The organism is Sphingomonas sanguinis NBRC 13937, from assembly GCF_001591005.1.
In the GTDB taxonomy this organism is placed as follows: Bacteria; Pseudomonadota; Alphaproteobacteria; order Sphingomonadales; family Sphingomonadaceae; genus Sphingomonas; species Sphingomonas sanguinis.
On record NZ_BCTY01000020.1, the window covers coordinates 1 to 56,359 of the forward strand.

The 56,359-nt window shown below is 64.2% G+C and carries 56 protein-coding genes and 1 pseudogene (1 of these 57 cut by a window edge); 23 read left to right on the plus strand and 34 right to left on the minus strand.

What is annotated here, in order from left to right:
* Positions 1-257: 257 nt before the first annotated feature.
* From SSA01S_RS09955 to SSA01S_RS10005, 11 genes are all read right to left on the minus strand, one after another.
* Complete coding sequence (locus SSA01S_RS09955; RefSeq protein ID WP_042469218.1) at positions 258-1,025, minus strand: hypothetical protein; 768 nt, start codon at positions 1,023-1,025, stop codon at positions 258-260.
* Between the two features lie 261 nt (positions 1,026-1,286).
* Positions 1,287-1,556, minus strand: a complete 270-nt coding sequence (locus tag SSA01S_RS09960; protein ID WP_042469217.1) for an HU family DNA-binding protein — start codon at positions 1,554-1,556, stop codon at positions 1,287-1,289.
* Positions 1,557-1,763: 207 nt separating this feature from the next.
* Positions 1,764-2,540 (minus strand): arsenical resistance protein ArsH, encoded by a 777-nt coding sequence (gene arsH / locus SSA01S_RS09965; RefSeq protein ID WP_042469215.1) that lies wholly within the window; start codon positions 2,538-2,540, stop codon positions 1,764-1,766.
* Positions 2,540-2,974 carry an arsenic resistance N-acetyltransferase ArsN2 gene (gene arsN2, locus SSA01S_RS09970; protein ID WP_042469214.1) on the minus strand — a complete coding sequence of 145 codons (435 nt, stop codon included), beginning with the start codon at positions 2,972-2,974 and terminating at the stop codon, positions 2,540-2,542. Before arsN2 ends, arsH begins: the two co-directional genes overlap by 1 nt.
* Positions 2,971-4,257: an arsenic transporter gene (locus tag SSA01S_RS09975; protein ID WP_042469213.1), complete on the minus strand. Its 1,287-nt coding sequence runs from the start codon at positions 4,255-4,257 to the stop codon at positions 2,971-2,973. Before SSA01S_RS09975 ends, arsN2 begins: the two co-directional genes overlap by 4 nt.
* Positions 4,257-4,685: an arsenate reductase (glutaredoxin) gene (arsC, locus tag SSA01S_RS09980; protein WP_042469211.1), complete on the minus strand. Its 429-nt coding sequence runs from the start codon at positions 4,683-4,685 to the stop codon at positions 4,257-4,259. The genes SSA01S_RS09975 and arsC overlap by 1 nt, the downstream gene beginning before the upstream one ends.
* Before the next feature lie 11 nt (positions 4,686-4,696).
* Positions 4,697-5,029: an ArsR/SmtB family transcription factor gene (locus SSA01S_RS09985; protein WP_042469209.1), complete on the minus strand. Its 333-nt coding sequence runs from the start codon at positions 5,027-5,029 to the stop codon at positions 4,697-4,699.
* A gap of 187 nt (positions 5,030-5,216) precedes the next feature.
* Positions 5,217-8,186 carry a Tn3 family transposase gene (locus SSA01S_RS09990; protein WP_061780289.1) on the minus strand — a complete coding sequence of 990 codons (2,970 nt, stop codon included), beginning with the start codon at positions 8,184-8,186 and terminating at the stop codon, positions 5,217-5,219.
* A 91-nt stretch (positions 8,187-8,277) separates the two neighbouring features.
* Positions 8,278-9,654 (minus strand): mercury(II) reductase, encoded by a 1,377-nt coding sequence (gene merA / locus SSA01S_RS09995; protein ID WP_021222959.1) that lies wholly within the window; start codon positions 9,652-9,654, stop codon positions 8,278-8,280.
* A 79-nt stretch (positions 9,655-9,733) separates the two neighbouring features.
* Positions 9,734-10,063 carry a heavy-metal-associated domain-containing protein gene (locus tag SSA01S_RS19100; RefSeq protein ID WP_004213249.1) on the minus strand — a complete coding sequence of 110 codons (330 nt, stop codon included), beginning with the start codon at positions 10,061-10,063 and terminating at the stop codon, positions 9,734-9,736.
* A 12-nt stretch (positions 10,064-10,075) separates the two neighbouring features.
* Entirely contained in the window at positions 10,076-10,471 is a 396-nt protein-coding gene (locus SSA01S_RS10005) for a mercuric transporter MerT family protein (protein ID WP_014072602.1), read from the minus strand.
* A gap of 76 nt (positions 10,472-10,547) precedes the next feature.
* Here SSA01S_RS10005 and SSA01S_RS10010 point away from each other — a divergent pair, with 76 nt between their 5' ends.
* Positions 10,548-10,970, plus strand: coding sequence for a MerR family transcriptional regulator (locus SSA01S_RS10010; protein WP_014072603.1), 423 nt, complete (start codon positions 10,548-10,550; stop codon positions 10,968-10,970).
* 170 nt (positions 10,971-11,140) lie between these two features.
* Positions 11,141-11,701 (plus strand): recombinase family protein, encoded by a 561-nt coding sequence (locus tag SSA01S_RS10015; RefSeq protein ID WP_004213255.1) that lies wholly within the window; start codon positions 11,141-11,143, stop codon positions 11,699-11,701.
* A 337-nt stretch (positions 11,702-12,038) separates the two neighbouring features.
* Here the strand turns inward: SSA01S_RS10015 and SSA01S_RS10020 are convergent, their stop codons facing one another.
* Positions 12,039-12,527: a helix-turn-helix domain-containing protein gene (locus tag SSA01S_RS10020; protein ID WP_061780290.1), complete on the minus strand. Its 489-nt coding sequence runs from the start codon at positions 12,525-12,527 to the stop codon at positions 12,039-12,041.
* Between the two features lie 354 nt (positions 12,528-12,881).
* Here SSA01S_RS10020 and SSA01S_RS10025 point away from each other — a divergent pair, with 354 nt between their 5' ends.
* A complete protein-coding gene (locus SSA01S_RS10025) occupies positions 12,882-13,841 on the plus strand; it encodes an Abi family protein (RefSeq protein ID WP_042469203.1) in 960 nt (319 codons plus the stop codon).
* Positions 13,842-13,902: 61 nt separating this feature from the next.
* Here SSA01S_RS10025 and SSA01S_RS10030 read toward each other — a convergent pair whose 3' ends face one another.
* On the minus strand, positions 13,903-14,172 hold the full coding sequence (locus tag SSA01S_RS10030) for a metal-sensing transcriptional repressor (RefSeq protein WP_042469202.1): 270 nt from the start codon (positions 14,170-14,172) through the stop codon (positions 13,903-13,905).
* 87 nt (positions 14,173-14,259) lie between these two features.
* On the opposite strand from SSA01S_RS10030, the gene SSA01S_RS10035 reads away from it, so the two are divergent.
* The 10 genes from SSA01S_RS10035 (at position 14,260) to SSA01S_RS10085 (ending at position 26,429) form a co-directional block, all read left to right on the plus strand.
* Positions 14,260-15,585: an MFS transporter gene (locus tag SSA01S_RS10035; protein WP_061780291.1), complete on the plus strand. Its 1,326-nt coding sequence runs from the start codon at positions 14,260-14,262 to the stop codon at positions 15,583-15,585.
* 41 nt (positions 15,586-15,626) lie between these two features.
* Positions 15,627-16,001 carry a hypothetical protein gene (locus tag SSA01S_RS10040; RefSeq protein ID WP_061780292.1) on the plus strand — a complete coding sequence of 125 codons (375 nt, stop codon included), beginning with the start codon at positions 15,627-15,629 and terminating at the stop codon, positions 15,999-16,001.
* A gap of 53 nt (positions 16,002-16,054) precedes the next feature.
* Positions 16,055-17,314, plus strand: a complete 1,260-nt coding sequence (locus tag SSA01S_RS10045) for a TolC family protein (protein ID WP_042469198.1) — start codon at positions 16,055-16,057, stop codon at positions 17,312-17,314.
* Positions 17,311-18,465 carry an efflux RND transporter periplasmic adaptor subunit gene (locus SSA01S_RS10050; protein WP_042469196.1) on the plus strand — a complete coding sequence of 385 codons (1,155 nt, stop codon included), beginning with the start codon at positions 17,311-17,313 and terminating at the stop codon, positions 18,463-18,465. The genes SSA01S_RS10045 and SSA01S_RS10050 overlap by 4 nt, the downstream gene beginning before the upstream one ends.
* Positions 18,462-21,695, plus strand: a complete 3,234-nt coding sequence (locus tag SSA01S_RS10055; RefSeq protein ID WP_042469194.1) for an efflux RND transporter permease subunit — start codon at positions 18,462-18,464, stop codon at positions 21,693-21,695. The genes SSA01S_RS10050 and SSA01S_RS10055 overlap by 4 nt, the downstream gene beginning before the upstream one ends.
* A 107-nt stretch (positions 21,696-21,802) precedes the next feature.
* On the plus strand, positions 21,803-22,450 hold the full coding sequence (locus tag SSA01S_RS10060; protein ID WP_042469303.1) for a HupE/UreJ family protein: 648 nt from the start codon (positions 21,803-21,805) through the stop codon (positions 22,448-22,450).
* Positions 22,450-23,052, plus strand: coding sequence for a hypothetical protein (locus SSA01S_RS10065; RefSeq protein WP_042469192.1), 603 nt, complete (start codon positions 22,450-22,452; stop codon positions 23,050-23,052). The genes SSA01S_RS10060 and SSA01S_RS10065 overlap by 1 nt, the downstream gene beginning before the upstream one ends.
* Before the next feature lie 44 nt (positions 23,053-23,096).
* Complete coding sequence (locus tag SSA01S_RS10070) at positions 23,097-23,414, plus strand: DUF6488 family protein (RefSeq protein WP_042469191.1); 318 nt, start codon at positions 23,097-23,099, stop codon at positions 23,412-23,414.
* 949 nt (positions 23,415-24,363) lie between these two features.
* Positions 24,364-24,555: a hypothetical protein gene (locus SSA01S_RS10080; protein ID WP_042469189.1), complete on the plus strand. Its 192-nt coding sequence runs from the start codon at positions 24,364-24,366 to the stop codon at positions 24,553-24,555.
* 44 nt (positions 24,556-24,599) lie between these two features.
* Positions 24,600-26,429 (plus strand): ParB/RepB/Spo0J family partition protein, encoded by a 1,830-nt coding sequence (locus tag SSA01S_RS10085; protein WP_042469188.1) that lies wholly within the window; start codon positions 24,600-24,602, stop codon positions 26,427-26,429.
* Between the two features lie 166 nt (positions 26,430-26,595).
* Here the strand turns inward: SSA01S_RS10085 and SSA01S_RS10090 are convergent, their stop codons facing one another.
* Together SSA01S_RS10090 and SSA01S_RS10095 are read right to left on the minus strand one after the other, a co-directional pair.
* Positions 26,596-26,961 (minus strand): hypothetical protein, encoded by a 366-nt coding sequence (locus SSA01S_RS10090; protein ID WP_042469187.1) that lies wholly within the window; start codon positions 26,959-26,961, stop codon positions 26,596-26,598.
* 5 nt (positions 26,962-26,966) lie between these two features.
* Positions 26,967-27,476, minus strand: a complete 510-nt coding sequence (locus SSA01S_RS10095; RefSeq protein ID WP_231738850.1) for a hypothetical protein — start codon at positions 27,474-27,476, stop codon at positions 26,967-26,969.
* Positions 27,477-27,750: 274 nt separating this feature from the next.
* On the opposite strand from SSA01S_RS10095, the gene SSA01S_RS10100 reads away from it, so the two are divergent.
* From SSA01S_RS10100 to fliE, 6 genes are all read left to right on the plus strand, one after another.
* Entirely contained in the window at positions 27,751-28,050 is a 300-nt protein-coding gene (locus tag SSA01S_RS10100) for a hypothetical protein (RefSeq protein WP_042469185.1), read from the plus strand.
* Between the two features lie 305 nt (positions 28,051-28,355).
* Entirely contained in the window at positions 28,356-28,742 is a 387-nt protein-coding gene (locus tag SSA01S_RS10105; RefSeq protein WP_042469183.1) for a DUF3768 domain-containing protein, read from the plus strand.
* Between the two features lie 128 nt (positions 28,743-28,870).
* Entirely contained in the window at positions 28,871-29,128 is a 258-nt protein-coding gene (locus SSA01S_RS10110) for a hypothetical protein (RefSeq protein WP_042469301.1), read from the plus strand.
* 2 nt (positions 29,129-29,130) lie between these two features.
* Positions 29,131-30,420, plus strand: a complete 1,290-nt coding sequence (locus SSA01S_RS10115; protein WP_042469182.1) for a Fic/DOC family protein — start codon at positions 29,131-29,133, stop codon at positions 30,418-30,420.
* A gap of 531 nt (positions 30,421-30,951) precedes the next feature.
* Positions 30,952-31,305, plus strand: coding sequence for an SOS response-associated peptidase family protein (locus tag SSA01S_RS10120; RefSeq protein WP_231738854.1), 354 nt, complete (start codon positions 30,952-30,954; stop codon positions 31,303-31,305).
* 292 nt (positions 31,306-31,597) lie between these two features.
* Positions 31,598-32,050 (plus strand): flagellar hook-basal body complex protein FliE, encoded by a 453-nt coding sequence (gene fliE, locus SSA01S_RS19105; RefSeq protein ID WP_042469180.1) that lies wholly within the window; start codon positions 31,598-31,600, stop codon positions 32,048-32,050.
* A gap of 79 nt (positions 32,051-32,129) precedes the next feature.
* Here fliE and SSA01S_RS10130 read toward each other — a convergent pair whose 3' ends face one another.
* Entirely contained in the window at positions 32,130-32,600 is a 471-nt protein-coding gene (locus SSA01S_RS10130) for a YybH family protein (protein ID WP_053003295.1), read from the minus strand.
* 90 nt (positions 32,601-32,690) lie between these two features.
* Positions 32,691-35,660, minus strand: a complete 2,970-nt coding sequence (locus tag SSA01S_RS10135; RefSeq protein ID WP_042491074.1) for a Tn3 family transposase — start codon at positions 35,658-35,660, stop codon at positions 32,691-32,693.
* 129 nt (positions 35,661-35,789) lie between these two features.
* Here SSA01S_RS10135 and SSA01S_RS10140 point away from each other — a divergent pair, with 129 nt between their 5' ends.
* Positions 35,790-36,416 (plus strand): recombinase family protein, encoded by a 627-nt coding sequence (locus SSA01S_RS10140; RefSeq protein WP_082052512.1) that lies wholly within the window; start codon positions 35,790-35,792, stop codon positions 36,414-36,416.
* A gap of 23 nt (positions 36,417-36,439) precedes the next feature.
* Here SSA01S_RS10140 and SSA01S_RS10145 read toward each other — a convergent pair whose 3' ends face one another.
* The 3 genes from SSA01S_RS10145 to SSA01S_RS10155 are packed head-to-tail and all read right to left on the minus strand — an operon-like array spanning position 36,440 to position 38,067.
* Entirely contained in the window at positions 36,440-37,219 is a 780-nt protein-coding gene (locus SSA01S_RS10145) for a sulfite exporter TauE/SafE family protein (RefSeq protein WP_042469177.1), read from the minus strand.
* Between the two features lie 7 nt (positions 37,220-37,226).
* Positions 37,227-37,745 carry a rhodanese family protein gene (locus tag SSA01S_RS10150; RefSeq protein ID WP_042469176.1) on the minus strand — a complete coding sequence of 173 codons (519 nt, stop codon included), beginning with the start codon at positions 37,743-37,745 and terminating at the stop codon, positions 37,227-37,229.
* 4 nt (positions 37,746-37,749) lie between these two features.
* The gene (locus SSA01S_RS10155) at positions 37,750-38,067 is read right to left on the minus strand and encodes an ArsR/SmtB family transcription factor (RefSeq protein ID WP_042469298.1); all 318 of its coding nucleotides are present in this window, start codon (positions 38,065-38,067) and stop codon (positions 37,750-37,752) included.
* 68 nt (positions 38,068-38,135) lie between these two features.
* On the opposite strand from SSA01S_RS10155, the gene SSA01S_RS10160 reads away from it, so the two are divergent.
* Positions 38,136-39,011, plus strand: a complete 876-nt coding sequence (locus SSA01S_RS10160; RefSeq protein ID WP_061780293.1) for an MBL fold metallo-hydrolase — start codon at positions 38,136-38,138, stop codon at positions 39,009-39,011.
* Positions 39,012-39,065: 54 nt separating this feature from the next.
* Positions 39,066-40,709: pseudogene (locus SSA01S_RS10165) on the plus strand (Tn3 family transposase); the annotation flags it as partial.
* 196 nt (positions 40,710-40,905) lie between these two features.
* Here SSA01S_RS10165 and SSA01S_RS10170 read toward each other — a convergent pair.
* The 13 genes from SSA01S_RS10170 to SSA01S_RS10230 all read right to left on the minus strand — a co-directional run bounded on the left by SSA01S_RS10170 (position 40,906) and on the right by SSA01S_RS10230 (position 55,550).
* Complete coding sequence (locus SSA01S_RS10170) at positions 40,906-41,655, minus strand: HAD-IIB family hydrolase (RefSeq protein ID WP_004212890.1); 750 nt, start codon at positions 41,653-41,655, stop codon at positions 40,906-40,908.
* The gene (locus tag SSA01S_RS10175) at positions 41,652-44,153 is read right to left on the minus strand and encodes a heavy metal translocating P-type ATPase (protein ID WP_004212886.1); all 2,502 of its coding nucleotides are present in this window, start codon (positions 44,151-44,153) and stop codon (positions 41,652-41,654) included. Before SSA01S_RS10175 ends, SSA01S_RS10170 begins: the two co-directional genes overlap by 4 nt.
* Positions 44,150-44,758 (minus strand): cation efflux transmembrane domain-containing protein, encoded by a 609-nt coding sequence (locus SSA01S_RS10180; RefSeq protein WP_004212885.1) that lies wholly within the window; start codon positions 44,756-44,758, stop codon positions 44,150-44,152. The genes SSA01S_RS10175 and SSA01S_RS10180 overlap by 4 nt, the downstream gene beginning before the upstream one ends.
* Entirely contained in the window at positions 44,755-45,441 is a 687-nt protein-coding gene (locus SSA01S_RS10185; protein ID WP_004212882.1) for a ZIP family metal transporter, read from the minus strand. Before SSA01S_RS10185 ends, SSA01S_RS10180 begins: the two co-directional genes overlap by 4 nt.
* A gap of 3 nt (positions 45,442-45,444) precedes the next feature.
* Entirely contained in the window at positions 45,445-45,858 is a 414-nt protein-coding gene (locus SSA01S_RS10190) for a hypothetical protein (RefSeq protein ID WP_004212881.1), read from the minus strand.
* A 47-nt stretch (positions 45,859-45,905) separates the two neighbouring features.
* Positions 45,906-46,283 (minus strand): hypothetical protein, encoded by a 378-nt coding sequence (locus SSA01S_RS10195; protein WP_004212880.1) that lies wholly within the window; start codon positions 46,281-46,283, stop codon positions 45,906-45,908.
* Positions 46,280-46,768: an SRPBCC domain-containing protein gene (locus SSA01S_RS10200; RefSeq protein WP_004212879.1), complete on the minus strand. Its 489-nt coding sequence runs from the start codon at positions 46,766-46,768 to the stop codon at positions 46,280-46,282. Before SSA01S_RS10200 ends, SSA01S_RS10195 begins: the two co-directional genes overlap by 4 nt.
* A gap of 53 nt (positions 46,769-46,821) precedes the next feature.
* On the minus strand, positions 46,822-50,067 hold the full coding sequence (locus SSA01S_RS10205) for an efflux RND transporter permease subunit (RefSeq protein ID WP_061780294.1): 3,246 nt from the start codon (positions 50,065-50,067) through the stop codon (positions 46,822-46,824).
* 3 nt (positions 50,068-50,070) lie between these two features.
* Entirely contained in the window at positions 50,071-51,249 is a 1,179-nt protein-coding gene (locus SSA01S_RS10210) for an efflux RND transporter periplasmic adaptor subunit (protein WP_004212877.1), read from the minus strand.
* Positions 51,249-52,526, minus strand: a complete 1,278-nt coding sequence (locus tag SSA01S_RS10215; protein WP_013039111.1) for a TolC family protein — start codon at positions 52,524-52,526, stop codon at positions 51,249-51,251. Before SSA01S_RS10215 ends, SSA01S_RS10210 begins: the two co-directional genes overlap by 1 nt.
* 60 nt (positions 52,527-52,586) lie before the next feature.
* Positions 52,587-52,883, minus strand: a complete 297-nt coding sequence (locus tag SSA01S_RS10220) for a hypothetical protein (protein ID WP_007406840.1) — start codon at positions 52,881-52,883, stop codon at positions 52,587-52,589.
* A gap of 73 nt (positions 52,884-52,956) precedes the next feature.
* A complete protein-coding gene (locus SSA01S_RS10225; RefSeq protein WP_061780295.1) occupies positions 52,957-54,924 on the minus strand; it encodes an FTR1 family protein in 1,968 nt (655 codons plus the stop codon).
* On the minus strand, positions 54,924-55,550 hold the full coding sequence (locus tag SSA01S_RS10230) for a cation efflux transmembrane domain-containing protein (protein ID WP_004212870.1): 627 nt from the start codon (positions 55,548-55,550) through the stop codon (positions 54,924-54,926). The genes SSA01S_RS10225 and SSA01S_RS10230 overlap by 1 nt, the downstream gene beginning before the upstream one ends.
* Before the next feature lie 78 nt (positions 55,551-55,628).
* On the opposite strand from SSA01S_RS10230, the gene SSA01S_RS10235 reads away from it, so the two are divergent.
* Positions 55,629-56,045 carry a MerR family transcriptional regulator gene (locus SSA01S_RS10235; protein WP_439951142.1) on the plus strand — a complete coding sequence of 139 codons (417 nt, stop codon included), beginning with the start codon at positions 55,629-55,631 and terminating at the stop codon, positions 56,043-56,045.
* On the opposite strand, the gene SSA01S_RS10240 is transcribed toward SSA01S_RS10235, so the two are convergent.
* Positions 56,039-56,359, minus strand: the 3' portion of a protein-coding gene (locus SSA01S_RS10240; protein ID WP_082795033.1) for an aspartyl protease family protein. It continues 882 nt past the right edge of the window; only the last 321 of its 1,203 coding nucleotides appear in the window; its start codon lies off the right edge, out of view — the gene reads right to left on this strand; the stop codon is at positions 56,039-56,041. The genes SSA01S_RS10235 and SSA01S_RS10240 overlap by 7 nt on opposite strands.

Genomic DNA, 56,359 nt, shown 5'->3' on the forward strand with positions numbered 1-56,359 from the left:
TACCGGCTCACCTCGGCAGCACTCATTGTCAGCACCGTCATCGCTTGCACATCCTCGCTGCCGAGGATGGCCATGACACCGGCGACCCGCTGGCACTCGTTGTGCCTTTTCTATCTAGCGGAGGAGTGTCATTTCTACTTAGCACCTACAATTTGCTAGTCCGATAATATTGATTATGTTAAATGCAGAGCTTTTTGGATTTAGACTTTATGGATGGAGACAGGTCTGACGGACGTCTGACGATCTCGAACGCCGCGTTATGAACCCGCGTCTTCAGCCTCGATTGCCGCAACATCCATGTCTGGCGCCCGTACTACCTCAAGCGCGACGTTGGCGATCTCGACCGCGGTGATCTGAAGCTGCGTGATCGGCGTCGACGGCGCGTCCACACGCTCGAGGCCGTTCTCAGATATCTTGACGAGGAATCGGTCGACGTCGTTCAGGACGACGAACCTGATCGATTGTTCCTCGTCCAGCGCGAGCTGCTGGACGGTGCCCTCGTATGCGATCGTGAAGCACTCGTGGCTCGTCTTTGTCAGCACATAGGCGACGACAAACGAGTCTCCCTTCTTGACCGCTTGGACGGCCGGGTTGAGCCAGCCGAACGCGATCGCGTCGGTCTTCCCGCTAACTGCTTCCCGCTGCACCAACCAGTGCGCGATCGAGCCCGTCGCGGCTCCGATGAGGAGCATCGCGAAAAGCCACATTTCCAGCGCGAGGTCGGACGCATCGCGTGCCCCAGCGCCGCCGCGGGCGAGCGCGCGATAGATATTTGGATCGAAGCCGGGGTCGAAACAGACGCTTGTCGCCCGGCACCATGCCGCCTGGGCGGCGAAGAAGCCGGTTCCCAGAAGGTGCCCTGCGATGGTGCCGAACACCACGATGAACAGCGTCACCGTAGAGTTCGGCCGGTCCGGGGTTGGGCTGAGGAAATCGGTGCGCTCGCCGACGCGCCACCCTGCCCAGAAGCAGAGCCCCAGGAAAAGCAGCAGCAGTGCGAGGAACAGCGAGTAGCTGAACGTCACGGCCGTTACGCCGTGGCGGGAACCGCTACATCCTTGCTGTCGCGGTCACCGCCAGCGCTTGGATCGACCACATATACGCCGTTCTCGACGCGCGAGGCCTGACGCACGGCCGCCCACGTGCCGAACCTCCCCTTCACCTGCCGGGCCAGCCGCATAGATTTGGCAGTGTTCACGCGCCTGTCATTCTCCAACGCCTTAGATAGCGAATAATTCGTGAACATCCAACACGTGGCCGGGCGACGCCGGCCGGTGCTGTCGAGCCTACAGTCGGTCCTTAAGCGCCTTGGCCGGCGTGAATGTGATTTTCTTCGACGCCGCGATCGTGATCGCCTCGCCGGTCGACGGATTGCGCCCGGAGCGCTCGGGCGTGTCCTTCACCTTGAATTTGCCGAAGCCGGGAAGCGATATCTCCTCACCCTTGGCGGCCGCCTCCGCGATACCCTCGAGGAGCCCAGCCATGACCTCGAGGGCCTGCTTCTCGGTGACGCCCCGCTTGGCGGCAACGTCCTTGGCCAGATCCTTGGTGTTCATCGTCAAGCACGCTCCCCTTCATCTGTCGCTGTAGCGACCTGAAGCGATAATCGCGTCAGCGCAAGACAGGTAGCGCTCGACGATCCAGCTGACGCCTGGGGAGGCCGGCCACGCAGGTTGAAACCCGTAGGTTTCTCAAAGCGCAGAGCACAAGCCGGATTAGCCGGCGGGACCACATTAGCGTGGCTCGCTTCGGCAAACGTCGCATCAGCCGCCTGCCTTGACGGCGTGCCGGCCACGCGGTTTGGCCGCAATCGCTATGCTCGACAGATCGGTCGCGCGGTCGATTGGCACGCCCGCCGCTTTCCGCTCTGAGTAGCGATCAACAAGCTGAACCGCGTGCGGGCGCAGCAGCACCGTGAACCGCACCAGTTCCTCCATCATATCCACGATCCGGTCATAGTAGCTGGACGCCTTCATGCGCCCCGCGTCATCAAACTCGTTGAACGCCTTGGCAACGCTCGATTGGTTCGGGATCGTGATCATTCGCATCCAGCGACCCAGCACGCGCAGCGTGTTGACGCTGTTGAACGATTGCGATCCGGCCGACACCTGCATGACCGCCAGCGTGCGCCCCTGTGTCGGACGCATCCCGCCCATAGAAAGCGGCAGATGATCGATTTGAAGCTTCATAATGCTCGTGATCTGGCCATGCCGCTCCGGGCTGCACCACACCTGCCCTTCCGACCATAAGGACAGCTCGCGCAGCTCGTGGACGGCCGGATGGTCGTCGCCAGCATGTTGGTCAGGCAGCGGCAGGGTCGATGGATCAAAGATGCGCGTCTCGCAGCCGAAGAACCGGAGCAGGCGTGCCGCTTCCTCAACGCACAGCCGGGAGAAGGACCGTTCGCGCAGCGAACCGTAGAGCAGAAGGATACGCGGCGCGGGATCGAGCGGGCCGAGCCTCACGGCGGGTCGCTGGATGGCATAGGCCGGATCGAGCGCCGGCATGATATTGGGATCGGCGAGCGTGCGGAGCGGCATCAGAGGGCTTTCACGAGGTAGGCGGCCGACGCGGGGCACAGTGCGGTGAATTCGCGCGATGCGGCGATGGCCGAGGGAGCAGCGCCGCGATCGGCATCGGCATAGCCGAGCGCCCGGAAGAATGGTGCGGCCGTGGTCGTCAGGAGGTGCAGGCGCTCCACCCCGAGGTCGTGTGCCTGTCGTTCGAGGGCGGCGACCAACACCCGCCCGAGGCCATGTCGACGTCGATCGGGGACGACGACGATCGAGCGGAGCAAGCGGTCGGACCCTTCTCCCTCGAGCCCACCGAAACCGACGAGGCTATCGGCCTCAATCCGGATGATCAGGCGGCCGGGATCGGCGATATCGGCACTCGGCAGGTCCGCGGCATCGAGCAATTGTGCCAAGCCAGCCAGACCGGCAGGTTCGAGCAACGTGGCGACCGTTCTGGTCATGCGATGCTAATCCTGATTGCAAGCGCCGCGAGCGTGATGAGCAGCACCGGTACGGTGAGCGTGACGCCGACACGGAAGTAATAGCCCCATCCGATCCGCACGCCCTTTTGCCCGAGGACATGGAGCCAGAGCAGCGTCGCGAGTGAGCCGATCGGCGTCAGCTTGGGGCCGAGATCGCAGCCGATCACATTGGCGTAGATCATCGCTTCCTTGATCGCGCCGCTCGCGTGCGTGGCGTCGATCGAGAGCGCGCCCACCAGCACCGTCGGCATATTGTTCATAACCGACGACAGGACCGCTGCGATGACGCCCGTTCCTAGCGCCGCGCCCCACACGCCGCCTTGCGCGGTGCGATCCAGCAGTGCTGCCAGATGGTCGGTCAGGCCGGCGTTTCGCAGGCCATAGACGACCAGGTACATGCCGAGCGAGAAGATCACGACCTGCCAGGGTGCGCCGCGCAGCACCTTGGCCGTTGGGATCACATGGCCTCGCCCCGCGATCACCAGCAGCAGGATCGCGCCGGCAGCGGCGACGGCGCTGACAGGGACGCCGAGCGGTTCGAGCAGGAAGAAGCCGGCGAGCAGCAGTGCAAGAACGATCCAGCCCGCGCGGAATGTCGCGGCATCGCGGATCGCGTCACGCGGCGCGCGCAGCGCGCCTACGTCATAATCCGCCGGTATGTCGCGCCGGAAGAACAGCAGCAGCGCGCCAAGCGTCGCTGCGATCGACACCAGGTCGACCGGCACCATCACGGACGCATAGTCGCCGAACCCGATCCGGAAGAAGTCGGCCGACACGATGTTGACGAGGTTCGACACGACCAGCGGTAGGCTGGCGGTGTCGGCGATGAACCCCGCCGCCATGACGAACGCCAGCGTCGCCTTGTCGTTGAAGCCCAGCGCCCGCAGCATGGCGATGACGATCGGCGTCAGGATCAGCGCCGCGCCGTCGTTGGCGAACAGCGCGGACACCGCCGCACCGAGCAGCACGATCAGAACGAACAGCCGGCGACCATGCCCCCTCCCCCAGCGCGCGACATGGAGCGCCGCCCATTCGAAGAATCCGGTTTCATCGAGGAGTAGGCTGATAACGATGATCGCGACGAACGCGGCTGTTGCGTTCCAGACGATGCCCCACACCACCGGCACGTCGGACAGCGTGACGACGCCTGCAAGCAGCGCCACGACGGCCCCGCCCATCGCGCTCCACCCGATCCCGAGGCCTTTGGGTTGCCAGATGACGAGCGCGATCGTCGCAACGAAGATCAGGACAGCAAGGAGCATCAGGCGACGCGCTGGCCCGATGCGTCCACCACTTGCTCGCCGTCTTCCTTTGCGAACGCTCCGAGCTGATTGGTCGGCAGCAGGTCGAGCACGGCTTCGGAGGGCCGGCAGAGCTTCACGCCGAGCGGCGATACGACCAGCGGCCGGTTGATGAGGATCGGATGCGCCATCATCGCGTCCACCAGCGCGTCGTCGGATAGCGACGTGTCGCCCAAGCCCAACTCCGCATAGGGCGTCCCCTTCTCGCGCAGCAGTTCGCGGGGTGTCATGCAGGCGCGATCGATCAGCTCGACCAGCAACGCGCGGGCTGGAGGGGTTTTCAGATACTCGACCACGTGCGGCTCGATGCCGGCGTTGCGAATAAGGCCGAGCGTGTTGCGCGACGTGCCGCACTCGGGGTTGTGATAGACGACGACATCGACGGCCACAGGGCGTCCTTTCAGCAGCAGGGGGTGAGTTCGGCGACGAGCGGCGCGCACAGCTCCGCATTGCCGGCGCAGCAGTCCTTGACGAGGAACAGCGTCAGCGCGCGCAGGCCGTCCAGATCGACACGGTAGATGATCGAGCGGCTATGCCGTGCGGAGCGGACCAGGCCAGCGCGGGCGAGGATGCCGAGGTGCGCCGACAGGGTGTTCTGCGGCACGTCGAGCTGACGCGCGATATCGCCGGCAGCCAAACCATCCGGTTCGTGCCGTACCAAGAGGCGGAACGTGTCAAGGCGCGTTCCTTGTGCAAGAGCACCCAGCGCCGAGATGGCATCCTCGTTTTCCATATATCCAGCATAATGGATATGCTTGGTGTGTCCAGCCCCGTATACCCTGCCTTACCGGTCGTTGGCCGGGATGGTTGGGGCCAGGGCTTGGTTGATGCGACAAGCAGCGACCCTGTTGCGGCTACCAGGCGTCACCTCAAGGTTTGTTCGCCAGACAACGATTTCTCGGACATAAGCGGAACATGGGCTACGCTACACGCTTCAACCGCGCCATTGGCTCGTTGAGTGGGTGGAATTCACCTGCTGGAAGTCGCCTGGCCTGCTCCCAGAGGTAATCGCCGGTCAGACTGATGTGCGCCCAGCCCATCGGAGAAAGGTGCGCAAGCAGTGCCGCATCGAACGTCGTGCCGACAGCGTTGAGGTGCTGGGCGGCCCGGTCGAGATAGACCGTGTTCCAGTAGGAAATCGCCGCAATCAGCAGGTTCAGCCCAGATGCGCGAAATTCCTGATTTTCCAGCGAGCGATCGGTGAACCGACCCTGCCGGTTGGTATAGATGGCGGCGGCAAGCGTGTGCCTCGCCTCGCCTTTGTTGAGACCGGCCTGACAGGCACGTCGCAGTTCCGGTTGTTCAAGCCAATCGAGCGTGAACAAAGTGCGCTCGATACGGCCCAGTTCAGCCAATGCAAAATCCAGCCTGTTCTGGCGTTTGTAGGCGGCAAGTTTTCGCAAGATTACTGACGGCGCCACCGTGCCATCCTTGATTGAGGCGACAATCCTGACGATGTCATCCCAATCGGCCTCGATCGCTGCCGTTTTGATGGTGCGGCCCATCAGATTTTTGATGCCCTTGTATGTCGATGGCGCAGCGATCGAACCCAGCTTGCGGTCGCCAATATCGCGCAGCCGGGGCGCGAAGCGGAACCCGAGTAGGTGGCAGAGTGCGAAAACATGATCGGTGGCGCCGCCGGTATCGGTATAGTGCTCATGCAACGGAAGGTTGCCGGCGCCCAGGACAAGCCCGTCGAGCACGTAAGGCGCTTCACCTGCCGTCGCGGACATGATCCGTGATCCGAATGATGCGAAGTGATCGGAAAGGTGAGAATAGATTTTCACGCCAGGTTCGGCGCCATATTTGGCATTGACGTCCGCCGCCCCTGAACGGCTCCGCCCCGACCGGAAGAACTGGCCATCGGACGACGAACTGGTGCCAGCGCCCCAATGCCGCGCGAAGGGTAATTCGTGATGGGCTGAGATGATCATGGCCAGCGCGGCCTGATAGTTCTCGGGTGAAAGATACCAGTTGTGGGTCCATGCGAGTTGGGCATAGCTGACGCCTTCGCTGGCATTGGCCATCCGCTCCAGCCCGAGGTTGGTGCCATCAGCCAGAATTGCGGCGAGTACCGTGCTGGGGTTGTCGTGCTCCTTGCCTGAGCGCAGGTCACGGAATGCGTTCAAAAAACCAGTGCGTTCGGCGACTTCAAGCAGCAGCTCGGTGATGCGCACGCGGGGAAGCAGGGTATCGAGCTTGCGATCGAGGGCTTCAGCTTCCGGTGGGGTGACAGGCGGCATTTGCTGAAGCTTGAGCCGGTCTCGTTCGAGCGACACTCCCTCAAGCTTGTTTGTTTTCAACTGCTTGGCAAATCGGCGCAGCCGCCAGTCAAGATTTCGTGCCCGGTCAGCGAGGTAGGATGCAGCATTTGAATCGAACGGAAGCACATCCGCCACTTTGGCGGCGTCGCGCCGACCCAGCAAATAGGCATCGAAGCGCTGATAGTTGCGGGTTCCCTCGATCCATACATCACCGGCGCGCAAACGATCACGCAAGGTTGCCATGATCGCAATTTCATAACGTCGGCGGTCGATACGGCCGCTTTCGGTGATGAGACGCTTCCACTGCCGATTGGGGAATGGCAGTGGAACGCCATCGGGAAGGTCGCGCGACTTTCGTGTGTTCGCATCGCGAATGACATCGATGGCTTTGATCAGTGCCGTCCCTGTTCCAGACGCCTTGAAGGTGAAGGTGTCCAGAAATGCCGGGCTGAGACGCCGTAGCGTGGCGTAACGCTCGGTTGCCGTTACCAGTGCGTCCTCGCCGGCAAGATCAGCAAGGGCATCTACTTGGGCCTTTGCCGCAACAAGCCGGTGCCAGCCCACCGCTTCGTCAATCAATTCGAGCGGATCGCCGCCATTCTGGACAGCCTCATCAAGTGCTGTAATCGTGGCGCCAAACAGCCGCATGAGTTGCCCCACCGACTGAATACTATCTTGGTAGCGACGCTCGCGCCCACGCCGCGCGCGCGTGAACATGCCGCCGATAAGTCGGTCAAACATTTGGATCGCGGCATCGGCAAGTCTGGCCTCAAGGTCGATCACTGCGGCCGTCAACGTCGCCCGCCTGCGATTGACGCTGTAATCCGAAAGCAGGAATGCCGGTGCCACGCCGCCCTCGCGGACAAATTGGGCAAAGCGGAATTCCGGAATGGCGCCCCCAACTACCGGGTGGATACCTATGCCGCGAACATAGCGCAGGCGCTCAAGCAAGCCATTGATATTGGCCGCAGTCGGGGCTTCTTCGAAATTACGCAACCACGCCAGCGGTGTCATGCCGAAATCCGGGTTGTTGATTACGAGTTCGTCTAGCCGTGTCAGTTCAGCAGAGCTGAGGCCTTCGACGATTGCGGCTGCGGCAGCTTTGCGTGCGCGTGCCCGGCCAGCAAGACCGGCGCGTTCCAGTGTGTCGCCCGACGGAAGAATGAACCGCTCACCCTTCAGGCCAACCATGAGGGCGCGAACAATCGGTTCACCTCTGTCTGTATACTCGGCGGCTTGCGCGGCAAGATTCAGGGCAAGTGCCAGGTCGCCGCGTCGAAACGGGCGTATGCCAAGATAACGCGCCACGAGATCGGCATGATCGGTACGGGTTTGCGCGCGCTGACCATATGCAGAGAAGGAGGAAGGATCGACGAATAACTGTGCCGCGAGGTACTGAAGAATGACGTCGGGAAGCCCGATCTCGGGTTGCAGACCAAAGCCGGGATGTCGCATCAAAGCGATTTGTGCAGCCAGACCGAGGCGATTTGCTGGACCATAGCGGCGCCCAACCAATTCAACATCTTCCGCAGAAAGGGTATAATGCCCAATGATCGCGGTTTCTTGGACAGGAGGATCGAACAGGCGCCGGCGCTCGTCTCCGGTCAGAAGTCGGCGTCGTGCCATTTTGCTCTCCCGCTGAGGCGAATAACAAAATTGACACCAAAGCGGCTTGCACTGGAGGGAGGCCATTCGTTGCCGGTTGATCCCCGAACAATCACCCGGCGCAGCAAGACAGTTTGGCGACATCCTTATCAAACGTTTGGGCCGCCAGTTTGAGGCCTTCCACAGTGGTCAGGTAAGGAAATATCGTTGCACCCAATTCCAGGGTGGTCATGCCGTGTTTGATCGCCAGCACCAGTGTCTGGATCGAATCCGCGCCTTCGGGTGCCATGATCTGGCCGCCCAGCAAACGGTCGTTCGCCTTGTCGGCAATCAGTTTGATGAGACCCCGCGTATCGCGTGCTGCCAGTGCCCTTGGCACAGCATCGAGCGGGAGCAGCGAAACCTTGATGTCCAGGCCTTGCGCCCGTGCTGTCGTTTCAGTGAGGCCGGCGCTGGCGACTTGCGGGTCGGTGAAGACGACGGATGGCATGGAGGAATTGTCGTAGCGGTATTGGTTGCCCGTCACCGCGTTGCGCGCGGCCAGTTTTGCGCCATAGGCGGCCATGTAGACGAACTGGTCCCGTCCCGTTACATCGCCCGCCGCGTAAATGCCTGGAACCGACGTTTCGAGGTGGTCATCGACGACGATTCCACCATTACGGGCAAGCACTATGCCGCGCTCCTCCAGCCCAAGCCCGTCGCTATTGGGTCGGCGTCCGGTGGCGATGAGCACCTGTTCCGCCGCGACGGTGTCACAATGCCCCTCGCAGGTCAATTCGACCCCGCTCTGTGTTTGGGCGATACGCTGATAGCCGACACCTGCGCAAACCCGCACGCCCTCGGCTTCCAAATAGTTTTTCAGCGCGGCACTCACTTCCGGGTCCATTTCGGGGAGCAGGCGGCTTCGGCAGCAGATGGTGACATCAACGCCCAGACGCGAAAACATCTGTCCCAGTTCTACCCCGATCACCCCGCCACCGATCACCAGCAGCGATTTGGGCAAGCGATCCAGCGCCAGCGCCGATGTGCTGGTTAGGTAGGGCACGCTGTCCATCCCCGGAATCGGCGGCACGGCGGCGTGCGCACCCATCGCCAATATGACCTTGCCGACCTTCATGGGCGCATCGCCGACAATCAGCGCACCATCGGCAAAGCGTGCCTTGCCCTCGATATAGCTCACACCGTCATAGGCGGGCAGCAGATCGACATATTTTTTTTGGCGCAGCGTCGTGACAAGATCGTCCTTCGACGCCGCCAATACGGACCAGTCATCCATCTGGACAGCGCCCCCAAGGCCGGGAAAGCGCGCGGCGGCAAGCCCACCATGCACCGCTTCGGCGGCGCGGATCAGCGTCTTGGAAGGAACGCAGCCAACATTGACACAGGTGCCGCCAATCGTGCCGTGACCGACGAGCGCCACTTTCGCGCCCAGATCGGCAGCGGCGATCGCGGCGGAGAACCCGGCAGAACCCGCGCCGATGACGGCCACGTCAAATCCTTCCTGCCCGGGGCGGTTGCAACAGTCGTTCATTGCTTATCGCTTTCTTGAGGCGCTGGCGGCGCCCCGCTCAGTTTTGAATAGCGCGCGCCGGATAACCCGCGTTGGTTGATGCAGCGGCAATCGCAGCAGCATTGGTGCGGCGCGGGTTATAGGTTGCGCGCGCGGTCTTGGCTGCGAAATCGACCGTGACCGCCGTTACCCCGGCGACGCCTTCCATCGCCTTCTTCACGGTGATCGGGCAGGTGGCGCAGGTCATGTTCTCTATGGCAAAGGTGGTTTGCTTCTGAGCGGTTGCGGTAGCCGCGGGGCGATCTTGCGCCGTGCCACTAACTGCATAGGCGACCCCGCCGCCAGCCATAGCCAGCACGGCCATAGCGATACATACTGTCTTTTTCATGGGTATTTCCTTTCAATAGAACCAGGGTGCCCACCAGTCGATGGTGAGCGCCAGGATGGCGACGGCAAGGCCCAGCCACAGCACCGCCTTGGTGGTCCAAGCCGATTGTGGACGAGCGCAGTAGGAACCGTCTTCACAGGGCGGTTTCGGCTTGAAATAGACATGCCAGAAGCCGTAGCCGAGCAGCGCGAGCGTTACGCCTGCGACATAGGGCTTGTAAGGTTCGAGCGCCGTCAGGTTGGCGATCCACGCGCCGGAAATTCCGAGCATAACCAACAGTAGCGGGACGACGCAGCAAGCCGAGGCGAGCCCCGCGCCGATCAATGCGCCCGCCGCAACCCAGTTTGCCTGCTTCGGCTCGTGGTTTTCGGTGAGGGCTGGCTGTCCCGCTTCCGGCGTTGAGACCATGGCTTGAATCCCTTGTTCCAACTGAGTGATTCGCAGTGTAGGCTCTGTAGCCACTACAGACTCAAGAGGTATTTTCATGGAGCAACAGGTCGGCATCTTGCGTGCCCAGCTTGCCCGGAAAACAGGCTGCAATCTCGAAACCATCCGCTATTACGAGAAGGTGGGATTGCTGCCGGGGCCGCCTCGCAGTTCCAACGGCTACCGCGTCTATTCGCCGGAACTGGTGCAAAGGTTGCAGTTCATCCTGCGCGCGCGCGACCTTGGCTATGCAATGGATGAGATACGGTCATTGTTGTCGCTCACCGATACCGGTGCACAAACCTGCGCGGAGGTTATGGCGAGAACCGAACTCCACCTTGAAGATGTCCGCCGCCGCATTGCAGATTTGCAGAAGATAGAGGTGACGCTGGCGACCACGTTAGCCAGATGCACTGGAGATGACGTTGCCGAATGTCCCATCCTGGAAGCACTCCAGTTTTTACCCCATCAAGGCAATTGACGCCATCTTTGAGGGATTTGATTTCGTGATGTCAGCTTGGAGTATAGCCTAACCGGACGTCAGGGCGCTACCGCGGTTTCTGTCAGATTAGGGTACTAAACGGAATTTGTTGACGAATGTCGTTGCGTATCATAGATTTCAACCTGACATTTTGATGGAGAGAGTGCGCAGTGAAGGGGCAACGGATCGGCTATGTCCGGGTCAGCACGTTCGATCAGAATGTGGATCGCCAATTGGAAGGTCAGTCGCTCGATCGGACCTTCACCGACAAGGCATCGGGCAAGGACGTCAACCGCCCCCAGCTTGAGGCTCTGCTCACTTTCGCCCGCGAAGGCGATACCGTCGTCGTCCACAGCATGGATCGGTTGGCCCGCAATCTGGATGACCTGCGCAAGCTGGTCCAGGGCCTCACCAAGCGAGGTATCCGGATCGAGTTTGAGAAGGAAAGCCTGTCCTTCTCGGGGGAGGACTCCCCGATGGCCAATCTGATGCTCTCGGTCATGGGTGCGTTTGCTGAGTTCGAGCGCGCCCTGATCCGCGAACGGCAACGCGAAGGCATTGCGATCGCTCGGCAGCGCGGCGCCTATCGGGGGCGGAAACGGTCGCTCTCGGATGAGATGATTGCCGATCTGCACCGCCGCGTTGCCGCCGGTGAACGCAAGGCGACCATCGCGCGCGACATGGGCATCAGCCGCGAAACCCTCTACCAGTACCTTCGCGCCGCTGCCTGACACCAATGTTCACATTATGTCCGGAAAATCGTTGTTCAGCGTACAAAGCTTGAGGTGACGCCCGATAGTCCCCGGCATAGGCCACGATGACATGGTTGAGCTTGCCGCATGAAGGGCAGGTCGATTGGCGTGTCTCTTCGGTATAGCTCATGAGCTTCCCCGGGGTTTGGGGTCAGCGCCCCGCTGTGCTAAATCAGCGAGCGTAGGGATTGGCGGCGTCATTACCCCTTTTGGAAGGGGGCCATGCTTCTGCCCGAAGCGCCAATCCCTACGTTCCGAACCGGCCTTGGACTGACCGGCCCCACACGCCGCTTTCGCGGCGCGCGATCCTTGAAACCTATGCCGTTTTCGTCTCAGCCTTCGCGCGTCGGCGCTTGTTCTGATCCGTCACCTTCTCGAACTCCGGCGCGATCGTCTCCAGCTTGGCGATCAGTCCGGACAGATCGTAGCCATTGCTGTCCTGGCCCTTGTGCCGCTTGAAGCGCTCGACCCGTTTGATGAAACCCTTCGTCTCCAACGCGGTCAGGTGCCGCTGAACCGTCCGTGCGTCCTTGCCCATACGGCGGGCGATCGTGTCCTTGGCAGGATGCGGATCGTGATCGGCCGACCACCAATGGCTGATGAGCTGAAGCAGCACGTTCAACTCGTCAGGCTTCAGACCCATCTTGGCCTGGCCCCACAACAGGATCGACGGGATCATGCTGTAGCCACGCGACAGGACGGCATCCGGCCACTTGTCCTTCCGCTTCTTCGGCTTCGCCACCGCCGCGATCGAAAAGACGTTCGATCCTGCCTCCTTTGTGGTATCGTCGGGTTGCTTGCTCATGATGGTGGAAATAGCACATTCGCGCACCATTTCCAGAGGGGGTGGGGAGACAAAAACGTCGCCCACTCGGAGACATTGTTGTCCCTAGTGAGGGAGGCACCAATGTCTCACGAAGCACAGTGAGCCCGTAAACACGATACCGTGTAATCAGGATAAGGAAGCATATAGGGCGGAGACAGATTTGCCTCCCCCAAAATTTGTCGGAGCGCGTTTGCCTCGCCCGAGCGGTCACGCGGCGACCCGCCGTCAATTTTTAATTGAATCCTCAGACCCGAACATCTAGATAGAGGACAACATGGCCGTCCCCGCTGTTGCCTATGGCATCAAGGGGCGGCCTTCTTCATATCTGGGGCGATGCTTCCGCCCTACGCCAAACCCCATCTCAGCTTCGCCGACCAGCTCGCCCTCCTTGAAGGCCGCGGTTTGGGCGTCACCGACCAAGCCAAAGCCATCCGCCATCTTGAGCGAATCGGCTACGGTCGCCTGTCGCCCTATTGGCAACCGCTGCAAGAGCGCATCCCCGATCCCGACGATGCCACGCGCACCATTCGCACCGACCAGTTTCAAGCCGGTGCCGAGTTTCGCCATGCCGTCGATCTCTATCTCTTCGACAAGCAGCTCCGCTTGCTCTTCCTCGATGCCATCGAACGGATCGAAGTCGCGCTGCGCGTCGATCTCGCCCATGCGCTCGGGAATCGTGACCTGTTCGCCCATCGATCGGTCGCCTACCTCGATCCCAATCGTGCGAACGCTAATTTTAAAGGCACGACCCGGCACCTGAGCTGGTTGGCGAAGGCGGACGATTCCGTCGACCGCTGTAAAGACGATTGGGTGTCGGAGTTCTACAATACCTACACGCCGCCAATGCCGATCTGGATGGCTGTCGAGGCATGGGATTTTGGAACGCTATCCTGGCTGCTCGAAATGGCGCATCCCAACGACCGTTTCGCCATCGCAAAACGCTATAATCTGCTCCCCGACACGCTGGTGAGCTGGATCAAGAGCCTTGCCTTCGTGCGCAACATCAGCGCGCATCATTCCCGGCTGTGGAATACCGGCATCATCAACCAGCCCCAGGTGCCCAAAGCGTTCGAGGCGCCGCGCATGGTCCATATCGGCAACGACGTCGTGCAGCGGAACCGTGTCTATGGCGCGGCGGCAGTTGCCTCCTATCTCGCCAAGCGGATCAATCCGGGCACATCGTGGAGTGGCCGGATGAAAGCACATTGGCTTTCCTTCCCCGAAATGCCATTCGCCAGCGCCGCGCAGGGCGGGTTTCTCGAAGGCTGGGATCAGGAAGCGATCTGGGCCTAATGCGCCCGGTAGCGGTCTTCAGGAGGTGTGCCACGTGGCACACCCCTCGCCGCGCGGCGCATCACCAGTATTTTGAGATCGCGCGGAACTGCTCCACCGCCGCCTTGGTCCCCTCACCTTCTTCGGCATGGACTAGGCAATGGTCGATATGATCGTTGATGAGCGCGCGCTTGGCGCTGGCGATGGCGTTTTCGACCGCTTGAAGCTGTTGCGCAATATCGACGCAGGGGCGCTCCTCTTCGATCATGCCGACGATGCTACGCAGATGACCAGCGACGCGGTTGAGCCGTTTGACGATTGCGGGGTGGCTGGTGTGAGCGTGATGGGCCATCCCCTTATTTAGTGCGCGTGAGGGGCTGCTGTCGAGTATCCCCCAGGGGGGATAGACTCGATCCCCCGGGGGGGATATAGCGCGATCATGCTCAGTGTCCTCGCCAACCGCACGTATCGGCACCTTTTCCTCGCGCAGATCATCGCGCTTGTAGGAACGGGACTGGCGACGGTCGCGCTCGGCTTGCTCGCTTACGACATAGCTGGCGGCAGTGCCGGGGCGGTGCTGGGGACTGCGCTTGCGATTAAGATGGTCGCCTATATCGGCGTCGCGCCGATCGCCGGCGCGTTCGCCAATCGCGTGCCACGCCGTGCCTTGCTGGTCGGAATGGACGTGATCCGCGCCGGTGTCGCCATTTGCCTGCCGTTCGTGAACCAAGTCTGGCAGGTCTATATCTTGATCTTCGTCCTGCAATCGGCATCGGCCGCGTTCACGCCAACCTTTCAGGCTACGATCCCGGACGTCCTCCCGGAGGAACGCGACTATACCCGCGCGCTGTCCCTGTCCCGCCTCGCCTATGACATGGAGAGCCTGACGAGCCCGATCCTCGCGGCCGGTCTTTTGACGGTGATGAGCTACCACTGGCTGTTCTCGGGCACCGCGATAGGCTTTGTCGCGTCGGCGCTGCTGGTCGTATCGACCGTCCTGCCCCGACCGGCGCCGGTTGAGGCCGAGGGCGGCATCTACGACAAGACGACGCGGGGCACGCGTATATACCTCGCGACGCCTCGCCTGCGCGGATTGCTGGCGCTGACCCTCACCGCTGCCGCCGCGAGCGCAATGGTGATCGTCAACACCGTCGTTATCGTGAAAGGCATGGGCCTAAGCCAGCGCGACGTCGCGTTGACCCTCGCCGCCTTCGGGGGCGGCTCGATCACCGCTGCGCTGACCCTGCCTCGTATCCTCGATCGGATTGCGGATCGGACCGTCATGCTGGTCGCCGCCGCTATCCTGACGTTGGCGCTCGCGGCCCTCGCCGCGATCACCGCCATCATGCAGCCAGGCCCGGCCTACTGGCATGTCCTGCTCGGCGGATGGTTGGTGCTGGGCGTCGCCTATTCAGCGAGCGTCACGCCATCGGGACGGCTGCTACGTCGGTCGGCGAACGCCGATGATCGCCCCGCATTGTTCGCGGCACAATTCGCACTCAGCCACGTCTGCTGGCTGGTCTGCTATCCGCTCGTCGGCCAGCTCGGCGCTCGCGTCGGAATGGAGGCGGCGTTCGGTGCGATGGCCGTTCTTGCTGCGATCGGCACCCTCGTCGCCGTCCGTATATGGCCCGCGAACGACCCCGACGTGATCGCGCATGAACATAGCGACCTCGCCGCCGATGATCCGCATCTCGCGGTCCACAGCCACGGCGAACATCCCTATGTGATCGACCGTCGCCATCCAAAATGGCCGGGTAAGTGATTTCCTTGCCCCGTTCCCAACGTCCGCCTACGCTGCGCACGATGGCGATGCGTCGTTCCTCTTCCGCGCTGTTCGGAGCCGTGCTGGCGCTCGTCGCCATGCTCGGCCTCGTCGCGGCGTCGTCGTGGCACAGCGCGATGGTCCATGACCATGTGCCCGTGCAAGTCGCCGCCGTCGACCATGACCATGACCATGCGGCTGCGGCCGAGCATAACGATCACGCTCCCGCCAAGCAGACTGGCGGCGACAGTCCGGTGCATGTTCTCGCTCATGCCGCTGGTCATTGGGTCGCCTTCGACGGGCCGACGACTGCGAAAGTGCCGGCGATCGTCGCCGCTCGCGCGTGGTCGATCCTCACCACATCGCTGGCGAGCGGTATCGATCCTTCCAAGCTCCTGCGCCCTCCCCGCGGATGAGTCTCGCCGGCGCGTGACGCGCCGACAGACTTACCCCTGGAGGATTATGGATTATGAACGGCAGTTATCGCCGGCAGCGCGTGCTTGCGCTGGCCGGCACGCTCGCGGCGCTATGGCCCGCGGGTGCAGCGTGGTCGCAGACCGCGCCCCCTTTCGCACAGCTTCTGAACCAGACGCGCGATGTGCCCCGCGTCACGGTCTTGGAAGCCGACGTCGCCCGCGCGCGGGGCCTTGCCGAGCAAGCTCGCGCGCGGCCTAACCCGTCGATCAACGTCTATGCCGAAAATTTCGCGGGCGACCTCGATCGCAACGCGCGCAACCAGCAGCAAACGACGTTCCAGATCGATCAGCCCATCGAGCTGGGTGGCAAGCGATCAGCCCGGATCGCCGCCGGTGAAGCCGGCATCGTCGCGGCGCAGGCGCGCAATCGCGATGGTCGCCTTGTCTATGCGACCGAGCTGGCACGCGCCTATGCCGGCGCCGAGATCGCCGATCGGCGCATCGCTATTGCCGAGGACGAAGTTGAGGAGGCGACCGACGACCTGAAGGTGGCCCGCGCCTTGGTCGGCGCTGGCAAGGAAGCCCGCCTCCGGCAGGTGCAGGCTGAAACAGAACTCAACACGCTTCAGGCCGACCTCGAAAACGCGCGCGCCCTCAAGACGGCCGCGCTGGCACGCCTGTCCGCGCTGGCCGGTATTACAACCCCCTTCACCGGCCTGTCGGAATCACTCTTGGATCGGCTCGACGCCAAGCCGGCGTTCGGCCCCATCGACCCTATGCAGGCGACGATGGTGCGCGTTGCAGAAGCCGAACGGGACGCCGCAGCGCGAGCGGTGACGGTGCAACAGCGCCTCGCCATCCCCAACGTCACCGCGCAGCTCGGCGTGCGCCAGCTTCGCGTCGCGAGCGGCCCCGCCGTCGTTGCCGGCATATCCGTCCCGCTGCCCCTCTTCGATCGCAACCGGGGCAACATCTCGGCGGCACGTGCCGAACTGCAAGGTGCCGAGGCGCGTGCCGCAGCAGCCCGGCTCGAAGCCGAGGCGGGGACACGCGCTGGTCTCGCACTGGTAGAGGCAGCCGACGCTCGCGCCGCTGCCGCGCAGCGGACGTTGGCGACCGCCCAAGAGGGCTATCGCCTCGCTCGCGTGGCCTACGAGGCGGGCAAAAGCCCGCTGATCGAACTCCTTGCCGCGCGTCACAATCTCGGGGTCGCCCGTGGCGTCATCCTCGACGCCGCCGCAGCGCGCCTCGACGCTCGCGCCAATCTGGCCCGTCTGCAGGGCCTCACCATCACCGGAGAAGCGGTGCAATGACCGATAAAAATCGTCTCTACACCGGCGCCGCCATTGGCCTGGTCGCTGCCGCTGCGCTTGGGTTCGGCGCTGCGCGCCTCACCCAATCGTCCACCCCCGCCCCTGCCCCTACGGAAGCCGCAGCGCCAGCAAAGCCGTCGAACACGGTCGCGATGACGCAACAGGCGCTTTCAGCATCGCAAATCACTGTAGCCCCGGCGGCATCCGGCGAGCTGGACGCCGCGATCCTTGCCTCCGCCACGGTCGAGGCGACGCCCGACGCCGAGGCGGTGCTGACCGCGCGCGCGCCAGGCACGGTCAGCCGTATCATGGTCCGCATCGGCGATCCGGTTCGCGCCGGCCAGACCCTTGCATTGGTCGAGAGCCGCGACGCTTCACAAATCGCAGCCGACCGCTCGGCCGCATCCGCGCGCGTCACCCTCGCCGCGCGTCAGCTCGAACGAGAGCGCGGTTTGCTCGCGCAGGGTGTGACACCCCGCGCCGACTATGAATCGGCACAGGCCAACCTTGCCGTCGCCCAGGCCGACGCTCGCCGGGCTAGCGCCGCCGCGGGCGCGGCTCGCGTGTCGGGCGACGGTCGATCGGTTGCGGTCGTCAGCCCCGTTTCGGGGCGCGTTACCAATGCCGGTGCCAATCTCGGCCAGTTCGTCGCGGCTGAAACCGAGCTGTTCCGCGTCGCCGATCCGAGCCGGCTTCAGATTACCGCAAGCGTCCCGCCTGCCGATGCTGGCCGTGTCCGAGAAGGCGACAGGGTAGAGCTGACCACCACAGACGGTCGCACGATAGAAGGGCGGGTGCGTTCGGCGACCGGCGTCGTCGATCCGCAATCGCGGACCGCGACGGTCGTCGTCACGCCGACCGCCGGCGGCAGCACGCTTGCCCCGGGCCAGCTTGTTCAGGCTCGCATCCTCGCCAGTGGCGGGGCCGCAAAGAGCGGCGTGATGGTGCCGCAAGACGCGGTGCAGACGCTTGGCAGCGACAGCGTGGTGTTCGTCCGCACCGGCCAGGGCTTCCGCGCGCAGCCGGTTCAGATCGGCAGCCGATCGGGCGGGATGGTGGCGATCACCGGCGGCCTTGCCGCCGGCACGCAGATCGCCACCACCAACGCTTTCCTTCTCAAGGCCGAGATCGAGAAGGAGTCGGCGGAATGATCGGCCGCATCCTCTCCCTTTCGGTCCGGATGCGATGGCTTGTCGCCTTCCTGACCCTCGTCGTCATCGGCTTCGGCCTCTGGCAGATCACCAAGCTGCCGATCGACGCCGTGCCCGACGTCACCAACCGGCAGGTCCAGATCAGCACCTTCGCGCCGACGCTGGGGCCGGTCGACATCGAGAAGCAGGTGACGTTCCCGGTGGAGACGGCGCTTGCCGGAATACCAGGGCTTGAGATGACCCGCTCCATCTCACGCAATGGCTTCAGCCAGGTGACAGCGGTCTTTACCGACCGCACCGATATTTACTTTGCGCGCCAGCAGGTGACGGAACGGCTCGCACAGTCGCGCGACAGCCTTCCCGCCAACGCGCAGCCGATCCTCGCGCCGCTCAGCACCGGGCTTGGCGAGATCTTCTTCTATTCGGTCGCCTTCCGCCATCCCGACGGCAAGGGCCTGAAGACGGTCGACGGCAAACCGGGCTGGCAGTCGGACGGCAGCTACCTCACCCCCGAGGGCGAGCGGCTGACCACCGAACTGGCGAAGGCCGCCTATCTCCGCACGGTGCAGGACTGGATCATCCGCCCGCAGATGCGGGCGGTGCGCGGCGTCGCCGGCGTCGATTCCAACGGCGGCTATGTGAAGCAATATCTGATCGAGCCGAACCTCAACGCGCTCGCCAGCTATGGATTGTCCGTCACGGAGCTGGCGGATGCGATGGAGCGGGCCAACCTCTCCGCCGGGTCGAACTATGTCCGCCGCGCTGGCGAGAGCTTCCTTGTCCGCGCCGATGCTCGTCTGAAGTCGATCGAAGACATTCAGGAAGCCGTCGTCGCGACCCGCAACGGCGTCCCCGTTCGCGTCAAGGACGTGGGCCAGGTGGTGATCGGCGGTGCGGTCCGCACCGGCTCCGGCAGTCGCATGGGATCGGAAGCGGTCATCTCGACCGTGCTGATGCTGGTAGGCGACAACAGCCGCATCGTCGCGACAGACGCCGCCGAGAAGCTGACGCAGATCAACAAGGCGCTGCCGCCCGACGTGTTCGCCGAGCCGGTCTATAACCGCTCAAAGCTCGTCAACGCGACGATCGCGACGGTGGAAAAGAACCTGACCGAAGGCGCGCTGCTCGTCATCGTCGTGCTGTTCCTGCTGCTCGGCAACATCCGCGCTGCGCTCATCACCGCCGCAGTCATCCCGATTACCATGTTGATGACGGCCGCAGGAATGAACGGGCTGGGCGTGTCGGGCAATCTGATGAGCCTCGGCGCGCTCGATTTCGGGTTGATCGTCGACGGCGCCGTCATCATCGTCGAGAACGCGCTTCGCCGCCTCGCCGAACGCCAGGAGCATGAAGGCCGGCTTCTCACCCGCGAAGAGCGGATGGAGGAAACGACGCTCGCGGCCAAGGAGATGGTGCGGCCGACCGTTTATGGTCAGCTCATCATCTTCCTCGTCTTCGTGCCGCTGCTCACCTTCCAGGGCGTTGAGGGCAAGACGTTCGCGCCGATGGCGATCACGTTGATGGTGGCGCTCGCCTCTGCTTTCGTCCTGTCGCTTACCTTCGTTCCCGCGATGATCGCGATCGTCGTCAAGGGCCGGGTCAGTGAGACGGAAGTGAAGCCGATCCGCTGGTTCAAGGAACGCTACGCCCCCGTGCTGGGCCGGGCTGTCGCCCGCCCGATGCCCTTCATCCTGGGCGGTGTCGGCGTGTTCGTCGCGGCCGTGCTGAGCTTTGGCTTCCTCGGCGAGGAGTTCATGCCGCAGCTCGACGAGAAGGACATAACCGTCACCAACTTCCGCGTGCCATCTGCGTCGATCGACCAATCGACGCAGATGCAGCTCCAGATCGAGAATGCATTGAAGACGCTGCCGGAGGTGGCGCTGGTCTTCTCCAAGAACGGTAACGCCGACCTCGGCACCGATCCGATGCCACCCAATGCGTCGGATACCTACGTCATCCCCAAGCCGGAGAACGAGTGGCCGACGGAGGTGAAAAGCAAGGAGGACATTCTTCGCCGCATCGAGGAGCGGATGAAGCCGCTGATCGGCAACCGGACGGAGATCCAGCAACCGATCCAGATGCGCTTCAACGAGCTGATCGCCGGCGTTCGCGCCGACGTCGCGATCAAACTTTACGGCGACGACCTCGACGCGATGAGCGAACAGGCGAAGCGCATCGCCGCCGTCATGCGCACGATCCCCGGCGCTGGCGACGTGAGTGCCGAACAGACGTCCGGCGCGCCGACCTTCGACGTGCAGATCGACCGTCAGGCGGCGGGCCGTTACGGCCTGTCGGTCGAGGAGGTGGCGAACACCGTCTCGGCTGCGCTTGGCGGGCGTGAGGCCGGGCTGCTGTTCGAGGGCGACCGGCGGTTCGACGTCGTGGTCCGCCTGCCCGACGCGCAGCGGGACGACCTTGAGACGCTGGGGTCGATCCCGGTGATGCTGCCCGCTGCCGAAGGTCAGGTGGCGCGCTCGATCCCGCTAAGCCAGGTCGCCCGGTTCAACTACACCCAAGGGTTGAACCAGATCAGTCGTGAGAACGGCAAGCGGATGGTGGTCGTGCAGATCAACGTGCGTGGGCGCGACCTTGGCGGGTTCGTCGAGGAAGCGCAGGCGAAGATCGGCCAGATGCAGCTCCCCGCTGGCATGTATACCGAGTGGGGCGGCACCTTCGAGAGCCTGCAATCGGCTCGGCTACGCCTGCTGATCGTGGTGCCGATCTGCTTCATTGCGATCTACGCCCTGCTCTACATGGCGCTCGGCAGCTTCGTGTCGGCGGCGATCGTGTTCTCGGCGGTGCCGATGGCGCTTGCCGGGGGCGTGTTTGCGCTGCTGCTGCGCGGCATCCCCTTCTCGATCACCGCAGCGGTCGGGTTCATCGCCCTGTCGGGCGTCGCCGTCCTCAACGGCCTCGTGATGATGAGCGCGATCGGGAAGCATCGCGAGGAAGGGGCGAGCGACGATGACGCGATCGTGGACGGCGCAATGGAGCGCGTCCGCCCGGTGCTGATGACCGCGCTGGTGGCATCGCTCGGCTTCGTGCCGATGGCGCTCGCCACCGGCACAGGTGCCGAGGTGCAACGGCCGCTCGCAACCGTCGTCATCGGCGGCCTCATTACTTCGACCGCCCTGACCTTGCTGGTGCTGCCAGCGATCACCGCCCTGGCGGGCCGGTGGTCGCAACGGCGACGCCCCGACCCTGCCACCCCGACGCACGCGCTCGCGTGATGAAGCGGAGACAATTTACCGTGGAAACATCATCCAACCGCCCGTGGCGCCTCCCGCTGCACTTGAGAGGGGTGACGACGTTCCTTGCCGTCGCCACCGCGACGTTCATGGCAAGCGCCGCCTATGCACATGGGGTCGCCGAAGGCGATCAGGCATTCATCGAAACGATCAACGGACCCGCCCCTGGCGCCTTCCTCTATCTCGGCGCCAAGCACATGGTCACAGGTTACGACCATCTGCTGTTTCTGTTCGGGGTGATCTTCTTCCTCTACCGGATGAAGCAGGTTGCCGCCTACGTGACGCTGTTCGCGATCGGCCACAGCACGACGCTGATCGCCGGCGTTCTGCTCGGCACCCACGTCAGTCCCTATGCGATCGACGCGATTATCGGTCTGTCGGTGGTCTATAAGGCGCTCGACAATCTCGGTGCCTATCAGCGGTGGTTCGGCGTCCAGCCTAACGCCAAGGCCGCGGTCCTGATCTTCGGCCTGTTCCACGGCTTCGGCCTCGCGACCAAGCTCCAGGACTTCGCGCTGCCATCGAACGGCCTTTTGGTGAATCTGTTGTCGTTCAACGTCGGCGTCGAAATCGGCCAGTTACTCGCTCTGTCCGCGATCCTGATCGTCATGGGCTACTGGCGCCGCACCGCCAGCTTCCGCCGACATGCCTTTGCCGCGAACGTGGTCCTGATGACCGCGGGCTTCGTCCTTACCGGCTACCAGCTCGCCGGCCTCATTCTCGAAGGGAACGCCTGATGAAAAACGCCAATCTGCCAAACGTCGGCGATCTCCCGACGCTGCGCCAGCTCAACCGGGCAACGGCGCTTGCCTTCGGCGTCGCCGTCGCGCTGCTCGCGACGACGATCCTGCCCGCCGAATACGGCGTCGATCCGATCGGGACGGGCCGCCTGCTCGGCCTCACTCGCATGGGAGAGGTCAAGCAGGCCGAACATGCAGCCGAGACCGCCACAGTCCCGGCGACCACGGCGCCGGCTTCGCCGGCTGCAAGGTCGAGCGTGCCGGCGACCGCGCAGACGGCCGAGGTGAAGATCACGCTCCAGCCCGACGAAGGTCGCGAAGTGAAGGCAGACATGCGCGCTGGCGACCGGATCGCCTACGCCTGGTCGACCGGCGGACCGGAGGTCCGTTTCGAGCTTCACGGCGAGGAACACGACGCGCCGGCAGATAAATACACCAGCTACGAGAAAGGATCGTCCGCCGGCGAGAAGGGCGATTTCCAGGCTCCTTTCGACGGGATGCACGGATGGTATTGGCGCAACCGCACCACTGCGCCCGTGACCATCACCGTGACGGCGACCGGCACGTTCCGCAGCTTCGCTGCGAAGCCGAAATCCTGATCGTAGCGATGCACTCCACCCTTTCCACCACGAGGAGACTACCCATGAAATACGCAGTCCTAGCCGTCGCGGTATTGGCCGCAGCCCCCGCCGCCGCCCATCCCGTTCACGACGAGGAAGCGCATAGCCAAGCGCCCGCCGAGGTGGCGCGTCAGCACGTCGTTCGCATGGTGACGCAATCCAAGCTCGCCCCGAGCTGGTCCAAAGCAAAGGTCGAGGGCACCGCGCAGCGGACCGCCAACGGCGCGCGTCAGACCGTCGTGACTTTCACCAATCCCTCCGAGCCTGTCGCACGGCGCACGCTTCACGTCGTGATTGGTGCGGACGGCAAGGTTGTTTCCGCCAACCCTTCGGCGAGCTGAATAACCGGCTCGTTGCGGGACCATACCCGAGCCGGCAGCCCTTCGGGGTTGCCGGCCAACTTGGCGACGGACCCGCGAGGCGTGAGTCCGGATTAATGAGGAAGCGGAATGGTTGACGTGCGCATCTGCGCCGCCACGCTACTTATGATGACCGTTGGCTGTTCGGAGCCGTCACCAAATACTCGCGACACGTCGGAGATACACCGACCTCACTCAATGACGCGGGTCTTGGAACAGCGATACGTCACATGCGCAGACGGCAGCCGGGCCGACATTGATTTCCTCGACGACGGTTTGCGCATGGCCGTGACATGGTTGCCGTCCGGGCCGACCGAGATTCTGGCGGCGTCCAAGACAGGAGAGCCCTTCACGGGGCGTCACACGCGTGCGATCATGGCCGGAGGAACGATCGCATTCGAGCGCGGTCGCACTCTCCTACGCATCTGCCAACATCCTCACCGATGATAATGAGCGGGTCTGACGCTTCGGCGGTGAAGACGGCGAAATCCATACCATCAGGCTTGAAGACCCTGCGCGACCCTGACGGGCACGGCCCTATCGGCGCGTTCGCGCCGACCGAGCCACCGTCCCGGCGTCTCGTCCCAAAGGGTAACGATCCTCGCGTGAGGTGTGCCACGTGGCACACCTGCGGACGCGCAAAGATGCGAGACGCTCCCCTGTAGAGCGCCACGGCCCTCCCCCGGAGGCCCGCCAGCGCGGGGAACACCAAGGGCTGCTGCCCTTTCGTTCCCGAAGGAAAATAGACGGCCCCGTGTGGTCCGCCAAGCGCGGCACCCGACGCCCTAAGGGGCGTCGGCCGCGCTAAGGCGGCCTGCCCGCGCCAGGCCATCGATTTTCCTCCTCCCTCCCCATCCCGCTCCTCGCCGGAGAGGCAGACCCGGTTGCTGCGGCAACCGGCTTTCAGCCGCAGGAAGAAGGAGGAAAGAGAATGGCTTACACCCGATACAAGGGCGATCCCTACTGGAAACGGGCCAATGTGGACGGGACCAGCGCGGACGGCACCCCCTACCGCCGTGGCGAGCGCGTGTTCTTCTATCCGCGTTCCGGCGCGACCTACGCAGGGGACGGCGCGGCGCGCGCATCGGCCGAGTTTGACGAACTCGCGAGCCTCGAAGGCTGACCCCTCCCCCATCACCGAACCTTATTCAGATCAGGAGCATCATCATGGGTATCATCACCGTCAAGCTGTCGCAGCTTCGCCTTTCCCCGCTCAATCAGCGGCGCGTGAAGCCTTCCGCCGTCGAGAGCATGGCCGACGACATTGCCGCGCACGGCCTGTTGCAAAACCTTGTCGCCTATGAGGACGAGGGCCTGTTCTATGTGTTCGCCGGAGGGCGGCGCTATCGCGGCCTCAAAGAACTGGCGAAGCGCAAGCAGATCAAGAACAGCGACGCGTTTCCCGTCGAGGTCCGCACCAAGGAAGAGGCCATCGAACTGTCGCTCGCGGAGAACTTCCAGCGCGAGGACATGCACCCGGCAGACAGCATCCGCGCCTTTGCGGCGCTACGCGATACCGGCATGGACGCCGAGGAAATCGCTGCCCGGTTCGGTCAGGCGGTCAGCTTCGTCTATAAGATGCTTCGCCTTTCCGCGCTGGCACCGGCGCTGATCGACCTGATCGCCAAGGACCAGTTGTCGCTTGAGGCGGCGCGCGCGCTCACCCTCACTGACGACCACGACCAACAGGTGAAGGTATGCAAGGCGGCGAACGGCCACGCCCACACCATCCGGCGGATGCTCACCACCGAGAAGGTGGACACCACCAGCGGCGCGTTTATCTTCGTCGGGCGCGACGCCTACGAGGCGAAGGGCGGGACGATCACGGTAGACCTGTTCAGCCAAGGGGCCGAGGGGTTTGCCGACCATCCCGAGCTTGTGCAGGAACTGGCGGAGGACAAGCTGGACGGTATCGCCGACGAGTATCGCGCGATCGGTTGGCATGAGGTCCGCGCCACGCTGGACCGGCCCTACGACCTTTACATGAAGGGCAGCCTGTATCCGGCCACGCGCGAGCCGACCGAGGACGAGGCCGCGCGGATCGAGGCAATCGACGTCGCTATCGAACAGATCGCCGAGGCCGAGGGCGAGGACAGCGACCGCATCGCGCCGTTGTCCGATCAGCGGGATGCGATCACTGAGGGCTTGCGCGGGTTCAATGCCGAGCAGGTCGCGGTCGGGGGCGTGGCGCTCTGGGTTTCGCATGACGGATCGCTCGGCAAGAGCTTCTATCGCGCGAAGGCCGAGCCGAAGCCCAAGGCGAGCAGCGGCGAGCCGCAGCCGCTCTACAGCAACAGCCTTGTTGCAGACCTGTCGCGGATCAAGACCCGCATCGTGCAGGAGGCGGTTTCAGCCGACCCGGCGCTGGCGCTGGATGTGCTGCTGGACAGCCTTGCGGGTCAGCTACTCCACGGCGCGCACAGCTATCAGATGGCGATAGACGTGCAGGCCAAGACCATCGCGACCGATGTTGCCGACGACCTTATGGCGACCAGCGACGTGCGGGAGGTCGAAGAAACGATGGCCGACCGCTTCGCATCGGTCCCAGCAGATGGCCGGTTCGAGGTCATTCGCGCCATGAGTCACGACGACAAGATGGCGCTACTCGCCGGATTGGTGGCGATGACGGTGGACGGCACCTTGTTCGCAGGCGGTGCCCCCGGTGCGCGTCACCATCACTTTGAGCAGGTGGCCCGCGCGACAGGCGTGGACATTGCGACCCGCTGGCAAGCCCCCATCGCCCTGTTCGACAAGATGCGCCGTGCGGCCCTTATCGACCTACTCCGCGCCGAATGCGGCGATGCCAGCGCCGACAACTGCGCAACCATCAAGAAGAAGGCAGACTTGGCGGTCAACGTGTCGGGGCGGCTCGCTTCGCACTGGCTTCCCGCGCCGATGCAGATCGGGGCGTTCGACCAGCCCGAGCGGCACGAACTGGACGATCCCGACGCCGATGCCTTCGATGGCGAGGACATGGAGGCCGACGAAATGGCGTAAACGGATACGGGGGGCGGTGATAATCACCCCCTTTTCTCGACCAACCGCCCAGCATCAGCCCCCTCGCCGGCGCGACAGCCATGCTCTGCATGGCCGTCGCGCGCGCTGCCCTTGCAGATCAGCGCACGCCGCCCGCCCACAAGGGACGGGCGGCGCGATGGCGAGTTTAATCGTAATGCGGGCCATCTACGTGAGTGCCGCTCAAATCGACGCCGCGCCGAACTGCCACGAGGTCGAAACGCTTGAAAAATGCGAGCGCTTCCCCCGGCGTGATGCGCAATTCGACAGCACGCACCTCTGCCGGGGCTGGCTCAAACTCAGCAGACCGAAGAAGATAAGCCACCAGCGACACATCGGTCACGGGTGTCCCCTGGTTCTCCCCAGAAGCGATCCTGAATCCAATGACACGCTCGTCGCTTTCAGCTTTTCCCAAAGACACCAGATGGCCGGCAAGCGCGACATTATCGGAAATGTCCGCGGCAACGGTTCCCTTGAAGTCGTTGTATTGGACGCCAGCGTTGAAGGTATCCATTGCTATCACTCCATTCTGCTATTCGCGTGTGAGCCGCGCAGCCCGTCACCCAAGCTGATACTACGACCGCCGCCATTCCTCACCAAGATCGCGCGTGGTTCGAACCATGCGAACAGATCGCCCAAGGCCCGACGTCTGTAAGCATTCAGCCATCGCCGGCGCCGATGTTCGGCCGCGTCATGGATCATATGGCATCGCTGGCAGAGTGCAGCCAAATTGCGTGGTGCGTTGTCGGTGGGGTCATGGTTCAGATGCGCACACGCGATATAGACCCGCGTGATGCGCACGATCGTCGCCACGTCCGACTTAGGCGCACGCACCCGGCGACCGCGCCCGTCGCGCCATTGGTGGCGATCAGCGTCCCACCAGCGTCCGTCACCCAAGTGGAACACCCGCCGGCCGTGCGGGCGCTGGCAATGCTCGCAGCGCCCCTTGGCGCGGCCGAACCGGATCAGCCTCGACAACTCAGGCCAGTCGATCGGGTAGAGCCAGCGATGTTCGGCCATGATCGGCATGACGATTCTATGAGTCAGCCGAGTCGAGAACGAAAGCAGAAAATCGGCTAGCGGTCCGCCCCGTGGGCGGGCGTTGGTTTGTAGAGGCAGTCCGTCAGTCTCCGCCCATCGTGAGGGGCGCGGAACGCCGCCTCAAGGATCAGCGGTCCCCCCAATTTGCTGCGCAAATCGGCTCCCCCGCTGCCCGGCAAGCCGGCCGCTGGCGCGGTCCTATGACCCGGCGTTCCGCGCCCCTCCCGCCGTCGTCGCCAATCACGGCAACACGGAGGTTTCCATGTCCCATCATCGCCTATTCGCGCAGCTCGCCTTCGAGCGCGCGCTGGGGATGGCCGCGCTGAACGCGCTGGTCCAGGCCGTCGTCGAAAGCGACCAGTTCCGCGCCGATGGCCGCGATCGTGACCCGCGCCACTTTTGGGTTCTCGCCGGAGACCTGGAGGAGGTCGTGCAGGATCGCATCCGCGACGTTCTCGATGGTCCCGGTCTCGGTGTTGTCGAGCGTGGCGAGCTGTTCCATCAGCCGCGTATCGTCGATCTGGTGATCGCCGCCCGCGACGCACGCAACGCGCCCTCCTGACGGGGGCGCGCTTGCGCGCGATAGTGCCGTGCGGAGATCCGCACCGCGCAACTCTCGCCGATCGCGATGCGCGCGACCGGCGCTAGGGGAACACCAAGGGCGCTGCCCTTTCGTTCCCGAACGACAATCGACCGCCCGTGTAATCCGCCAACCGCGGCACCCGTCGCCGGAGGCTTCGGCCGCGCTAGGCGGCTCGCCCGCACCAGCGGTAGATTCTCGCTCCCCCTCCCCATCCCGTCCTCGCCGGACAGGCAGGGCCGTGAGGCCGAGCGGCCTTGCGGCCCATGCCAGAAGGAGGATCAGTGATGTGCAGCCCCGAACAACTCGACACCATCCGTCGCCTTAATGACCTAGCCCGGAGCCAACCGGGCACCGCATCCATCGCCAACGTCACGCTGGGTTTCCAGTCTCTCCCCGACGCGGATCGCTTCGCGGCGCTGGCGGCGATCGTCGGCTTCTCGCAATTCACCGGCGACAACGATCCTCACGGAGAACATGATTTCGGCGCGGTTTATCGGCTCGCGACGGGAACGTGGACGCAGGAGCGACCGAGCGACGACAAGGCAATCGCCGAAACCGTTTTCTGGAAGGTGGACTACTACGACAACACGCTTACCTATGGCAGCGAAGCGCCGTGGGATGAGCAACAGACCAAGCGCGTGCTGACGATCATGCTCGCGAGCGAATACTGACGTCCCCGGCGTGCGATCCGCGTTCAAGCGAGCGCGGATCGCGACGCACCGACCGGCTCTTATCGCACGTGATTTGTTGAGGAATCGCGTTGGAAGGCGTAGGGTTATGAGCAGAAAGGATGACCGCGATGGCCCAGATCGATCTTGAAACGCTGCGCGAGCGCATCCGCCAGATGGATTTCGAGCGCGGCAGCCCTGAACAGGTTGCGCTTTGGCGCGAGGACGTAGCGGAAGCCCGTGCCAATCTCGTTATCGAGGATATGACCCCGACCATCGACGAGGACGCGATGTTCTCGATGATGCTCGACGAGGGCGTTCCGCCCGCCCTCATGCCCTCGATTATCCTCAGTCTCTATCAGCCCGGAACCCGCCAGATCGCTGCCTGACCTTGGCAAGCGATCCTTATACATATCCCGGCACCGAGACGCTTCGTAACCGGCTCGGGATTACGGAAGACAAAACGCTTACCGAGGCCGAACGACGACTGACGCAGGCGCGCGGCGCGGAGGCTGCGCGCCTGACCTTTCCAGCCACCGCCGACGGCTACCGTGCCCTTCACAAACACCTGTTCCAAGACCTCTACGATTGGGCAGGCCAGGACCGCACCGTCAACATCGCCAAGGGCGGATCGAGCTTCGCCGCCGTCCCCTACATCGCGCGCGAACTCGACAAGCGGTTCGCCGAGGTAGGAGCGCAGAGCGGCTTGCGGGTGCTTCCTCGCGACGAGTTTTTCGATCGGCTCGGCAACCACATCAACGAGATCAACGCCATTCATCCCTTCCGCGAAGGGAACGGGCGCACCATGCGCCACCATGCCGCCCAGCTCGCCCGCGAAGCCGGCCACCCGATCCGCATCGCCGCGATCGACAAGGACCGTTGGATGGAGGCGTCCCGTCACGGCTTTCTTACCGGCGATCATCGCGGAATGGCGGCGGTTCTCTCCGCAGCGGCGATCAAGCGCGACCTCGCGCCCGAGGCGCGGATTGGCCCCGCAGGGATCGCCATGCTCCCCAAGCGCGCGCCGCCCGAGGGGCAACGCTACCGCGTGACGCTGACCAAGGCGCGCGAGGAGCTGGAACGCTATTTGCCGGCCGCTCGCCAACAGGCGGCCGATCGGCTGCGTGGGTTGATTAAGGAGGGTGCCCCCTCCCCCGCCATCGCCAACGCGCGCACCGAACTCGCCTATGTCCGCCATGCCAAAGGGCCGATCTATCAATCGCACCTTCTCACCTATCTAGGTGTCCGTCAGGTCGATGCCGTCGTGACGCCGCAGCAGACGCCGTTGGAGCGCGTGCGGGAGATCGGCGCAGCACTCGGTGTTCAAATCAACAACCAGCAGCCGGCCCAGCTCCAGCGCGCCGTGCGGTCGCTGGAGCGGCCGATCCTGCCCCCTGGTCACTCGCCGGGGCAGGAGCGGCTTGCCGAGCTGTTCCTGAAGAACACGCCGGAGAAGAACCAAGCCGATCCGCGCCTTGCGCCCGCCCAGGCAATCGTCGACGCGGCCATGAAGACCGCGCGCGATCGGGGCGAGAGCGCGCGCATGGTCGGAGCCATCGCGGAGTCGACGCGCCAGCTCGTCGCCGATCGGATCAAAGCGGGCGGATCGCTGGACGTCAAAATCGGCCGCGCGACCCCGGCGCAAGCGCCAGCACCGCGCGATAAGGACCGGAGTCGCTGACAGCTTTTGGAGGACGGGGGAATGTGCAATCGGTTGTGTGATTGCGGTCCCCGCCGCAAGCGGGAACCGGATTGTCAACGCAAGGAGATGCGGTCGTGAAACCTGATACGGTCACCGTCACAGATGAAACGTGAGTTGTCACCTTCGTGTCGAATATCTCAAAGTGCCTGCTTCCGGCATTCAGAATTGATATCAACCCTCCATGCTTCAAAGAACTTCATTTCCGGGTTGGGAAATATCAGATCGAGAGCGCAAAATACTCACGCTAAACTTTTATTGCGTTCTCTTGATTAAAACCGCGTAGTCGCGATTTTTGACATCCATGATCCGTCTTGCTCGGTCTTAACGTCAGCGGCAGGGATCGAACCCGCACCCCATTGCCGGGGATCGCTTTAGCGATACGTCTGCCAATCCTGGGGATGAGACCTCCCCGGTGCCGCGCGAAGTCTTCCCTACCGAGAAGAAGACCCCTCGGTGCGCCTGGGCGTGCGGTGATCGTCGCCGGGCAACCGGCCATTGGAGCCGGTCACGATGGAATGGGGCTTCGCGATCCAGGCGCCGAGCAAGCGCGACCCGGTCGTGAAGCTGGACAAGTATGTGACCCATGGCCGCAACCTCGCTTCATCGATGTGGAAGCCGTCGCTCGCCAACCCGGAGCGGCGCTGCCTTGTCCCGTTCACCCATTTCGCCGGACCCCACCCCGAGGGCGGGACTGGCGACGATGGCAAGCCCCGGCAGATGTGGTTCTTGATCCCCAATGAGCCGATCGCGTTCTTCGTCGGCATATGGCGACCGACTGTGCGTAGCGAAGCCTACGCCTTCGCCGAACGCGATCGTCTCGCCATGGCATCCCAAGGCGATGCCGGTAATCCTCCATCTGCGTGACTTCACCACATAGCTTGACGGGCCCCACGAAACGGCGCTGGCGCTGGTGCGACCCTATGATGGATGATGCGGACCGCGCTGCCTATGCGACCGGCGTGCTTCGCACCGGGAGCCGGATCGAGGGGCGACGCTGGTATCAAGACAATACCCTCGAACCTATCCGCGACGAGACGTTGCGCGAGGGATCGGTGCATAGCTTCATGAATAGGCAATCAGTACTAAGTTCAATTAACCATGCCATAACGGTTTCAATGCGACATGTCGGTGCGCTGAAGGCGCACCGAGGTAAAATATGAGCAGCATCTCCATCAATGATGTCATGGCTTTGCGGAACGCTGTCCTCGACAAGAACGCGGCGCTTCGGAACGTAGCAAGCAACCCGAACTCTGTCTCCGTGTCCGGGGCTGCGAAAGGAGCGGCTTTTGACGCAGCGATGCACACCGCGCTGGGAAAGGCGGATAGCCCAAATTCTGTCTCAGGCGTGGGCGGAGCGGCGGCCGTTTCGCAATCAGGACACGCCGATCTAGGCGGCTTCGCCGCTACTTTTCAGACGCAGCTTCAAAAAATTAATGCGATCAATGCGCGCGCTGGTGCTTTGACGGTTGCCTACGAACGCGGAGAGGAAACCGACATCGCGAAGGTGATGCTTGCGCGGCAGGAGTCCTCAATCGCATTCGAGGCGACGTTGCAGGTTCGCAACAAAGTGCTGTCCGCCTACAAGGACATTATGAGCATGCCGGTGTAGCGCAATCCCGAAAGCACCTCCCTGAGTCGTTAATCCCTGCTGAGAAATACGTTCACGCACCAGCCTCCGCCTACCTCCATTAGCTTCCCTTCGGCTTACGAGCACTGTTGTGCATGGACACGATCTTCCAGCTGCCGCCCACCTTTTTAAGTACGCTTGAGGCAACACCGAGCCGTTCGGCCGCCTCACCGGTTTTGGGCTGAATCCGGTAACGGTAGGTTTCGGTTGCAAGGGCAACCGGTCCCTCGAAGCGGACGTCGACCTTGTAGTCTGAGAAACGGAACGATTTGAACTGCTTCAGCTCGGGACCGAGATGATGAGCCAAGTACGTGGTGTAGCTGCCCTCAGATGCTCCTGTCTCGAAAATCTGCGCGTTGGTCGTGAACAGTCGCTCGGTTCCAGCGGCGTCAAGCTTTTCGATCGCCTTCTTGTACGACGACAGCACAGCCTTCACGGCGCGCGCATCAGCGGCTCGAGCGTCAGACTGCGCCCACGCCGCGGCGGGCAGAGCAATTGACAACGCCATGATCGTCTTCATCCCGATGTTCATTCCTGATCTCCCAAAATAAAACTCTCCACTTTAGGCTATCGCCGTTTGAGGCAATACGGGGACCGGTGAGAGGATGGTCGAAAACGTACGCTAAGCGTCCCGGCTTTGCTGGTGGAGGCGCAGCGGCCTGAACCGCTCGCGAGGTTTGTCGATCTCGCCCCAGAGATAGTCGCCGGTGAGGCCGATATGCTCCCAGCCCAGAGGGGCGACGTGGGCGAGCAGCTCGTCGGGCACGTCGACGCCGCTGCCGCGCAGATGACGGACAGCTCGGTCGAGATAGACGGTGTTCCAGAGCGTCATGGCCGCGGTGACGAGGGTCAGGCCGGAGGCGCGATGGCGCTGGTTCTCGAAGGTGCGGTCGCGCAGTTCGCCGAGGCGGTTGAAGAAGATGGCGCGGGCGAGCGCGTTGCGGGCCTCGCCCTTGTTGAGAATGCTGCCGGTGCGACGACGCTGGTCGGGATCATCGAACCAGTCGAGCATGAACAGGGTGCGTTCGATCCGACCTATCTCCCGCAGCGCGCGGGCGACCGAGTTCTGACGCGGGAAGCCCGCCAGCTTGCGGAGCATGACCGAGGCGCTCACCGTGCCGGCGCGGATCGAGGCGGCAAGGCGCAGGGTTTCGTCCCAGTTCTCCTCGATCGCGCGGATCTTGACCGGACCGGCGACGAGCGGGCGCAGCGTCGGCCACGAGTCGAGCGGCGACAGGCTGTAGAGCCGGCGCTCGTTGAGGTCGCGGATGCGGGGCGCGAAGCGGAAGCCGAGCAGATGGCACAGGCCGAAGACATGATCGACCGCGCCGGCGGTATCGGTCGCATGTTCGCGGATGACCAGCTCGCTTTCATGGTCGAGCAGGCCGTCGAGGACATGCGCGGCCTCGCCGGCATTGGCGGCGATGACCTTGGTGTGGAACGGCGTGAAGCGGTCGGTGACGTGGGTGTAGAACAGCACGCCTGGTTCGGTGCCATAGCGGGCGTTGTGATCGGCGCGGGCCTCGCCCTGACCACCGGCACGAAAGAACTGCCCGTCCGACGACGATGTATCGCCCGGTCCCCAGACCGCCGCGAGCGGATGCGCGGTATGGCAATCGACGATCGCCGCCAGCGCCGACAGATAGGTTTCGTCGCGCACATGCCATTCCGCCGTCCAGCGCAGGCGAGACAACGTCAGCCCGCGCGAGCTTTCGGCCATGCGGCCCAGGCCGAGGTTGGTCGCATCGGCGAGGATCGCACCCATCAGCGCGGACTGGTCGGAGGCGGGGGCGCCGCTGCGCGCATGGACGAAACGGTCGGCGAATCCCGACCATGCGGCGACCTCGACCAGCAGATCGGTGATTCGGACGCGCGGCAGCATCGCGTAGAGCCGGGCCTTTAGCGCATCGGCATCGTCGGACGGGGATCGCCGGATCGACGATATGAGCAACTGCCCGCGTTCGATCGTCACATCGACCAGCTCGCCCGCTGCGGCTGCGCGCTCCACCTCCGTCATGCGCCGGGCCAACAGGGTGCGGCGTTCCTCGTACCATTTGGAAAAGTCGGTCGGCACAACCAGGCGCAGATCGCCGCTCGCGCGCATCGCTTCGAAGGCGGGCATGGGCAGCTGATAGTCGTCGAGCGTGCGATAGGCGCGGCTGCCGTCCACCCAGATGCTGCCCGAGCCGAGCCGCTCGCGCAGGTGGGCGATCACTGCGATCTCATAGGCGCGCCGGTCTATCGTCCCTTCCGCCGGCTGCACGACCTTGCGCCAGCGCGGCTTGATGAAGCTGGTCGGCACTCGCTTCGGCAGGACCGATCGACCGTCGCGGTACATCGTGCGCAGCACCTCGATCGCGCCGAGCAGCGGATCAGCCAACCGCGCGGTGCGGAAGGTGAAAGCGGCGAGAAACGTCGGGGCGAAACGCCGCACGGCGGGATAGCGTTCGACCACTTCTTCCAGCCCGTCATCGGCCGAGCGCGTCAGATCCTCGGCAAAGCGGATGCTGCGTTCGAGCTGATCCCAGCCCATCTTCGCGTCGATCGCGCGGAAGGCATCGCGCCCGCTCGCACGAGCATCTACCAGCAGGCGACCGAGCCGGGCATGGAAACGCGCGGTGTCCTTCAGCATCCGTGCCTGGCCGAGCAGCCGATCGGAGCGGGTGCGGTCGGCACGGCGGAACAGCGCGCCCACCATCTTCTCCACCATGACCAGCGCGGCGTCGGTCAACGTCGCTTCCATCTCGATCACGGAAGCTACGAGCATGGCGAGCCGGCGCGGACGTTCGAGACGCCGCAGGTGCTGGGCGGTGACGATGCCGGCGGTCCGCGCAATGACGGCATAGCGAGCAGCATGGATACGTCGTGCTCGATCAGCCGCGATCCCGATGCCGCGCACGGTGTCGAGCCGTTCGACGATTCCCTTCAGGTTCGCGGCCGATGGTGCTTCCGGCCATTCGCGTATCCATCCTAGCCGGGTGCGCCCATCATCGTCGGAGGCGATCATGTGTTCGAGTGCGGCTTCCTGTTCGGTCGAACAGTCGCGGATCAGATTGGAATGGGCCGCCTTGCGCGCCCGTGTCCGCACGATGAGGGCGAGCCGTTCCAGCGTCGATGTCGCCGGCAGTACGATCCGGTCCGCCCGCAAGCGATCGACCATGCCTGTGACGATCGTCTCACCTCTATCAGTCGAAGCGGCAATCTCCGATCCCAGCGCCAGCATCGCCCGTACATCCACCCGCGCGAAGGCGCGCAGACCGAGCAGAGCTTCGATCTCGGCCCGGTGTTCGCGCAATGTCGTGGGGCGCGTGGCATAGCCGGTGAAGTCGTCGGCTACGCACCCGATCTGATCGGCGAGCAGCGCGAGCATGGCGGCGGGCACCGCATCCCCCGTCAGTAGCCTGCGACCGGGATGACGCAGGTAGCAAAGCTGCACCGCATAGCCGAGCCGGTTCGCCCCGCGCCGACGTCGCGCCACCTGTGCCAGATCGTCGGGACCGAGCGTATAGAGCCGTTCGATCGTCGCGCGATCGGCAGGCGGGTCGAAGATCACAGCACGCTGCGCGGGCGACAGGATGGTCTTGGTCGGCATCGGCTTCCTGTTCGTCACGAAACAGGAAAGCGTACCCGTTCATGGAGCATAGACCAGAAGACGGGTTATGTGACATTATCGCGATTGATCGACGGGCAATGCCGCTCCGTCACGTGAACGGACGTATATGTGACAACGCAGATCGGTTACGCGCGGGTGTCCAAGGCGGACGGCAGCCAGGTCCACGACCTGCAGCACGACGCGCTGGTCGCGGCCGGCGTCGATCCCGAGCATATCTATGAGGATGCCGCATCGGGCCGGCTCGACAAGCGACCGGGACTGGACGCCTGCCTGAAGGCGCTGCGCCGCGACGACACGCTGGTCATCTGGAAACTCGATCGGCTCGGCCGCGATTTGCGCCACCTCGTCAATACGGTTGGTGATCTGACGAAGCGTGGCATCGGGTTGAAGGTGCTGGCGGGCGAAGGCGCGTCGATTGACACAACCACCGCCAACGGTCGGCTGATCTTCGCGATTTTCGCCGGCCTCGCCGAGTTCGAGCGAGAACTGATCGTCGAGCGCACGCGCGCCGGTCTGGAGTCCGCTCGGGCACGCGGTCGGCACGGCGGGCGTCCGTTCAAGATGACGCCGGCCAAACTGCGTCTCGCCCAGGCCGCGATGGGCAAACCGGAAACCAAGGTCGCGGAGCTATGCGCCGAACTCGGCGTGACGCGCCAAACACTCTACCGACACGTCACGCCGAAGGGCGAGATCAGGCCCGATGGTGAAAAGCTGTTGGCGCGAGGGCGCCGATAGCAGTCGGCTGAAGCTGCTCAGGTTCAGAGCGACGATGCCGTAACGTAGGTTCCTACCGCAATCACGACGGCGGCAAAGCCACGTTCGAGCAGCCCCTTACGGGTGCCGAGAACCTTGCCCAATGCAATACCGCCGATCGTTCCAGCGACGCCGCCCACGACCAGCATCGCGGTCACGCTCCAGTCGACCAGCCCCGACAGGGCGTAGGACAAGGCGGTGGTCAACCCCAGCGCGCTGACGACGACCAGCGACGTGCCGATCGCGAAGGGCAGCGGCATCGCGGTCGCGAGGATCAGCCCCGGCACGATCAGGAAGCCGCCCCCGATCCCGAAGAAGCCGGCGGCAAGCCCGACGCCCAGCCCGATCGGAACCAAGCGCGGCAGCAGCGTCGAGGCGCTATCGCGGGTCAGTCGCACGTCCGGCGCTTCCGCCGTGCGGCGCTTGCGCAACATCGACAAACCGACGCCAATCATCAGAAGCCCGAACAGGACAAGCAGTCGCTTGCCGTCGAACGCCTTGCCCAACTCCGCCCCCAGCGCCGCGCCGATCATTCCGGAGACGGCGAAGACACTGGCGCACCGCCATTTCACGCGGCCCGCTCGCGCATGGCCGACCAGGCTGGCAAGCGCATTGACGGTGACGGCGACAGCGGCCGTCCCGATCGCAGCGTGCGGTGATCCGACGCCGACAACATAGATCAGGAGTGGCACGGCGAGGATCGACCCGCCTCCGCCGACAAGGCCGAGGATCAGGCCAATCACGCCGCCCGATGCAAGCGCGGCAAGGGTGGCAGCGGTGTCCACGATCGCCTCAGGCTGTCGCGCGCCGGTTCCAGGGCATGACGCGCAGCAGGTTGGCCATGCCGCACCACCCCGTCACGCCCGCGAACATCAGCCCCGCCCCGACGAACGCCGACAGCCCGAAGAAGCCGGGAGCGACGAACGTGCCGAGCAGAACGCCGATCAGCACCAGCCCACCGGCGGTAATCTGCACCTGCCGCATGATTTCCAACGGCTGCGACCGATCGGCGACGGTGGGCTGTCCTGCCTGCCGCCACGCATCGATGCCGCCGCCCAGGATATAGGCCGGCGCGCCACCCGCTGCCGCGCCGAGCTGCGCCGCATTGGCGGCGGTGCGCATCCCGGACTTGCAGTGAAAGACGACCGGACGATCGTCGCGCGGGAGATCGCCGATCCGGTCGAGCGGCACGTTCATCGCGCCGGGAATGCGTTCGCGCGCATGCTCGTCGGCACCGCGAATGTCGATCAGGCGCGCACCGGCATCGATCGCGGCACGGGTATCGTCGGGAGAAAGGGTCGCGAGCGTCATCGCATCAATCCTTGCAGTAGAGCTGGTAGAGAGTGCCGAGCAGCGTTTCGACGCGGGCATCCGCGATGGCGTACCAGAGCGTCTGGCTCTCCCGCCGGTAGGTGACGAGACCCTCGTCGCGCATCCTGGCCAGGTGCTGCGAGCAGGCCGACTGCGACAAGCCGACATCACGGGCCAGATCGCCGACCGTCATCTCGCCATGCTCGACCAGCTTGCACAGCAGCATCAGCCGGCGAGCATTGCCGATCGCCTTCAGCGTGTCGGCGACCTGCCCGGCCTTCGCCTCGAATGTCGCCAGGTCCATCGGCGGTTTGAGCATCATCGCCACTCCATTAGGTGTTGCTTATGTAGCACCAGCTAATATATTAGCAAGCGCTAACGGAGAAAATCATGACTCAGCCCCTCATCGAGGCGTTTTTCGACGAGCCGACCAATACGATTAGCTACCTCGTCGGCGATCCCGCGACACGGACTGCGGCGGTGATCGATCCAGTCCTCGACTTCGACATGGCGAGCGGCGTCGCCGACACGCGCTCGGCCGAGCGGATCGTCGCCTTCGCCCGCGAGCAGGACTGGCGGATCGCGATGGTGCTGGAGACGCACGCTCATGCCGATCATCTGTCGGCCGCACCCTTCATCAAGGCGCATACAGGCGCATGGATCGGGATCGGCGCGCATATCCGCGACGTGCAGAAAATCTTCCGCCCCGTGTTCGCGATGGATGATCTGAAAACGGACGGCTCGGACTTCGACCGCCTGTTCGAGAATGGCGACCAGTTCGCGATCGGGGCGCTGGCGGTCGAGGTGCTGCATGTCCCCGGCCACACCCCGGCCGACGTGACCTATCTGATCGGCGATGCGGCGTTCGTCGGGGATACGCTGTTCATGCCCGACTATGGCACCGCCCGCGCCGACTTCCCGGGCGGGGATGCGCGGACGCTCTATCGCTCGATCCGCCGGCTATTGGCGCTGCCCGACGAGACGCGACTGTTCCTCTGCCACGACTACAAGGCACCGGGTCGCGACGACTATCGCTGGGAGACGACGGTGGGCGAGCAGCGACGGTCGAGCGTCCACGTCCATGACGGTGTGAATGAGGACGACTTCGTCGCCATGCGCGAGCAGCGTGACGCCGGGCTATCCGTGCCCAAGCTCCTGCTGCCCTCGATCCAGGTCAACATCCGCGCGGGCCATTTCGATCAGGCGGAGGCGAACGGTGTCACCTACTTGCGTATTCCGGTAAAATGGAAAGCCGGCCATCCGTGATGTCATACGATCGCTGACACGGCTTTGTGCTTAGCGTACGTTTTCGACCATCCTCTCACCGGTCCCCGGATCAAGGTCGATCCGCCGGTGGATTTTCTACGTCCCAACTCGAAATGGCATCGTCATCTTCGCGCTGAGCCCAGCGGCGACCACCGGCTTTGGGAAATCGCGGTGCTGTTCCACATCCGCGACGCCTTCCGGTCCGGTGACATATGGTTGGCGGGATCGCGCCGCTATGGCGACCTCAAGCAGCTTCTGGTCCCGCCACAGGCGATAGAGCAGACCGCGCGGCTCGCCGTGCCGCTGCGACCCGGCGAATGGCTGGCCGAGCGCAGGGCTCGACTGGATACACGGCTGAAGGAGTTTGGCCGCGCGGCGCGAACCGGCACGATCCCAGGCGGCATCATCGAGAACGGCAAGCTGCACATCGACAAGCTGAGGGCCGACACGCCCGAAGGGGCCGAGGATCTCGTGCTCGATCTCTATCAACAGCTCCCGCCCGCGAGGATCACCGATCTGTTGCTGGAAGTCGATGAGCGAACCGGATTTTCCGAGGCGTTCACGCATCTGCGCACCGGCGCGCCCTGCAGCGACCGGATCGGCCTGATGAACGTGTTGCTGGCGGAAGGCGTCAATCTCGGTTTGCGCAAGATGGCGGCGGCGACCAACACGCACAGCTTCTGGGAATTGCTGCGGATCGCGCGCTGGCATGTCGAAGGCAGCGCCTATGATCGGGCGCTCGCCATGATCGTGGAGGCCCACGCCGCCCTGCCCATGGCCGCCTTCTGGGGACAAGGGCAATCGGCATCCAGCGACGGGCAGTTCTTCCTTGCTACCGAGCAGGGCGAGGCGATGAATCTGATCAACGCGAAATATGGCAACGTCCCGGGCCTCAAGGGATACAGCCATGTGTCCGATCAATATGCGCCGTTCGCAACCCAGGTGATCCCGGCAACGGTCAGCGAGGCTCCCTATATCCTGGACGGGCTGCTCATGAATGACGCGGGCCGCCGCGTTCGCCAGCATTTTGCCGACACGGGCGGCTTCACCGATCATGTGTTCGCCGCCTGCGCCTTGCTCGGCTACAGGTTCGCCCCCCGTATCCGCGATCTCCCTCAGAAAAGACTCTATGCCTTCACGCCCAACGCGACGCCGGCCAATGTGCGAGCGCTGGTCGGAGGTAAGATCAATGAACCGCACATCGAGCGCAACTGGCCCGACATCCTGCGCATCATGGCGACGATCGCAGCGGGGATCGTCGCCCCCAGCCAGATTCTTCGCAAGCTCGCCTCTTACCCGCGCCAGAATGAGCTGGCCCTCGCATTGCGAGAGGTGGGCCGCATCGAGCGAACCCTGTTCATGATCGACTGGATTCTTGATGCCGGCCTCCAGCGCCAGGCTCAGATCGGCCTCAACAAGGGTGAGGCCCACCACGCCCTAAAGCGCGCCATCAGCTTCCACCGCCGAGGTGAAATCCGGGATCGATCCGGCGAAGGCCAGCACTATCGCATCGCCGGAATGAACCTGCTCGCCGCCATCATCATATTCTGGAACACCATGAAGCTCGGCGAGGTCGTCAATACCCGGGCCGCCAGCGGTACCCATATCGCGCCTGATCTACTCGCCCACGTCTCGCCGTTGGGATGGGAACACATCAATCCAACCGGGGAATATCGCTGGCCCAAATCCTTAGCGTAGGATTCCGCCCCCTCCCGCAAACGCCCCCTACGATTGAGAAGCGCGGCGGAATCTCTTAGATTGATCGCTGGAGGCTTTGTTCGCGGAGACGCGCACATTGCCTTCTTTTCGTTTTAGGAAGCGCTGCCCTAAGCGACAGAAGCGAGAGCTTTGACAATGCGGCATTCCGCGATGGAGCCGACCATGTATCTTGATCCTATCGGTGCAGACACGCGATGATGGCGGTCACGACGGCGGTGGTTTCCGCGACGTCGCGCACCCTCACTGTGTCGAGGCCGATTTCAGCAGCGGGATAGTCATTCCCACCGGGGAATATCGCATCCCCAATGAACAGCATCCCGTCGAGCGGGACACCGCTCTCGGCACTCAGGCGCTTCAGGCCATAGCCCTTGTCGATCCCTGCTCTGGTCACGTCGATCGATGTCGTGCCACCGAGATTGATCGAGAGCTCCGGCAGCTTCGCGCGCAACGTGGCCTGCAACGCGGTCCTCTTCTTTCGGTCAGGATCCCACGCTTCCTTTTCCTTCAGCGGCGCTGCCTGCCCCAGGCCCGAAAAGGTGATCTGGCTGCCCCGGTCCTCGATCCGTTCGCCCCAGATACGTTCGTCGGCGAGACCGGCATCGGTCAGCGCCTGATCGAAGGCCGTGCGGATCTTCGCCTTCTCCGCGTCGTCGAACAGTTCGGCATAGACCGCGCGCCAAGCGCCATTGATGAACCGATAGAGTTTCGTGCCTGTGGTCGGCATCAACCAGAGACGGTCGAGCGCGACGCCGGCAGGAAGGCGCGAGGCGATCTGCTTTTCGAACTGCGGCCAGTCCCCGCCCGAGATCACCGCCACATCCGTGATGGCGAGCAATCGGGCGAGGATTGCGGCCATATCCTCCGATAACGGCCGCTTGCTCTCGGCAAGCGTGCCGTCGAGGTCGAAGGCGATCAGCCACTTCATGCCGCCTTCCCTGCCGGATCGCGGTAGGCGAGCAGCCTGAGCGCATTGATGACGACGAGCAGCGTCGATCCCTCATGAACCGCCACCGCTGGCCCAATGCCGAGGCCGAGGATGGTAGCAGGCACCAGGAAGGCGACGACACCCAGGCTGACGAAGACGTTCTGCCGGATGATTCCACGGGTATGGCGGCTAAGACCGACTGCGAATGGCAGGTGCGCCAGATCGTCGGCCATCAGCGCCACGTCGGCTGTCTCCAGCGCAACGTCCGACCCCGCCGCGCCCATCGCGATGCCGACCGTGGCGCTTGCCATCGCCGGCGCATCGTTCACGCCGTCGCCCACCATCGCGACCTTGTCTTCGCCGGCGAGCTTCTTGATCGCGGCAACCTTGTCTTCGGGCATGAGGTCGCCCCACGCTTCGTCGATCCCGACTTCGTCGGCGATCGCTTCGGCGACTTTCTGGTGATCGCCGGAGATCATTATCATCCGCGACACGCCCATCTCGTGCAGCCGACGCAACGCGGTCTTGGCAGCTTCGCGAGGCGTGTCCATCAGGCCGATCGCGCCCAGGTCGCGGTCCCCCTTGCGGACCACCATTGTCGTGCGGCCGTTCTCGCGCAGCTTCGCGATTGCGTCCTGCGCGCCCTGCCCCAGCGCCGGAATGCCCTCACTTCCGAACATCTCGGCCTTGCCGATCCACACCGTCTCGCCATCCACGCTCGCGGTGACGCCCCGACCGGTCAGGCTCTTGAGGTCGCCGGCAGTCGGCACGGCACGATCGTTCAGACGTTCGCGGCCGTCCTTGACGATCGCTTGGGCCAGGGGATGGTCGCTCAACGCTTCGACGGCGACAGCCAGCGCCAGCAACTCGCCTTCATCGGCGCCATCGACGGGCACGACATCAGTGATGCGCGGACGACCTTCGGTCAGCGTGCCCGTCTTGTCGAAAGCGATCGCTTTGAGCGACCCGAGGTTTTCGAGCGGTGCACCGCCCTTCACGAGCACGCCGCCCCGCGCTGCACGGGCAACGCCCGACAGGACCGCGCTCGGCGTTGCGATCGCGAGCGCGCACGGGCTTGCCGCCACCAGCACCGCCATCGCGCGATAGAAGCTGTCGCGGAACGGCTCGTCGACGACCACCCATGCGAACAGCAGGAGCACTGACAGGACCAGGACGGCGGGCACGAAGATCCGTTCGAACCGGTCGGTGAAGCGCTGCGTCGGCGACTTCTGCGTCTCCGCTTCGCTCACCATCTTCACGACCTTGGCAAGCGCGCTTTCATTGGAACGGCGTGTCACCTCGATCTCGATCGCGCCGCCGCCGTTGATCGTACCAGCAAAAACCCGGCTTTCCGCGTCGACTGCATCGGGCTTGGCGCGTGCCGCTGCGGCATCTGCGACCGGCACCTTGTCGACCGGGATGCTTTCACCCGTGACCGGGGCCTGGTTGATCGCGCTGGTGCCCTTGATGACGAAGCCGTCGGCAGGCAGGCGCTCGTTCGGGCGGACGATGGCAATGTCCCCGACGACCATCTGCTCGACCGGGATTTCGCTGGTCTGCCCGCCGCGTCGCACGGTCGCGGTTTCGGGCGCGAGCTTCGCCAGCGCCTCGATCGCCTTCTTGGCGCGGCCCATTGCATAATGCTCAAGCGCATGGCCGAGGCTGAACAGGAACAGCAGCAGCGCACCTTCGGCCCATGCGCCCAGCGCAGCGGCGCCGGCCGCAGCGACCAACATCAGCGTGTCGATCTCGAACTTCTTCATCCGGAGGTTGTCGATCGCCTCGCGCAGCGTGAAGAATCCGCCGAAGAAATAGGCTGCGATATAGCAGGCGGTCGGCAGCCATTCGGGCGCGCCAGCGACCAGCCTCTCGATCGCGTAGCCGATCCCCAGCAGCGCGCCACAGGCGAGCGCGAAGATCAGCTCGGTATTGGGGCCGAGAAATTCGGCGTGGCTATGGTCGTGGCCATCGCCGGGGCCGTGCTTCTCTTCGCCCGCGCCGTGGCCCCCGGGGCCGTGGTCGTGGCCGGCATGTTCATCGGCAGCGACCCGCTTGCCCACCCTCACCTTCAGCTTGCGAAGCGCAGCGCGCACCTCCTCTTCGGTGGTTTCGCGGCGATCATATTCGACCCGGACAGACCCGCTGGTGCTGGCGCTTGCCTGGACCACGCCGGGCAAGGCGCACAGCGCATCGCTGACCGTGCGCGCCCGACGTTCGTGGTTGATCCCCGTCACCTGCCAGATCGCATGGCCGTAGCGCTCGGTGATTTCGGCACCTGCGGCGCGCACCATTTCGCGCAACCGTGGCAGCGGCAGCTTGGCGGCATCGAAATGGATGCACAGCGCCGCTGGCGTGTTGCCGTCGAGACAGATCACATGCGCCCGCTCGACACCTTCGCGCTTTGACAGGGTTGATACGAGACGGTCCAGGCAGGCATCGGCCGCGTCAGGAAGGTCCGGCAACAACACTGGAATGTCGAGTTCGAGCTTGTCGTTCATGACGACCTCCTTTCGCTTTTCTTGGTTTCGGCGCGCGCGTCGCGCAGGATTTCGACACCGCCCTTGATGGCGATGATGGCGGTGGCGAAGCCGACCAGCAGGTCCGGCCAATTGGTACCCAACCACAGCACCAGCACGCCGGCGATCAGGATGCCGCCGTTGGAAATGAAGTCGTTGAAGCTGAAGGTGGTTGCGGCCCGGAGATTGACGTCCGGATCCTTGAGGCGCTGGAGCAGCCGCAGGCAGAGGTAATTCACGACGCCGGCGATCGCGGACATGACCATCATGGTAGGTCCGATGGGCTCGCTGCCCTGCACGTAGCGCCGTCCGACATCGATCAAGATGCCGCCCGCGAAGATCAGCAGCATGACGCCCGAAGCGACCGCGGCGCGTGTCTTCCATGTCTGGCCCCGGGTGAGCGCCACAAGGCTCAGCGCATACACAGCCGTATCGGACAGGTTGTCGACGCCGTTGGCGATCAGCGCGCTCGAGTCCGCGAAGAAGCCGGAAACGAAGAAGCCCGCAGCGATCGCCGCGTTCAGCAGCAGGACGATCCACAGTGTGCGGCGCTCCTGCCCGCCATTGTTGTCGTTGCCCGGGATCATCCCATCATCTCCTCAAGTGTCAGCAGGGCCAGGAAGCCGACGAAAAACATCGAGCTGATGAGCGGGGTGTCGGGTTTCTCGTGCGCCTCGACCAGCAACTCCTCCGTGACGAGGTAGAGCAGCGCCATCAGCCCGAAGCTGAGGAAGCCGGCGATCATCACCGGCGACAGCGCGGCGACCGGCACGGCAGCGAGCGCGCCGATCGGCAGCAGCAGGGCCAATGCCGAGACGATCACGATGATGCGCAAGCGCGAGCGATAGGTTTCCGCCAGCTCGTCGGTCAGCGTCAGTCCCAGAAATAACACTTCCAGAGTGAGCGCGATCGTCAGCAGGAGACCTGCCTTCTCGCCCGCCACGAAAGCGAGGCCGAGCACCAGGCCGTCGACCAGAATGTCGATGCCGATCGCGGCGAGTAGCGCCATCGGCCCCTTGAAGCGGGCCTCAAGAGCCTTGAGCCCCAGCATGGTCGCGACGCCCGCCGCCCCGCCGATCAACGTCGCGCTGGGCGATGCCTCATGCTTGACCTGCGGCAGGATTTCGGTCGCTGCCGCCGCGAACACGACGCCGGCAGCGAGATGCTGTAGGCCCGCCACGAGGCCAGGTTTCAACTTGGTGCGGCTCGCGACAATCGCGCCGAGCACGACCGCCAGCACAGGCGCAAGCGTATAGAGCAGTGCCTGCATTTCCTAGGACTCCTCCGGGGTTCGGTGGCAGACGCGGATCTTCCCGCGTCGCGTGAACGCGATCGATCCGCCCGCCACGACAGCCCGCGAATGGTCGCCGCGAAACTCGTCACCGGTTCGCTGCGCGCGCAGGATCTCGGTCCTGCCCTTCGGCAGCCAGGTGACGGCCATTTTCAAGCCGTCATCGATGAAGTCGACATCGGCGCGTGTGCCGTCGTCGCAGTACATGATGCGCTGCGCGATTAGTTTCGACGTCAGATGCTTTTCATGCGCCGGCTCGGTAGGCTGGGTCGGCGCTGGATTACACGCCCCTATAACCGCCCCGGAGACGAGAACGACGCCGAGGCGCGCGATCGCCAGACCGGCCCGATTCAGGCCGCACAAGGTTGTCACATTTGAAATCGACGTGTCAGACATCGGTCTCTTCCGACGAAGCGCCCTGTGGCGTTCGAAGGCAGGGCAGTTCATCGCGTGCCTTCCCGCTCGCAGATCCGGGTACGGCCATCGCCTTCCACGATGGTGAGCTGCGACCCCTTGAAGGTCGCGGTGGCTGTTTCGCCGACATATTGCAGGCCCTGCGCTGGCGCGGTCAGCATCATCGGCGGTCCCCCGTTGGAGCGCCGCAAATCGATCTGCAGGCCGTTGTCCTTGTAATCGACGAACAGCGGTTCCCCGTCGGAACAGCGATATCTATGCCGCCCCATTTCCCCGGTCGCCACGGCGCTGTCGGACGAATGGATCTGCTGCTCCGTTGGCGGGGCTGGCGGCTTTCTTTCCGAGCACGCCGCGAGCCCGACAACGAGGATGACGGCGGGCAGCACCCGCTTACAGTGCATCATCATCGCGCCTTCCTCCTGTAGCGGAAGGGGACGCGCTGACGATTGATAGCCCGGGCAGGCTGACCTACCCGCCAGCGGAGATAGGTTGCGAGGCGATCGTCAGATTCGACCATCAGGGATCGCAGGCGGCGCAACATCATCGCCGCGAACGGCAGGGAGAGCGCCCCGCGCAGCGTGCAGCTATGCGTTAGCCTGGTGCCGCCATCGTCCCCCGCCAGCTCGTACCGCTCTTCGAGCGTGAACAGATAGGGGATGCCGCAGGACCAAGCGAAGGCGTGCGGTTTATCGAATCGATCAATCCGTGCTGGCGTCCGAATTGGCCGGGTGATGCCCTGGATCGCAAAGGTGCATTCTGTGTCGCCGAGCCGGGACGGATCATCGAGAAATACGAGCGGACTCCACGCCCGGCGATGATCCGGATCGGTGAGTGCCGACCAGATGCGCAGTGGCCCGCCGTGAAGCATCGAGCTGGTTATGGTGCGAGGCATATCCCCATCTCCCAGAGATGGGCGGGGCGATCGCGGATCGCCCCGCCCATCCATCAGGCCAAGTTGTTCACGAAGGTCTGACCGTGGTCGTCCCCTTCATGCTCCTCATTGTAGTGCTCGGGTTTCTCGATCACTTTCTGCCCGAACCGGGCATAGAGTGTCGGCAGCACGAACAGCGTAAGAAGCGTCGCCGAGATCAGACCGCCGATGACGACCGTCGCCAAAGGCTTTTGAACCTCTGCGCCGGCGCCTTCGCCCAGCGCCATCGGCACGAAGCCGAGGCTGGCGACTAGCGCGGTCATGATGACGGGTCGCAGACGCTGCATCGCGCCAACATGCGCGGCTTCCTCGCGGCTCATCCCTGATCGGATCAGATCTTGGATCGAGCTGACCATGACGAGGCCGTTGAGGACCGCGATGCCCGAGAGGGCGATGAAGCCCACTGCCGCCGAGATCGAGAAGTCCATGCCCCGCAGGAACAGCAACAGGACGCCGCCCACCAGCGCGAAAGGCACGCCGGTGAACACGATCGCGGCGTCGCGGACCGATCCCAACGCCCCGTAGAGGAGCAGCAGGATCAAGATGAAGCAAGCCGGAATGACCAGCTTCAGCCGTTCGCTTGCCGATTGGAGGTTCTCGAACTGGCCGCCCCATTCGAGATAGGTGCCGGCAGGCAGCCGGAGTTGGCTGCCGATCGCCGCCTGCGCATCCGCCACGACGGATCCGACGTCGCGGCCACGCACGTTGGCTTGCACCACCACGCGCCGCTTGCCGTTCTCGCGGCTGATCTGGTTCGGACCATCGACCACCTTGATCTCGGCGACGCTGGACAGCGGTACATAGCCGCCGCCTGCCACCGGCACCTGCACCTGTTGGAGCAGGCCGATGTCGGCACGCTGCGCCTCCGACAGGCGGATCACCACGGGGAAGCGACGGTCGCCCTCGAAGATCTGGCCCGATGTTCGCCCGCCGATCGTCGCAGTCACGGTGTCCTGCACATCCTGAGCCGTAACGCCCAACCGCGCCATCGCGTCGCGGTTGACGCGAATGTCGAGCATGGGAAGACCGGTCGTCTGCTCCACCTTCACGTCCGCTGCGCCTTGCGTTCTGCGCAGCACCGCCGCGATTTGCTCGGCCGTCCGGTTCATCTGGTTGAAGTCGTCCCCGAACACCTTCACCGCGATGTCGCCGCGCACGCCGGCGATCAGCTCGTTGAAGCGCATCTGGATGGGCTGGGTGATCTCGTAGGCATTTCCCGGAATCTTCGCGAGATTACCCTCGATCCGGCTGACCAGCTCCTCCTTGGGAAGCTCAGGATCCGGCCAATCCTTGCGCGGCTTCAGGATGACGAACATGTCGGTCGCGTTCGGCGGCATCGGGTCGGCCGCCAGCTCGGCGGTGCCCGTCTTGGAATAGACGAATTGCACCTCCGGCTGCTTCGACATCATCCGCTCGATCGGCACCTGCATCGCCTGGCTCTGCTGGACCGACGTTGCCGGAATGCGGAGCGACTGGATCAGCAAATCGCCTTCGTCGAGCTGCGGCAGGAACACCGAGCCGAGCGTAGTGAAAGCAAGCGCCGCCACCACAAGGCTTCCCACACCCGCCCCGATCGTCAGCGTCGGGCGCTTCATGGCCCGGTCGAGACCGGGTTCGTAGCGCTTCTTCAGCCACGTGATGATGCGGCCGTCCTTCTCCTCGACCTTCTTCGACAGCCAGATCGCAATCATCGCCGGCACGAAGGTGAGAGAGAGGATGAAGGCGAAGGCGAGCGCGATGATGACGGTCAGCGCCATCGGTCCGAACGTTTTACCCTCCACGCCGGTCAGCGTGAGCAGCGGTACGTAGACGAGGATGATGATTGCCTGCCCGTACACAGAGGGACGGATCATCTCACGCGCAGCGGCTGCCACGGTCGCGAGCCGTTCCTTGACGCTGAGCAATCGGCCTTCATGATGCTGTTGCTCGGCAAGCCGGCGCAGCGCGTTTTCGACAATGATGACGGCGCCGTCGACGATCAGACCGAAGTCCAAAGCCCCAAGGCTCATCAGATTGGCCGAGACCCCAGCGCGCAGCATACCAAAGCCTGTCAGCATCATGGTGATCGGGATGACCAACGCCGCGATCAGGGCCGCACGGAAGTTGCCGAGCAGCAGGAAGAGCACGACGATGACCAGCACCGCGCCTTCGGACAGGTTTTTCGCGACCGTCTTGATCGTCGAATTGACCAGCTCGGTGCGGTTCAGCACCGGCTGAATTACGACGTCAGGAGGCAGCGAAGCGTTGATCGTCTTCAGTTTCTCAGCGACCGCGGTCGACACGATGCGGCTGTTCTCGCCGATCCGCATGATCGCCGTGCCGACGACGACTTCGGTACCGTTCTCCGATGCCGAACCCATGCGGATCGCCTGACCCGTCTTCACAGTCGCAACTTGTTCTACCGTGATCGGCACGCCGTTACGTGTCGCGATCACGGTCCTGGCCAACTCGCTGGCATTGCGAACGAGCGCATCCGAGCGAACAGCCAGACCTTCGCCATTGCGATTGACGAAGCCACCGCCGACGCTGGTGTTATTGCGCTCCAGCGCATTTCCCAGGTCCGTCAGCGTGATGCCGAGCGAGGCCAGCTTCTGCACGTCGGGCACGACGAGGAACTGCTTGGCGTAACCGCCAATCGAGTCGACACCGGCGAGGCCCGGTGTGGTCTTCAGAAGCGGCGTCACGATCCAGTCCTGCGCGGTGCGCAGGTAGGTCGCCTTGTCCTCTTCGGTCGTCAGTCGCTCGCCCTCTGGCGTGATGTAGCTGCCATCGGGCTGTTGGCCCGGTTCACCGGGCTTGTGCTTGTCGTCCTCGCGATGATCGAGACGAACGGTGTACATGTACACCTCGCCCAGGCCTGTCGCGATCGGACCCATTTCAGGGTTCACGCCGTCGGGCAGATTCTCTTGCACGCCCCGCAGACGCTCGCCCACCTGCTGGCGGGCGAAATAGATGTCCGTCGCGTCCGAAAAGACCGCCGTGATCTGCGCGAAGCCGTTGCGGCTCAACGAGCGCGTATATTCCAGGCCGGGGGTGCCGGCGAGCGCGGTTTCGATTGGAAACGACACCTGCTTCTCGACCAGCTCGGGCGAGAGGGCAGGCGCGCGGACGTTGATCTGGACCTGATTGTTGGTGATGTCCGGCACCGCGTCGACCGGTAGCCGGTAGAGGGAAAAGGCGCCGATGGCGGCGACGATGACGGTGAGGAGCAGGACTAGCCAGCGCTTCTCGACCGCCCAGGTTACGATACGGGCGATCATGGCTTAATCCTCGTGGCTCGCTTCGCCCTTGCCGATCTCGGCCTTGAGCGTGAAACTTCCGGTGGTGGCGATCTGTTCGTTGCCGGTCAGGCCCGACCGGACGATCACCGTGTCGCCCGACGCATCGCCGAGCTGGACCGGGGTCGCCTTGAAGCCGGTGGGCGTGCGCACGAACACGACCGACTTGCCCTCGAAACTCTGGACCGCCGTCGTCGGCACGCGGACCGCCCCGCTCCCGCCGCTGCCCGTGAGCTGCACGGCTGCCGTCACAGGCTCGCCGACCCGCCATTCGCCACCGCGATTGTCGAGGGTGGCGAGCGCAGGCACGAGCCGCGTCTGCGGATCAAGCGCCGGCGACACGAAGGTCACGCGGGCGGTCGCCTGACGGCCTGCCGCCTTCACCAGCACCGTATTGCCGGGACGCACCCGGCCCGCATCCTCGGGCTTGAGATTAAGCGCGATCGACACCTGGCTCAGGTTGGCGATGCGATAGAGTTCGGCATCCGCCGCGACCGTTTGTCCCAGCGTCACGGGGCGCGCAATGATCTGGCCCGAGATCGGCGCGGCAATGCCGAGCCGGTTGAGCCCGCCGCCGCCGACACCCGCCGCCGAAACCATGCTCTGCGCCTGCGTCAGGGCGATCCGCGCCTCCGTCGCCGCTGTGCGGGCGGCGATCAGATCCTGTTCAGGGGAGACTCTCTGCGCGAACAGCCGCTGTTCGCGCGCGAGGTTCGAATTAGCGAGCTGAAGCCGCGCCCGCGCCGCCTCGACCTCGCCCTTGATCTGCGCCGCCTCGCGGCTTTCGATGACCGCAATGGTCTGGCCGCGTCCGACCGATTGGCCGAGGTTACGGGTGAGCGCGACCACGCGTCCCGCAATTGCGGCCGAGACGACCTGCGTTCCCTGTGGGTCGCCCTCGATGATCGCGGGCAGCTCGATCGTCCCGGCCCCGCCGATGATCGGCCGTCCGACCTGGACGCCCGCTGTGGCGATCTGGTCGGCACCCAATGTGACGACGCCTTCACCGGCATGACCGCCTTCAGCACCGCCCTTTTCCGTGCCCGCTGCCGTCTCATTGGCAGCTGCGCCTTCGGCAGTTGCCTCGTTTCCGCCATCCTTGCCGCCGCAGGCAGCCAAGAGCAGGGCGAGCGACGCCGCGCCCGCGAGATAAAAGCTCTTCATCACTGATTCCCCCCATTGGGCGCACGAGCGGTCAGTCGCTCCACTTGCGCGCGGGCATTCTGGTAATTGGCAAGCGCGTCGATCGCGGCGACCCGCGTTTCGGCGAGCGTGCGTTCAGCATCGAGCAATTCGAGCTGGCCGAACTTGCCCTCGCGATAGCCGATCCGCGCGATGCGGGCGGCCTCCTGTGCAGCCGCCAGCGCCGGCCCCGACGCCGCACGAGCCGTCGTTGCGGCATTGGCCGCCTGCGCCTGCGCGTCCGTGATTGCCTGTTCGATGTCGAGCGCGGTCACGCGGCGCTGCGCATCCGCCTGGGTCCGCTGCGCGGTCGCCTGCGCAATCGCGGCGCGACCATTGTTGAACACCGGGATCGGGATCGACACGCTGAACACCGCCGCCATGTCGTTGGTCGCTTCCAGGCGGCGGATCGACGGCCCGACGTTCAGGTCAGGCACGCGATTGGCGCGCGCGAGCCGCACGCCGGCTTCGGCAATGGAGAAATCCGCGTTGGCTGCCGCCAGCGCGAGTGTGCCGGTCGTGTTGACCGGTGCCAACGGCCCATAGACGTTCACATCGGGAAGGCGATCGAGCAGCGTGTCATCGAGCAGGCCGTCGATCGGCCGTCCGATCCGACGCGCCAGATTGGCGCGGGCCGCCTCGGCCAAGCGAAGCTGCCGCTCCACATTGGCGTCGGCATTGATACGCGCGACATCCGCGCGCTGTTGCTCGAGTGGCGATGCCCGCCCTGCCTGCACGCGAACGCTCGCGGCCCGCAGCGCATCGCTGGCGATCCGGGCCTGATCGCGGGCTGTCATTACCCGGCGATCGGCCGCGACCGCTTCGACATAGAGCTGCGTTACCTGAAGCCGGACATCCGCCGCGATGATCGCGGCCTGGATCTCGGCCCGGGACAATTGCGCATTGGCGACCGCGACGCGGGCGCCGCGCTTGCCGCCTAGCTCGATCGGGATCGCAAAGCCGACCGTGGTTTCCGCGCTGCGGACCCCCCGATACGGCCCGGAGCCGATGACATTCTCGACTTGGCCTTGAACCACCGGATTGGGCCGCAAGCCGGCGACTGTGCGACCTGCACGGGCCGCGTCGATTCCAGCTGTCGCCGCTTCCGCAGCAGGGGCCGAACCGCCCGCTGCACTGACCGCTTGGTCAAGCGTGTAGACCGGCGCATCCTGCGCAACAGGCGCGGACGGTCCGACCTGCGCCTGCGCCATCGTGGCGCAAGACGCTGCGGCCAGCATGGCCGCGAGGATACGATTCATGAAAATAGGACTCCTGACGATGATCGACAGGGGCGCGCCAACGCACGCCCAAATCGGACGTCAGGCTTGGGGGGGCCTCAAATGGACCATGCCGGTGCGGCCGTCGAGCGACGCAGAGGCGGAGATTGTCGGCTTGGGCACTGTGAGGACGGGGGTATATTCCATCGTCGTGCGCGCAGGCGCGCCGACGTCGTGTCCGTGACAATAATTGTGATGATGCGGGACATTCTTGTCCGAGTCCGATGGCACCTGATCGATGTCACCGGCGGTATGGACCGTGAACTCAACGCCCGCGATGCTTCCCCCCGCCAGATCGGCGGCATGGGCCATGCCGGAGAAGCTGGTCAGGACCAGCATCAGGCATGTCAGGAAAGGCAAAAAGGCTCGCACTAGCTTGCCTCTATCACGGAAGGGTTTTCATGTCATTGCACTAATTCGAACCAAGGGTCACTGAGCCGGAACCCGAGCGGGATCGGTCGCGCCCGTTCCAGGCGAACCCGACCGCAATGGCGACCGCCATCAGGAGTTGCGCCAGCACCGATTGCCAAGTGGGAAACACGCCGAGCATCGACAGCCGTGGCACGTCCGCGAGCGGTGCGATGTTGATAAGGCCGGCTTCCTGGAGCGCGGCGACGCCTTTACCCGCCAGCACGACGGTCAGGACCGCCATGAGCCAGGAGCTATAGCGGAAGAACTGCGCGATCGGCAGCTTGCGACTGTAGCGAAGCATGGCCCAAGCGATCAGGCTGAGCAGTCCAATCGCCGACCCGGCCCCCGCGAGAAGCATCCCGTTGTCACCTTGCGCCGAAAGCGCGGCATAGAACAGGATCGTCTCGAAGACCTCGCGATAAACTACGACGAACGCCAGCCCGAACAGGAACCAGCCCGACCCGCCCGAGAGCGCCCGCGACATCTTCTCGCGAATATAGCGCTGCCACTGATCGGCCTGCGCCTTGCCGTGCATCCAAATCCCGACCGAGAGCAGCACGACCGCGGCGAACAGCGAGCCAAACCCTTCCGTCAGCTCCCGGCTCGCACCGCTGATCCCGATCGCATAGGTGGCGACCGCCCAGGTGATCCCGCCCGCGATGATCGCGCTGACCCAGCCGCCATGAACGTAGCGCAGCGCCTCGCCGCGCTCGGCTTTACGCAGGAACGCGATCATGGCGACAACGATGAGCAGGGCTTCGAGCCCTTCACGCAGCAGGATCGTGAACGCGCCCAGGAACGTGGACGCTTCGGTGGCGGCATCAGGCGCGAGCGCCGCTTCCGCATCGTCGAAAAGGCCGCCCAGTACTGCGACCTTCTCCGCGAGATCATCGGGCGATGCGCCCCGGTCGATCGCGGCGCGGAACTCCCCCATGGCGCCCTCGATTCGGCCCATCAGCGTCGCGTCGCGCGCGGTGAGCGTTGGTTCGATCGGCTCGAACCCATCGAGATAGGCTGACAGCGCCAGCTCTTTTGCCATCCGCGCATCGCCACGCCGGGCAGCGGCCACGCTTTCGGCGAGTTTGGCGCGGGCGACCGCGAGCGAGCCGGGAGCCTGTTGCATCACCTGTTCAGGGTGGCGACGCAGGAACGCGAGCACGGCGTCAGCCTTGGCGTCGCCGATCGCCGCGCCGAGCGCGGCCGGGGTGAGTGCGACCAGGGTTTTCAGGTCCGGGATGCGACGGCGAAGGGTCGGATCGGATTTCCACAGCCGCTCGCCTTCGCGCGCCTGCGCGTCCGTGAAGGCGAAGCTCCCGGCTCGGAATGCTACCGCCCAGCGCTGATCGTTCGGCAGATCGGCGAAGCTCTGCATCGCCGTCCCGTCGATGCCCTGCGTCACCACCTGATAGAGCGCGAAGACGCTGCGCTGGCGCGCACGTTCGGCATCGGTAAAGGCGATCGGGGGTGTCGCGAGCTTGGCGGCGTCGGGGCCACGGCCGTTGCCCGTCATGCCGTGACAGGACGCGCAGGATTGTTGGAACAGGGCATGGCCGGAGACGAGGTTCGGAGCCTTATCGGGCGCGAGCGGCACCGGGTAGGCGCGCAGCAGATCGGCCGCGAGCCCGTGCGCCAGTGTTGCCACCTGTTCAGTCGATCCCTTTTCCGCGATTACCGCTTGGAGGTTGGCGGCCCGCTGAATGAGGGCTTGGCGCTCCGGCTTCGCCGGCAGGCCTTGAAGCCGTGTCGAGACCGACGCGGCAAACTCATTCATTTCGGCGTATTCCGACGCGCTCTTGATCCGACCGTTCGCGACCGCGCCTCCATAATCGACGGCCATATAGTCGAGCAGCCGCCATGCGGTTTGCACGTCGCCGGGTTCGGCGAATGCCGCAGCAGGGATCAGCAGCGCAGCGAGCGCGGCGAGCAGCCGCAGCGAGAGCATTGCCCGGATCAAGGTGAGCAGACGCACTACCGCTCTCCCAGTTCGCGCCGAGCGCCAGTGACGATTTCATACGCGGAGTGGAGGAACAGGAGGGCGATGAGGCCGGCGACGGCGAGGTCCGGCCAGGCGCTTCCTGTCCACGCCACCAGACCGGCCGCGGCGATCACCGCGACATTGGCGAGCGCGTCGTTGCGGCTGAACAGCCAGATCGCGCGAACATTGGCGTCCCCTTCCCGGAAACGCGCAAGCACCAAGGCGGACACGACATTGATCGCGAGCGCGACAACGCCGATTGTGCCCATCAGTTCGGCATCCGGCGCGGTTGCGTTCAGGGCGCGCCAAATCGCGAAACCGATTACGCCCACGCCAAGCGCACCGAGAAACAACCCCTGCGTCAGCGCGACCTTTGCCCTCGCCCGTGCGGACCAGGCAAGCGCGAGAAGACCGATAAGGCTGATCGACCCGTCCCCGAGAAAATCGAGGGAATCCGCTTTCAGCGCTTGGCTATCGGCGATGAACCCGCCGAACAGCTCGGCGACTCCGAAGCCGAGGTTGAGCACCACGACGGTCAGCAGCGCACGGCGATAGGCCGGATCGGTTTGCGCGCGCGCGGGCTCCCCGTGGCACCCGCAGCTTTCGGTAGAAGCATTCATGCGGCCTTCCTTACCACCTCCAGTCGCTGTAGAAGCAAGCGAAATGTGCGACACGTTCGCATTAGCAAGGATGGCATGATGAAGCCGGTGATGATTGGGCAGCTCGCCAGCGAGACGTCGACAAAAGTGACGACGATCCGGTTTTATGAGTCGATCGGGTTGCTGCGCTCCGCCCCGCGCACGGCGTCGGGCCGTAGAACCTATGATGCCAGCGACATCGAGCGTTTGCACTTCATCCGCAACGGTCGCCGGCTCGGCTTTTCGGTCGACGAAATACGATCGTTGATGGGGCTGGCGCAGAACCCGGACCAGGATTGTGGTGCCGCCTCAGCTATCGCTGCTCAGCACCTCAAGGATGTTGAGGAGAGGCTGGCGCAACTCGCGGTGTTGCGGGATGAGTTGGCAATGCTCAGCCAGAGCTGCACCAAGGCGCGCATGGCCGATTGTCGGATCATGAAGGCGATCGGCAAAGGCCACCTTCAAGCCGATCAGTAATAGTCGGCTAGCCTGAGGTCGCGCACATCACCCGAGGCCATCGTCAGCTTTACGAGGGTGCCAGCAGGCCGGGAGCGCACTTGCCAGAGCTCCCCACGCGTATAGTTCGCATCGATCGAATGGCCGTTCACCGCCACGATCCGGTCGCCGACCGCCCAGCCAGCCTTTTCCGCGGGACTGTTCGCCGCCACATGAACGACGGTGAGCGCCGTTGGTGAGGCTGCGAGGCCAAGGCCGCTACGGTCCTTCAGCATCGGCAGGCGACGACGAGGACCGAGTGGCCGGAGCCACACGAATCCGGCGGTCACGTCGAA

Excerpts from the sequence above, each read along its gene's own strand:
- SSA01S_RS19100 (WP_004213249.1), bottom strand. The coding sequence starts at position 10,063 with ATGAAAAAGACAGTATGTATCGCTATGGCCGTGCTGGCTATGGCTGGC.
- SSA01S_RS10035 (WP_061780291.1), top strand. The coding sequence starts at position 14,260 with ATGCTCAGTGTCCTCGCCAACCGCACGTATCGGCACCTTTTCCTCGCG.
- SSA01S_RS10025 (WP_042469203.1), top strand. The coding sequence starts at position 12,882 with ATGCTTCCGCCCTACGCCAAACCCCATCTCAGCTTCGCCGACCAGCTC.
- SSA01S_RS10235 (WP_439951142.1), top strand. The coding sequence starts at position 55,629 with ATGAAGCCGGTGATGATTGGGCAGCTCGCCAGCGAGACGTCGACAAAA.
- SSA01S_RS10195 (WP_004212880.1), bottom strand. The coding sequence starts at position 46,283 with ATGATGATGCACTGTAAGCGGGTGCTGCCCGCCGTCATCCTCGTTGTC.
- SSA01S_RS10005 (WP_014072602.1), bottom strand. The coding sequence starts at position 10,471 with ATGGTCTCAACGCCGGAAGCGGGACAGCCAGCCCTCACCGAAAACCAC.
- SSA01S_RS10135 (WP_042491074.1), bottom strand. The coding sequence starts at position 35,660 with ATGCCGACCAAGACCATCCTGTCGCCCGCGCAGCGTGCTGTGATCTTC.
- fliE (WP_042469180.1), top strand. The coding sequence starts at position 31,598 with ATGAGCAGCATCTCCATCAATGATGTCATGGCTTTGCGGAACGCTGTC.
- SSA01S_RS10045 (WP_042469198.1), top strand. The coding sequence starts at position 16,055 with ATGAACGGCAGTTATCGCCGGCAGCGCGTGCTTGCGCTGGCCGGCACG.
- SSA01S_RS09985 (WP_042469209.1), bottom strand. The coding sequence starts at position 5,029 with ATGGAAAACGAGGATGCCATCTCGGCGCTGGGTGCTCTTGCACAAGGA.
- SSA01S_RS10205 (WP_061780294.1), bottom strand. The coding sequence starts at position 50,067 with ATGATCGCCCGTATCGTAACCTGGGCGGTCGAGAAGCGCTGGCTAGTC.
- SSA01S_RS10105 (WP_042469183.1), top strand. The coding sequence starts at position 28,356 with ATGTGCAGCCCCGAACAACTCGACACCATCCGTCGCCTTAATGACCTA.
- SSA01S_RS10080 (WP_042469189.1), top strand. The coding sequence starts at position 24,364 with ATGGCTTACACCCGATACAAGGGCGATCCCTACTGGAAACGGGCCAAT.
- SSA01S_RS10090 (WP_042469187.1), bottom strand. The coding sequence starts at position 26,961 with ATGGATACCTTCAACGCTGGCGTCCAATACAACGACTTCAAGGGAACC.
- SSA01S_RS10215 (WP_013039111.1), bottom strand. The coding sequence starts at position 52,526 with ATGAATCGTATCCTCGCGGCCATGCTGGCCGCAGCGTCTTGCGCCACG.
- arsH (WP_042469215.1), bottom strand. The coding sequence starts at position 2,540 with ATGCCGCTCCGCACGCTCGCCGATCCCAATATCATGCCGGCGCTCGAT.
- SSA01S_RS10065 (WP_042469192.1), top strand. The coding sequence starts at position 22,450 with ATGAAAAACGCCAATCTGCCAAACGTCGGCGATCTCCCGACGCTGCGC.
- SSA01S_RS10190 (WP_004212881.1), bottom strand. The coding sequence starts at position 45,858 with ATGTCTGACACGTCGATTTCAAATGTGACAACCTTGTGCGGCCTGAAT.
- SSA01S_RS10130 (WP_053003295.1), bottom strand. The coding sequence starts at position 32,600 with ATGAACATCGGGATGAAGACGATCATGGCGTTGTCAATTGCTCTGCCC.
- SSA01S_RS10040 (WP_061780292.1), top strand. The coding sequence starts at position 15,627 with ATGGCGATGCGTCGTTCCTCTTCCGCGCTGTTCGGAGCCGTGCTGGCG.
- SSA01S_RS10170 (WP_004212890.1), bottom strand. The coding sequence starts at position 41,655 with ATGAAGTGGCTGATCGCCTTCGACCTCGACGGCACGCTTGCCGAGAGC.
- SSA01S_RS10010 (WP_014072603.1), top strand. The coding sequence starts at position 10,548 with ATGGAGCAACAGGTCGGCATCTTGCGTGCCCAGCTTGCCCGGAAAACA.
- SSA01S_RS10180 (WP_004212885.1), bottom strand. The coding sequence starts at position 44,758 with ATGATCCCGGGCAACGACAACAATGGCGGGCAGGAGCGCCGCACACTG.
- SSA01S_RS10150 (WP_042469176.1), bottom strand. The coding sequence starts at position 37,745 with ATGACGCTCGCGACCCTTTCTCCCGACGATACCCGTGCCGCGATCGAT.
- SSA01S_RS10160 (WP_061780293.1), top strand. The coding sequence starts at position 38,136 with ATGACTCAGCCCCTCATCGAGGCGTTTTTCGACGAGCCGACCAATACG.
- SSA01S_RS09960 (WP_042469217.1), bottom strand. The coding sequence starts at position 1,556 with ATGAACACCAAGGATCTGGCCAAGGACGTTGCCGCCAAGCGGGGCGTC.
- SSA01S_RS10120 (WP_231738854.1), top strand. The coding sequence starts at position 30,952 with ATGGAATGGGGCTTCGCGATCCAGGCGCCGAGCAAGCGCGACCCGGTC.
- SSA01S_RS10055 (WP_042469194.1), top strand. The coding sequence starts at position 18,462 with ATGATCGGCCGCATCCTCTCCCTTTCGGTCCGGATGCGATGGCTTGTC.
- SSA01S_RS10110 (WP_042469301.1), top strand. The coding sequence starts at position 28,871 with ATGGCCCAGATCGATCTTGAAACGCTGCGCGAGCGCATCCGCCAGATG.
- SSA01S_RS10030 (WP_042469202.1), bottom strand. The coding sequence starts at position 14,172 with ATGGCCCATCACGCTCACACCAGCCACCCCGCAATCGTCAAACGGCTC.
- SSA01S_RS10200 (WP_004212879.1), bottom strand. The coding sequence starts at position 46,768 with ATGCCTCGCACCATAACCAGCTCGATGCTTCACGGCGGGCCACTGCGC.
- SSA01S_RS10230 (WP_004212870.1), bottom strand. The coding sequence starts at position 55,550 with ATGAATGCTTCTACCGAAAGCTGCGGGTGCCACGGGGAGCCCGCGCGC.
- SSA01S_RS10050 (WP_042469196.1), top strand. The coding sequence starts at position 17,311 with ATGACCGATAAAAATCGTCTCTACACCGGCGCCGCCATTGGCCTGGTC.
- SSA01S_RS09990 (WP_061780289.1), bottom strand. The coding sequence starts at position 8,186 with ATGGCACGACGCCGACTTCTGACCGGAGACGAGCGCCGGCGCCTGTTC.
- SSA01S_RS10220 (WP_007406840.1), bottom strand. The coding sequence starts at position 52,883 with ATGCTGGTCCTGACCAGCTTCTCCGGCATGGCCCATGCCGCCGATCTG.
- SSA01S_RS10095 (WP_231738850.1), bottom strand. The coding sequence starts at position 27,476 with ATGCCGATCATGGCCGAACATCGCTGGCTCTACCCGATCGACTGGCCT.
- SSA01S_RS09975 (WP_042469213.1), bottom strand. The coding sequence starts at position 4,257 with ATGCTCCTTGCTGTCCTGATCTTCGTTGCGACGATCGCGCTCGTCATC.
- SSA01S_RS10175 (WP_004212886.1), bottom strand. The coding sequence starts at position 44,153 with ATGAACGACAAGCTCGAACTCGACATTCCAGTGTTGTTGCCGGACCTT.
- SSA01S_RS10185 (WP_004212882.1), bottom strand. The coding sequence starts at position 45,441 with ATGCAGGCACTGCTCTATACGCTTGCGCCTGTGCTGGCGGTCGTGCTC.
- SSA01S_RS10060 (WP_042469303.1), top strand. The coding sequence starts at position 21,803 with ATGGCAAGCGCCGCCTATGCACATGGGGTCGCCGAAGGCGATCAGGCA.
- SSA01S_RS10020 (WP_061780290.1), bottom strand. The coding sequence starts at position 12,527 with ATGAGCAAGCAACCCGACGATACCACAAAGGAGGCAGGATCGAACGTC.
- SSA01S_RS10085 (WP_042469188.1), top strand. The coding sequence starts at position 24,600 with ATGGGTATCATCACCGTCAAGCTGTCGCAGCTTCGCCTTTCCCCGCTC.
- SSA01S_RS10100 (WP_042469185.1), top strand. The coding sequence starts at position 27,751 with ATGTCCCATCATCGCCTATTCGCGCAGCTCGCCTTCGAGCGCGCGCTG.
- arsN2 (WP_042469214.1), bottom strand. The coding sequence starts at position 2,974 with ATGACCAGAACGGTCGCCACGTTGCTCGAACCTGCCGGTCTGGCTGGC.
- SSA01S_RS10210 (WP_004212877.1), bottom strand. The coding sequence starts at position 51,249 with ATGAAGAGCTTTTATCTCGCGGGCGCGGCGTCGCTCGCCCTGCTCTTG.
- SSA01S_RS10155 (WP_042469298.1), bottom strand. The coding sequence starts at position 38,067 with ATGATGCTCAAACCGCCGATGGACCTGGCGACATTCGAGGCGAAGGCC.
- SSA01S_RS10070 (WP_042469191.1), top strand. The coding sequence starts at position 23,097 with ATGAAATACGCAGTCCTAGCCGTCGCGGTATTGGCCGCAGCCCCCGCC.